This window comes from Janthinobacterium foliorum (genome assembly GCF_978021625.1).
Genome location: NZ_CDXDQE010000003.1, coordinates 228,964 through 284,956, shown reverse-complemented (window position 1 = coordinate 284,956; position 55,993 = coordinate 228,964). Strand labels below are relative to the sequence as shown.

Here is a 55,993-nt window from a genome sequence, read left to right as displayed (position 1 = left end):
CCACTTGAGCCGAACGCGGCACGCCGCAAACGGTCATTGATGCCCAGCCACTCGGGGCCGGTGGGTGGCGCTTCGACGAGGATCAATTCGGCGCCGACCTGGTCCATCGTGCGCAGCGAGGCGTACAGCGCGTGCGCGTAGCTTTCCGGGCTGGCGGCCAGGCGCACGCTGGCGCTGGCCGGCGGCATGTCCGAATAATGGATCAGGGCCACGCGGCGCCCGTCATTGAGCAACCGGTTGAGCGTTTCGCCCAGCGCGTCGCTGTGCTGCATCGCAACAGGCGTGTGTGGCGCGTAATGCGATTCCAGCGTGCCCGAGGCGCGTGGCGCGGCCGCATCGGCCATGGCCGGCGCGCGGCCAATCACGGCGGCAATCTGTTCACTGCTGATATGGCCGGGACGCAACAGCACGGGGCCATGCGTGGCCAGGCGCGACAGGTCGACGATGGTCGATTCGATGCCGACCGCGCTTTGGCCGCCATCGAGCACCGCGCCCAGCAAGCCGCTGTCCAGTTCCGCCGCGAATTCATCGCGCACGTGCTGCGCCGTGGTGGGGCTGACATTGCCGAATTTGTTGGCCGACGGCGCCGCCAGGCCGCCGTTGCCGCCCTTGAAGGTGCGTAGCAATGCGATAGCCACCGGATGCGACGGGCAGCGCAGGCCCACCGTGTCCTGGCCGCCGGACACGGCATCGGGAATGTGCGCGGCGCGCTTGACGATCAGGGTCAGCGGGCCGGGCCAGAAGGCGGCCACCAGCTGCCGCGCTTCCACGGGAAGTTCGTCGGACCAGTGCGCCAGGTCGGCGCCGGGCGCCACGTGCACGATCACGGGATGGTCGGATGGCCGTCCCTTGGCTTCATAGATGCGCGCCACGGCGGCCGGATTTTCCGCATCGGCGCCCAGGCCGTACACGGTTTCCGTCGGGAAAGCGACGAGGCCGCCCGCTTCCAGTACGGCGGCGGCCGCTTCCAGGTCGTGTGTCGGCACGCTCACGGCGCAATTCCCAGGATCAGGCAAGCGTCGTGCAGGCGCTGCTGCGCTTCCGGCAAGGTGGGCGCGACCAGGGTCAGATGGCCCATCTTGCGGCCACGGCGCGGGTCGTCCTTGCCGTACAGGTGCAGGCAGGCGCCCGGCAGCGCCAGGATACGCTCCCAGGCCGGTTCGCTGGCCACGTCGCTGCCGTCGGCAAACCAGGCGTCGCCCAGGATATTGAGCATGACGGCAGGCGAATGCTGGCGCACGTCGCCCAGCGGCAAGCGCGCCATGGCCCGCACCTGCTGCGCGAACTGGCTGGTGACGCAGGCATCCATCGTGTAGTGGCCGCTGTTGTGCGGACGCGGGGCCATTTCGTTGACCACCAGGCTGCCGTCTTCCAGCACGAAAAATTCGATGCACAGCACGCCGACATAGCCGAGCTCGGCAACCATGGCTTGCGCCGCGCGCTGCGCGCGGGCGGCGCTTTCCTCGGAGACATTCGGACCCGGCACGGTGGTCGTAAACAGGACGCCATCGCGGTGCACGTTTTCGGCGATCGGATACACGACCGAAGCGCCATCGGCGCCGCGCGCCGTCAGCACGGACACTTCATACGCCAGCGGCAGCATTTTTTCCAGCAGGCAGGTGACCTGCCCCATTTCCGCGAATGCGGCACGCACGTCGTCGCGCGTGCGCACGCGGAACTGGCCCTTGCCGTCATAGCCCATGCGCACGGTCTTCAGGATGCCGGGCAGCAAGTCGTCGCCGATGGCATCGATATCGTCCTGCGTGGCGATGACCATGTGCGGCGCCGGCAGCACGCCCGACTTGCCGGCACAGTCGACAAAGAAACGCTTTTCCGCGATGCGGTCTTGCGCCACCGACACGCCGTGCGCATTCGGCGCCACGAAGACGTGGCTGGCCAGGCGCGACAGGCTGCCGGCCGGCACGTTCTCGAATTCCGTGGTGACGGCCAGGCACTGCGCGGCCAGCGCGTCGAGGCCGGCCACGTCGTCATACGCGGCATTGATCAGGCGCTGCGCCACCTGCCCCGCAGGGCAGGTGGCGGCCGGTTCCAGAACAGGTTCAAGAACTGCAACCTGATAGCCCATGCTCTGGGCGGCCTGGGCAAACATGCGGCCCAGCTGGCCGCCGCCCATCACGCCCAGCCACGCCGGTGGATTAGCGGCGGGCAGCAATGGAGAAGTCAATTTACTATTCATTATTTTTTCAAGCACATTATTCAAGCGGCAAGACCATCGCCTTGGCGGCAGCCGTCTGCGTGACGCGGAACGCTTCGAGCTGTTCCGCCAGGGCATCGTCGTTGGCGGCCAGCATGGCCACCGCCGTCAGCGCCGCATTCGCCGCGCCCGCTTCACCGATGGCGAAGGTGGCTACCGGCACGCCCTTGGGCATTTGCAGGATCGACAGCATGGAGTCTTCGCCGCGCAGGTATTTCGATGGCACGGGCACGCCCAGCACGGGCACGATGGTCATCGCCGCCACCATGCCAGGCAGGTGGGCGGCGCCGCCGGCACCGGCGATGATGGCGCGCAAGCCGCGCGCGCGCGCGCTTTTCGCGTACGCATACATCTCGTCGGGCATGCGGTGCGCGGAAATGACTTGCGCCTCGAATGGCACGCCAAACTGTTTCAGGATGGCGACCGCATTCTGCATCACGTCCCAGTCCGAGGACGAGCCCATGATGACGCCAACCAATGGCTTGTTTTGCTCTGCCATCTTATGCCTTCAACTTCTCGCCCGTCAGGCGTTCGATGGCTTCAAAGTACTTGGCCTGAGTTTTGGCGATGACGTCGGCTGGCAGCGCAGGCGCTGGCGCGGTTTTGCCCCAGGTCAAGGTTTCCAGGTAGTCGCGCACGAATTGCTTGTCGAACGACGGTGGCGAGATGCCTGGCTGGTAGGAATCGGCAGGCCAGAAGCGCGACGAGTCGGCCGTCAGCACTTCATCCATCAGGTGCATGACGCCATTGTCGTCCAGGCCGAATTCGAACTTGGTGTCGGCGATGATGATGCCGCGCGTGGCGGCGTATTCGGCGGCCGTCTTGTACAGGGCGATGGCGACATCGCGCATCTTGGCGGCCAGGTCGGCACCGATGCGCTGTTCCATTTCCGCAAAGCTGATGTTTTCATCGTGTTCACCCAGCTCGGCCTTGGCTGCCGGCGTGAAGATCGGCTCCGGCAGTTTTTCCGCTTGCTGCAGGCCCGCTGGCAGTGCGATGCCGCAGATGCTGCCTGTTTCTTGATAATCTTTCCAGCCCGAACCGATGATGTAGCCGCGCACGACGGCCTCGACCATGATCGGCTTCAAGCGCTTGGCCACCACGGCACGGCCTTGCACTTGCTCCACTTCCTCAGGCGCCACCACCGACTCCGGCGCCACGCCCGTCAGGTGGTTCGGCACGATGTGGCCCAGTTTCTCGAACCAGAAATCGCTCATCTGGTTGAGGACCTTGCCCTTGCCGGGGATAGGCTCGTTCATGACGACATCGAAGGCCGACAGGCGGTCCGTGGTGACGATCAGGATCTTGTCGTCGCCAACGGCGTAATTGTCGCGGACCTTGCCGTGGCCCAGCAGTGGCAGGGAATGGATGGAAGTCTGATAGAGGCTGTTCATAGCGGGGGAATAGTTGGATGAAACGAAACCGGCAGGCAGGGGGCGCCCGCCGGTCGAGAAAATCGGGCACGACGATACGCGGTATGCGCATGCCTGCTGCCCGTTCCAGACAGAATTTTACTTCACAATTTGCGACAGCTCGCCGGCCTTGTAGCGCTCGGCCATTTTTTCCAGTGGCATGGCCTTGATTTTCGACGCCTGGCCTTCGCAGCCGAATGCCTGCATGCGGGCGCGCACGATCTGCTCGGCAGCGGTGCGCGCTGGCTTCAGGAAGTCGCGCGGATCGAATTTCGACGGGTTTTCAAACAGGTACTTGCGGATCGCGGCCGTCATCGCCAGGCGGATGTCCGTGTCGATATTGATCTTGCGCACGCCGTGACGGATGCCTTCCTGGATTTCCTCGACGGGCACGCCGTAGGTTTCCTTCATGTCGCCGCCGAATTCACGGATGATCGCCAGCAATTCCTGCGGCACGGACGACGAACCGTGCATCACCAGGTGGGTGTTCGGGATGCGCGCGTGGATTTCCTTGATGCGGTCGATGGCCAGGATGTCGCCCGTCGGCTTGCGCGTAAACTTGTAGGCGCCGTGCGAGGTGCCGATGGCGATCGCCAGGGCGTCGCACTGGGTGCGCTGCACGAAGTCGGCCGCTTGCGCCACGTCCGTCAGCAGTTGCTCGCGGGTCATGGTGCCGTCGGCGCCGTGGCCGTCTTCCTTGTCGCCCTTCATGGTTTCCAGCGAACCGAGCACGCCCAGTTCCGCTTCCACCGTCACGCCGATGGCGTGCGAGAATTTCACCACTTCGCGCGACACTTCGACGTTGTATTCGTAGGAAGCCACCGACTTGCCGTCCGCTTCCAGCGAACCGTCCATCATCACGGACGTGAAGCCCGAACGGATGGCGGCCATGCAGACGGCCGGCGACTGGCCGTGGTCCTGGTGCATGACGACGGGAATGTGCGGGTAGGCTTCGACGGCGGCGTCGATCAGGTGGCGCAGGAACGCTTCACCGGCGTACTTGCGCGCGCCAGCGGACGCCTGCATGATCACCGGCGAGTTCAAGGCGTCGGCGGCGGCCATGATGGCCTGCACTTGTTCCAGGTTGTTGACGTTGAAAGCAGGAATGCCATAACCGTTTTCGGCGGCGTGGTCCAGCAGTTGACGCATGGATACGAGAGACATGGTAATACTCCAGATAACAATAGAAACCGTTGCGGCGCTTCGCGGCTGGCGGATCACTGCCAGCCGCGCCGGCGCCTGAATTGTTTACTTCAAATCAGCACTGACTCGAGGTCGCCTACCTTCACGATCTTGAGGGCGTTCGTGCCGCCCACCTGGCCCATGGGCTCGCCCCAGGTGACGACGATCATGTCGCCCTTCCTGACGATACCCTGTTCCACCAATAAATCTTCCGCCTGTTTCAGCACCTGCGCGCTGGGGGCGTTCTGCATCAGATGATACGCCCGCACATTGCGGTACAGCGCCGCTTTGCGCAAGGTCGTCACGCTTGGCGTGAGCGCATAGATCGGCGTGTCGATGCTGTGGCGGCTCATCCACAATGCCGTGGAACCCGATTCCGTCAGCGCCACGATGGCTTTTACACGCAAATGGTGGGCGGTGAACAGCGCGCCGTAGGCGATCGACTGGTCGATGCGGGTGAACGTGACGTTGAGGAAGTCGGCGTCGAGCTTGTTGTATTCGGACTGCTCCGCCTCGACGCAGATGGCGGCCATCATTTCCACCGTCTCGATCGGGTACTTGCCCGAAGCCGTCTCGGCGGACGTCATCACGGCATCCGTGCCATCGAGCACGGCATTGGCCACGTCGGACACTTCCGCGCGCGTCGGCACGGCGTTGACGATCATCGATTCCATCATCTGCGTGGCCGTGATCGCCAGTTTATTGGACGCGCGCGCCATCTTGATCATGCGCTTTTGCAGGGCCGGCACGGCCGCGTTGCCCACTTCCACGGCCAGGTCGCCGCGCGCCACCATGATGCCGTCGGAGGCGTCGAGGATTTCCTGCAGCGCGGGAATGGCTTCCGCGCGTTCGATCTTGGCGATCATCATCGGCTTGTGGTGGTACGGTTCACCGGCGATATTGGCCAGCTGGCGCGCCATTTCCATGTCGGTCGCGCATTTCGGGAAGGAAATAGCCAGATAGTCGGCCTGGAAGCTCATGGCCGTCTTGATGTCTTCCATGTCCTTCGCCGTCAGCGCCGGCGCCGACAGGCCGCCGCCCTGACGGTTGATGCCCTTGTTGTTCGACAGCTCGCCGCCGATTTTCACGGTGGTGTGGATTTCGCTGCCGTGGATGCGCTCGACGATCAGGACGATGAGGCCATCGTTGAGCAGCAGCACGTCGTGCTTGTGCAGGTCGCGCGGCAGGGCCTTGTAGTCGAGGCCGACACGCTCCTGATTGCCCAGTTCGCCGTTTTCGCCCCACTTGGCATCGAGGATGAACTTGTCGCCCGCTTCGAGCTGGATGCGGGAATTTTCAAACTTGCCGACACGAATCTTCGGCCCCTGCATGTCGGCCATGATGGCCACTTCGCGGCCGCATTCGAGCGCGGCCAGGCGCACCAGCGCCGCGCGGTCGATATGGTCCTGCGCCTTGCCGTGGGAAAAATTCAAGCGCACCACGTCGACGCCCGCCCGTATCATCTTGACCAGGATATCGAGGTCTGTAGAGGCGGGGCCGATTGTTGCTACGATTTTTGTACCACGTGGCATAGGAGTCCTTGTGCGCAAGCGAAGGTGAGCAAGGCCGGTTGGCTGCAGCAGTGATGCGGCCGCCGGCAAGGTAAAAGCGCAGCGGTCAGGCTGCGCTTGGTATTGCACTACAGGCAGGCAGTATCAGCCGGCGCGCTGCATGAGTATTTCGACGGCGGGCAAAGTCTTGCCTTCCAAGAACTCCAGGAACGCGCCGCCGCCCGTCGAGATATAGCTGATTTTATCGGTAATGTCGTATTTTGCAATCGCCGCCAGGGTGTCGCCACCGCCGGCGATGGAAAACGCTGTCGATTCGGCAATCGCCAGGGCCAGGGTCTTGGTACCGTTGCCGAACTGGTCGAATTCGAATACGCCGACGGGGCCGTTCCAGACGATGGTGCCGGCCGCGGCGATTTGCTGCGCCAGCAGGGCCGCCGTTTTCGGGCCGATATCGAGGATCATGTCGTCGTCGGCCACATCGGCCACGTCCTTGACGGTGGCGGCGGCCGTTGGCGAAAATTCCTTGGCGCACACGACATCGACGGGAATCGGCACTTGCGCGCCGCGCTTGGCCATGATGTCGATGATGGCTTTCGCCTCATCGACGAGTTCCGCTTCCACCAGCGATTTGCCGACATTCAAGCCGACGGCCTTCATGAAGGTGTTGGCGATGCCGCCGCCGACGATCAGGTTATCGACCTTGTCGGACAGGGCTTTCAGGATGGTCAGCTTGCTCGACACTTTCGAACCGGCAACGATGGCCAGCAGCGGGCGGGCCGGGGCGTGCAGCGCCTTGCCCAGTGCGTCGAGCTCGGCAGCCAGCAGCGGACCGGCGCAGGCGACGGGCGCGAACTTGGCGATGCCGTGCGTGGACGCTTCGGCGCGGTGGGCCGTGCCAAACGCGTCGTTGACGTAGATATCACACAGCTTGGCCATTTTTTGCGCCAGCTCATCGCTGTTTTTCTTTTCGCCCTTGTTGACGCGCACGTTTTCCAGCAAGACCACTTGGCCGGCGGCCAAGGATTCCAGGCCCGCGCCATCCACCCAGTTTTGCTTCAGTGCAACCTCTTGTCCCAGCAGCTCGGACAGGCGGGCGGCCACGGGCGCCAGGCTGTCGGCCGGCTTGAACTCGCCTTCCGTCGGACGGCCCAAGTGCGACGTCACCATCACGGCGGCGCCAGCGTCGAGGGCCGCGCGGATGGCCGGCACCGAGGCGCGGATGCGCGTGTCTTCGGTAATCTTGCCACTGTCATCTTGCGGGACATTCAGGTCGGCGCGGATGAATACGCGCTTGCCTTGCAGTGCATTTTGGGCGATCAAATCTTGCAGACGGATGAAGTTGAGAACAGCTGACATGGCGATCCAGATGACGAGTGGAAGGAAGTGCGCTATTTTACCGCAATGACCAGACCAAATCGCCGATTTGTCCTGCTTTACTGAAAAACATGCAACAGTCGCAAGCCCGTGAAAACCAGCATGCCAAACACGATGGTTTGCAGCATATTGCGGCGAATCACGAAAAAGATCGTGGCAGCAACACCGGCCAAGAGTTTCAAATTAGATAATTCGAAGTGCACCTGCTGGCCTTCCATCAGCATGTCGGGCGCGATGATGGCGGCCAGCGCGCACGCGGGCGCATAGCGCAGCATCTCGCCCACCCGGCGCGGAATGGTGATGTGATGGCCGATCAGCCAGAAGGTGCTGCGCGTGGCGGCCGTGGCCACGGCCAGCACGGCAATGGCGATCCACACGTCAAGGCGGCCCCAGTCGATATGCTCAAACATGGCGTTTCATCCATTTTTCCGTCAATTCTTCCACGGCCATGGCGCTCACCATGCCGACCAGCACGGCCACCAGCAAGCCCAGCTTGTACGGCAAGCCATACGCCAGCACGGCCACCGTGCCCGCCACCAGTACCCCGCACAGGGCTGCCCGGCTGAGTATCAGCGGTATCGTCACGCATAAAATCGCCAGGGTGCCCGCGAAACCGAGGCCCCATTCGGCCGGCACCACGGCACCCAGTACGATGCCGATGAAAGAGCCGGCTTGCCAGGCCAGCCAGTTGGGGTAGATCAGGCCCTTGAGGAAGGGCAGCTTGGCCGGGTCCGGCGCCTCGTCCGTGTAGCGCTGCAGAAACAGGCCCACGGTGATATCGCCGGAAACATAGCCGAGCGCAAAGCGCTGGCGCCATGGCAGGTGGGCGAAATGGGGGGCCAGCAGCACGGAAAAGATGACAAAACGCAAATTGACGACGAGGGCCGTGGCGAAGATCACCCACACGGGCGCCTGCGCGGCCAGCAGGGGCAAGGCGGCCAGCTGGGCCGAACCGGCGAAGACCAGCAGGGTCATGGCTCCCGCCTGCGCCACCGTCAGGCCGCTCTTGACCATGGCCACGCCCACCACCATGCCCCAGGCGGCGATACCCAGCAGGCTGGGCGCACCCAGTTTCAGGCCGGCGCGCCAGGCGTCTTTCAGCACGCCGTCATCCCTGGCCGACACAACGGCGTTCACGCGGGACTCCGTCGGGCTGACTGTGGTAACTGCACAACAATGGTGCGCGGAGCAGGGCAACGCAACGGTGATACCGGCAAGGCAAATCCAGTCAGGGTGGCGCTGCAGCTGCCAGCTTATTGCAAAAAACCGCGCCGCAGCCGCAGATGATCAAGACGACATTTTAGCGACGATTTTTGCTGTCTGCCTGAATCCGTTAAAATCGTGTTTTTGGCAGCAGCCGACTTCCTTCCATACAGCCTCACGGAGCATGACAAGATGACAAAACCAACCCAGCCAGCGGTCGAACTCGACGGTAAAGACTTGCCAGCCCACTGCCCTAACCCGGCCATGCCGCTGTGGTCGTCGCATCCGCGCGTGTTCCTGGAATTTAACAAGGACGGCATCGCCAAGTGCCCGTATTGCGGCACGGCCTACACCCTGAAGGAAGGCGCCAGCGCCGGCCACCATTAAACTGCCCAGCGGCGCGCCACCAGCGCGCCGTTTTCATTTGCACCATATAGTTGTACCGATCAGCCCGGAGTCGTCATGAAACGTCTGAAGGAACTCAATGGCAGCGCCGCGGAAGTCGAAGCGGCGTTCTACGATGCGCTGCACCGCGCCGACCTCGAAGCGCTGATGGCACTGTGGGCCGACGACGAGGAAATCGTCTGCATCCACCCGGGCGGCGCGCGCCTGATCGGCCATGCCGCCATCCGCACCTCGTGGGAGACCATCCTGGCGGGCGGCGGCCTGCACATCGTGCCGGCGCAGCTGCATGAAACCCATAATCTGATGAGCTCGGTGCACACGGTCATCGAAGGCGTCACCAACGAAGATGGCGCGCCCGCGCACCTGCTGGCGACCAATGTGTATGTCAAGACGCCGCGCGGCTGGCGCATCGTGCTGCACCACGCATCCATCGCCCCGGGCGGCGCGCCGGCGGATCATCCGGGGACACAGATCCTGCACTGATGCCCTTGCCTCTTTTTGACAGCGCCCCCTATGCCGCCCCGCTCTGGCTGCCTGGCGGCCATGCGCAGACGATTTATCCGGCCATCTGCCTCGGCAAGCCGGCCGTGGCGTTTCGCCGCGAACGCTGGCAAGCGCCCGATGGCGACTTCGTCGACGTCGACCTGGTCGACGGCCAGCCGGGCCAGCCTTTCGTGGTGCTGTTCCACGGGCTGGAAGGCTCGTCGAACAGCCATTACGCGCGCGCCCTGATGGCCGCAGTGGCGGCGCGCGGCTGGTCTGGCGCCGTGCCGCACTTTCGCGGCTGCTCGGGCGAAGCCAACCTGGCGCCGCGCTTCTACCATTCGGGCGATGCGCAGGAAGTGGACTGGGTCTTGCGCGCCTTGCGCCCGCGCGCCACGGGCAAGTTTTACGCGGCCGGCGTCTCGCTGGGCGGCAACGCCCTGCTGTGCTGGCTGGGCCAGTCGCAGCACCAGGCCGAGTTCGTCGATGCGGCCGCGGCGGTGTCCGCGCCGCTGGACCTGGCGCAAGGGGGCAAGGCCCTGTCCACGGGCGCCAACCGGCTCTACACGCGCATGTTCCTGAACACGCTGAAACCGAAATGCCTGGCCAAGCTGGAGCAGTTTCCCGGCCTGTTCGCGCGCGACGCCATGCTGGCCGCGCGCGACCTGCACGCCTTCGATAATGTCGTGACGGCGCCGCTGCACGGCTACCGCGACGCCGACGATTACTGGCACCGCGCCAGCGCCAAGCACGTCCTGCATGACATTACCGTGCCGACCCTGGTGCTCAATGCGCAGAACGACCCGTTCCTGCCCGGACGCTTCCTGCCGGCCAGCGCCGCGCCGCACGTCACGCTCGAGTATCCGCGCCACGGCGGCCATGTCGGCTTTGCCGCTGGCAAATTGCCGGGGCGCCTGGACTGGCTGCCGCTGCGCCTGCTTTCCCACTTTGAAGACGGCAGCGCGGCGCCGTCTTCGCCGCAAAGCTGTCACGCTGCCGGCTTGCGCACTTCAACAGAAACGGCCTTACATGGATGATCTCGTCAAACAGGCCCTGGCCAAATGGCCGAACGTGCCCCACTGCTACGGCTGGCTGGGCCTCGATGCGCGCGGCCACTGGCGCATGCGCGACCAGCAGGCGCAGCAACAGCAGCTGCCGGGCGACAAGATCGCCCATGCGGCGCTGCTGGGCTTTATCAACCGCAATTATGCTCATGACGAGCGCGGCTGCTGGTTTTTCCAGAACGGCCCGCAGCGCGTGTATCTGAATCTGGAAGCGACGCCGTACATCGCCCGCAGCGACCCGCAGCATGGTTTTGTCCTGCAGACGGGGGCGCCGCTGGAACGGATCGGGCAAGCGTACTGGTGCGACAACGGCGCCCTGATCCTGCGCCACGGCGATATCGTGGCCCAGGTGGATGACCGCGACATGGCGCAGGTGCTGGCCGCGCTGCGCCTTGATGGCCAGCCGGCAAGCGACGACGCCCTGCTGGCCTGGCTGGAAGAGGGCCAGGGCACGCTGACCCTGCCGCATGCGGGCCAGGACATCGCCGTGCAGCCGCTGGCCTATGCCACGGTGGCGCAGACCTTCGGCTTCCAGCAGGCGCCAACAGCCCCGTAAACGCTAACTTTTCTGCTCTTTCAGCTGCTCGCGGCGCTTTTCCTGCAACTCGCGCTCGCGCGCATCGATCACGGCCTGGTCATAAAACGTGGCATCCGTCGATTTGCGGGCGATCGTCAGCTGGTCCAGCGCGGCCATGGTGGCGCCCTGCAGCACGTAGGATTCGGCCAGGGCCATGTGCTGCAAGGTCATCTTGCCCTGGTCCGCATAGGCTTTCGCCAGCAAGTCATACAGTTCCGGCTCTTCCTTGTAGAGCTGCACCTGGTCGCGCAAATACAGGGCGGCCTGCTCCAGCTTGCCTGCCGCCATCAGCGCTTCCGCATATTGGCGGGCAATGCCGCGCGACAGGGGAAACTGCTGGCGCGCCGCATCCGCCGCCGTCAAGGCTTGCTGTGCCACTTCCTTCTTTTGCGCCGGCATCAGCAGCACTTCCAGGGACATCGCCGTCAGCAGGGAATTCGGCCCCTGCGTGCCGCCCGAGGTAAACACGTTCGGCCCGGCCGGCTTGTACAGCGCGGCATTGGCCGCATCGAATTCTTTCTGCGCCTCCGCCGGCTTGCCCTGCTTGATGGCCACGAAGGCCAGGCCATAATGGGCGGCCGTCACCTGGAAGCGGCTTTGCTGTTCCAGCTGCGTCGTGAAGACGGCCTTGGCATTGAGCAAACCTTGCATGCTTTCATCCTGCAGCACGCGGGCGCGCGCCCGCGCCAGATGGAAGTTCAGGCTGTCCGGACGCTGCTTGTAGGGCTGCTCGCGGATGCGCGCCTGGATATCGGCGATGCGTTCCGTCGTCAGCGGATGGGTTTGCAAATAGGCGGGCATCAGGTCGCTGTACGAGCGGCTGGCCGCCTGCATGCGGCCAAAGAAGGCCACCATGCCGGTGGTGTCGAAACCGGCCTCCCCCATGATCTGGAAGCCGATGCGGTCCGCCTCGCGCTCGGCGTCGCGGCCGAAATTGAGCTGGCGCTGGATGGCCAGCCCCTGCCCGGCGGCAAACACGCCCATGGCCACGTCGCCGCCCGCGCGCGACGCCAGCGCGGCCAGCAGCATGGCGGCCAGCGGCATCAGGGCGTCCTGGCGCTGCTGCCCCAGCATGCGGGCGATATGGCGCTGCGCCACGTGGCCGATTTCGTGCGACAGCACGGACGCCAGTTCCGCCTCCGTCTGCGCCGCCAGCAACAGGGCCGAGTGCACGGCAATAAAGCCACCAGGCAAGGCGAACGCGTTCAATTGCGGATCGCGCACGGCAAAGAAGAAATAATCGTAATTCGTTTCACCGCGCACGCTGGGCCGCGCCGCCACGAGGGCGTTGCCAAAGGTATTCAGGTATTCCAGCAGCGGCGCGTCATCGAGGTAATCGCGGTCGCCGCGGATGCCGCGCATGATTTCCTCGCCGATCTTGCGCTCCATCGCGGGCGACAGGTCTTCGCGCGAGGTATCGCCCAGGTTCGGCAAGTTCGGCGCCGGCGGCACGGGCAGCTGCGTCCACGTGCTGGCCGGCTTGGCTGGCGCGCCGGCGGCGGGCGCCGAAGTATAGGTTTGTGCAAACGCAAGCGGCATGGCCAGCGACAAGGCGGCAAGCAGGGGGGCACGCCATGGCCGGCGCCTCAATGGCGAAGCCGCAGTGGCGTTTGGCAACAGGTTCTGGAGGGAAGTTTTTGCATTCACGGGTGCTATCATACCTTGTTAGCGGCGCCCTTTCTCACGCGACAGGCAGGCAATATGCTTGTGTCAAGCGTGGATAAGCCAGCGTGCCGCCCCCACGATTCCGACCTGATTTGACACCATGACAACTGCAGACCAACACGCCCCCGCCGGGGAATTGACCCATTTCGATGCCACGGGCCAAGCCCATATGGTCGACGTGGGCAACAAGGAAGATACGCGCCGCAGCGCCGTGGCCGCCGGCACCATCCGCATGCAGCCCGCCACCCTGGCCCTGATCATTTCCGGCAATGCAAAAAAAGGCGACGTGCTGGGCATCGCCCGCATCGCCGCCATCATGGGCGCCAAGCGCACCAGCGACCTGATCCCCCTGTGCCACCCGCTGGCACTCACGCGCGTCACCGTCGATTTTGAAGTGGATGCAGCGGCCAGCAGCGTGCACTGCCGCGCCCAGGTCGATACCACGGGCAAGACGGGCGTGGAAATGGAAGCGCTCACCTCCGTGCAGATCGGCTTGCTGACGATCTACGACATGTGCAAGGCCGTCGACCGGGGCATGGTCATGACGAATGTGCGCGTGCTGGAAAAGCATGGCGGCAAGTCCGGGGACTGGCACGCCGACATCTAATTAACCAGGCTGGCGCGCCAGCTGGCCCTGGGCGCGACGCAAGTCGCGCAGCAGCCAGGTACCGCATCCCAGGCACAGCGCGATGACGGCCACCGACAGGGGCAAGTGGAATTGCTCCAGCCCTGCCAGCGCGAAGCCCGCGTGGATCAAGCAGGTACCCACGCCCAGCGCGGCGCACACGCCCGCGTAAAACGGCGCCCGCTGGGTACCCAGCAGTACATGCCGGTAGCCCGCGAGCACCACGGCAATGGCCGCCAGGTTGAATACCAGGAAACCCTGGATGCCGCCCGGCACATGGAACATTTCCCACTCATGCCAGTAGGCAGCGTCGATTTGATGCACGATCAGGAACAACATGGTCCAGAAGTAGCTGCGCGTCATAACATTTACGTTCGTGAATATTGACGCAATTGTAAAGCGCGCAACGCCCGCCGGCACGCCGCACTGCATTTTTTACTGCCAATCGCCATTTTATTGATGTAAATGCTTTTTCATCAAGAATTCATGCATACTGCGATTCGACGACATTGAGATGAGCATCGCATGACAAGCAACAAATCCATCGCGGAAACCAAGCTCCAGGACTTCGAATTCGAAGCCATGAATCTGCAGGTGGGTGGGCGCATCCAGTTCATCACGCACCGCACCATCAAACCCGTCCAGCATTTCTCGACCGTGATCGGCTATGTGAAGGATGAGTATCTGATCGTCAAGATCCCCATGGAAAATGGCGCCGCCGTCATGCTCAACGAAGGCGACAAGCTGACCATCCGCGTGTTTTCCGGCGTCACCGTGTGCTCGTTTTCCTGCAGCGTGCTGCGCATCTTTGGCCGGCCCCTGCATTATGTCCACCTGAGCTTTCCCGATGCCATCCAGGGCACCAGCCTGCGCACGGCCATGCGCGTGAAAGTCGAGATTCCGGCACAGCTCAGCTACCGCGACGTGGCGGCCGTGCCCGTGTTCATCGTCAACCTCAGCGTATCCGGCGCGCTGATCGAATCACCCAGCATGCTGACGCCCGACGACGAGGGCGTGGCGCTCAGCTTTACCCTGCTGGTACAGCCGAACAAGCACCAGATGCGCGTCAATACGCGCGCGCGCATCCAGAACGTCAGCGTGGGCAAGCCGTCGAATGGCCATGCCGCGGAGGTGGCGGAAATCCACACCTATGGCGTGCAATTCATCGACCTGGAACCGACCCACTACACCTTGCTGCAAAACCTCACCTATGAAGCGCTGATCGCGGACCGGCAAAAAATCGTCTGAAGGACGGACCGGGCGCGCTCACAGGGTCGCGGCCGGCGCTGGCGGATTATTCCTGGTGATCGCTTCCTTCGCCGCCAGATTCGTCACGGTGGTGGTGTTGAACCAGGTCAGGCTGCTGCTGCCAGGCTTCATCGTCATGGTCACGCTTTGCCCGCCTATGCCCGTGCCCAGGTCGGCGGCGAGGGTCAAGACGATGTTGCCCTTGTCCACGTTGGCGCTGGCCACTTCGCGCGTGGCACTGAACACGGGAATGGCGCTGGGGGCGCTTTCCGTGGGCGTGCTGCAAGCGGCCGCCTCGCCGCCATTTTCCTGCACGCACAAAGCCACGGCCGTCTTCAGCGGCGCGGCAGCCGCCAGCACGTTGCTGACCTTGGCCCGCATCGTGTAGTCGCCGTACTGGGGAATGGCCACGGCCGCCAGGATGCCGGCGATGGCCACGACAATCATCAGTTCTATCAGGGTAAATCCACGTTGGCCGCGCATCGCATCCTCCCATGGTGGCGTTGATCACGCCATGCACGGTGCAAGCGCCGTGCCAGCATGGCTCACGGGCGACGATGCTCCAAGAGGCAAGAAAAGTGACGCGATTCGGTCGTCATGAGCAGGTTTTGTCGCTTCCCGGCGCCAGAGTGCGCATTTCCAGCGCGCATGAAAAAAGGAGCCGAAGCTCCTTTTTTGTACCGCAACAAGTCAGGCTGAAATTACAGCATGGCTTTCAGCAGACGCGCCATTTCCGACGGGTTTTTGGTCACGGTGATGCCGCAGGCTTCCATGATTTCCAGCTTGGCTTGTGCCGTATCGGCACCGCCCGAGATCAGCGCGCCGGCGTGGCCCATGCGCTTGCCTGGAGGAGCGGTGACGCCAGCGATGAAGCCAACGACCGGTTTTTTCATGTTGTCCTTGATCCAATAAGCCGCGTTGGCTTCGTCTGGACCACCGATTTCGCCGATCATGATGACCGCGTCGGTATCCGGATCGTCATTGAACATCTTCATGATGTCGATGTGCTTCAGACCGTTGATCGGGTCGCCGCCGATGCCGACTGCCGACGATTGGCCCAGGCCCAGTGCGGTCAGCTGACCTACTGCTTCATAGGTCAGGGTGCCCGAACGCGATACCACGCCGATGCGGCCCTTTTTATGGATGTGGCCTGGCATGATGCCGATCTTGATTTCGTCTGGCGTGATCAAGCCTGGGCAGTTAGGGCCCAGCAGCAAGGTTTTGCTGTTGGCTTTGGCCATGCGGTCTTTCAGGACCATCATGTCACGGACAGGAATGCCTTCGGTGATGCAAATGGCCAGATCCATTTCAGCTTCCACGGCTTCCCAGATCGCCGCTGCCGCGCCTGCTGGCGGGACGTAGATCACGGACACGTTGGCGCCGGTTTCTTTTTTCGCTTCGGTCACGTTAGCGAAAATTGGAATGCCTTCGAAATCTTCGCCGGCTTTCTTCGGGTTCACGCCTGCCACGAAGGCAGCTTTGCCGTTCGCGTAGTCGCGGCAACCGCGGGTGTGGAATTGGCCGGTCTTGCCGGTAATCCCTTGGGTGACAACTTTGGTATCTTTATTGATCAGAATGGACATGTTGATTCCTTAATTAAGCTTGACCGGCAGCAGCGGCAACGACGCTCTTGGCTGCATCTTCCATGGTGTCGGCTGCGATGATAGGCAGACCGGAATCGGCCAGCATCTTTTTGCCCAGGTCTTCGTTGGTGCCCTTCATGCGGACCACCAGCGGTACGTTCAGCGAGACGGCCTTGACCGCGGCGATGACGCCTTCGGCGATCACGTCGCAACGCATGATGCCGCCGAAAATGTTCACCAGGATGGCTTTCAGGCCTGGGTTTTTCAGCATGATCTTGAACGCTTCGGTTACTTTTTCTGCCGTGGCGCCGCCGCCGACGTCCAGGAAGTTGGCTGGCTCGCCGCCGAACAGCTTGATGGTGTCCATGGTAGCCATGGCCAGGCCGGCACCGTTCACCAGGCAGCCGATGTTGCCGTCGAGCGAGATGTAGGCCAGGTCGAATTTCGACGCTTCGATTTCAGCCGGATCTTCTTCGTCCAGGTCGCGCAGGGCGACGATTTCCGGGTGACGGAACAGGGCATTCGGGTCGAAGTTGAACTTGGCGTCCAGGGCGATGACCTTGCCGCTGCCCGTGACGATCAGCGGATTGATCTCGGCCAGCGAGCAGTCGGTTTCCCAGTACGCTTTGTACAGGCCTTGCAGGTTGACGCGGGCATCGGCGATGGAACCGGCAGGCACGCCGATCTTGGTCGCGATGTCGTCTGCCTGGGCATCGGTCAGGCCTACGCCCGGATCGATGGTCACGTGGTGGATCTTCTCAGGGTGGCTCTCGGCCACTTCTTCGATGTCCATGCCGCCTTCGGACGACGCCATCAGGACGATTTTCTGGGTAACGCGGTCGGTGACCAGCGAAACGTACAGTTCCTGCTTGATGTCGGCGCCTTCTTCCACCAGCAGGCGGTTGACTTTCTGGCCTTCGGCGCTGGTCTGGTGCGTGATCAGCTGCATGCCCATGATCTGGTCAGCGTATTCCTTGACCTGTTCAATCGATTTTGCCACTTTCACGCCGCCGCCCTTGCCGCGGCCACCTGCGTGGATCTGCGCCTTGACGACCCATACCGGACCGCCCAGGGTTTCCGCAGCCTTGACGGCTTCGTCGACGGACATGCACGGAATACCGCGTGGTACCGTCACTCCGTGCTGCCGGAGGATTTCTTTGGCTTGATACTCATGGATTTTCATGCTGGCTTCCCTTCTGATACTGATTTGTAAAAATACGGTTAGTGGTGCAAAAAAAACAGGAAAGCGCCGGGATCACGCTTTGGCTACCCAGCGCGGGTAATACTGTGCAACCGCCCCGCCATCGGTGCGCAGGGCATGACATTTGTCGAGTTGAAACGGCTTTTCATGCGGCAAATCAGCATTCTCACCGTCGCGGGTCGACCAGACATCGCCGGCAAATGCCTGAACCGTCGCAGTCGGCAAGACTTGCGCCAGTTCGGTCAAATGGGTACAGCCGGCGATTCCCGCCAGGCGCTGTTTCAAGTCGCGGCGGAAATTCTTCAATAAATTCAGACCGATCAGCGCCCTGTAAGCGGGGCCGATGGTATCGCAAAAACCGGGATAGGGCACGGAATCGGAGACAGCTTCGGCCTCGACGATAGTCAGTTCGTGATCGACGGTAATGCGTAAATGGAGGTCATGCAGAGGAGTGCCGGCGGGACGGGGGCCGGAGGCCAGCATCGCGTCGTAGCTTTTGAGGTCGGTAATGCGCGCGTCAATATCCCACAGGCCGTCGTCGCGCACATACGCTTGGACGTCAATAACGCGGGAGTGCCGGAGGGCGCGCCGGGATACGGGAGTTGACAGGGGCATAAGACCGATGCCGCTTGCGCGGCCAAAATTTAGTAAGCAGCCATGTGCATAAAGCACGCCGTTCGCAGCTTCTACGAACAGCAACCGCACCTGCGGCGCCGCAAAAACCCTAAAAGTGTAGCACACTGAGCGCCGGTTGCGCCGCAACATAATTTTTCATTGCTTGGATAAATGCATTTCAAAGCATAAAAAAACAGCATGGAAATTTCCGTTGTTATCACCAACGGTGATGATAGATATGGCCTGCCATCGCGGCGGCGCCCGTCAAATGACGGGGCATCTCCGGCGGACCGCTGCGCTGGCAGGTCTGGCCGCACGCAGCGCAACATTGCGCACGCCGCTTGACGCCCGGATGAGAAGGATTGGCGGGATTGCGAGGAATGCAAGACTCCGCGGCACGCTGCAATTATCTGCGAGATACCGCTGCGCCAGAATTTGTTGCAGAAGGTATACAGCCGGACAGCGGCAAGCGGCGGAGGAACGTCCATCCCCGCCGCGGCGGCCTTCAGGATGGTCAGCTGCCGGAGCAGGCACGACCACACCGGACAAAAGCATCATGCGCGGAAGAGTGGTGGCAAAAAAGCGCAACCGTACGGAAGATACGGGGCGCCGAGCTACGGGGGCGCCGAACGGGCAAGCATCGCAAGCCGCCTATCCACCCCGACGCGCGGCAGGCTTTAACCCGTGTACCCGTAGTACTTAATCGTCTTCCGGTTCCAGGCCCTTCAAGGCCACCTGTACGGCACGCTGGGAAAAACCGCGCTGCATGAGGAAGCGCATCTGCTTGCTGCGCTGCTCGGCATCCTGCGCCACTTGCCCGAACTTGCGGCGCCATACCTCACAGGCGCGGGCAATTTCGCCTTCGGCCAGGCCCGCCTTGAGTTCCTGCAGCGCTTCGCCGCCGATGCCATGGCTTTGCAATTCAGCCATGATGCGGCTGTTGCCGAAGCGCGCCGAGCGGCGGTGGATCAAGGACTCGGAAAAACGTTCCTGCGACAGCCAGTTGGCCTGCTCCAGGCTGTCGAGCAAGGCTTCCACGTCATCGCCTTCCTGGGCATGCCGCTGCAGCTTGCGCCGCAATTCCATGCGACTATGTTCGCGCATCGACAGGAAGCGCAGCGCCCTGCCCTTCAGGCTCAGTTGTACCGCTGCCATCATTCCACCCTATCATTCATCACATTCAAAAAATACTTAGCGCCAAAAGACAAATGCCGCCTGGCGCACTGGCGCGAGACGGCATTCATTGTAGATCTTTATGCGGCAAGCCACGGCACCAGCGGTCACGGTCCGCCGCAGGCAAGACCAGCCGCGACTGGCCATGCCAGCGCAGCCGACCGGTGCTTACTTCGGTGCTTACTTCGCCGTTGACGATGCTTACTTCGCTGTTTACTTTCCTACTCGGCCGCCTTGGCTTCCGCCGCCTTGGCTGCCTTGTCGGCGGCCTTGTCCGCTTTTTCCGGCTTTTCAGCGGCCAGTGGCGGCAGTTCGCGCACGCCCAGCGAAGCGCGGACCTTGTTTTCGATCTCGCGGGCCAAGGCTGGACGCTCTTGCAGGAAGGCGCGGGCGTTGTCCTTGCCCTGGCCGATGCGTTCGCCGTTGTAGCTATACCACGAACCGGATTTTTCCACGATCTTGGCATCCGAACCCAGGTCCAGGATTTCGCCTTCGCGCGAGGTGCCGGCGCCGTACAGGATGTCGAAGTGCGCTTCCTTGAACGGCGGCGCGATCTTGTTCTTGACGACCTTGACCTTGGTTTCGTTGCCGATCACTTCATCGCCCGATTTGATCGAGCCGGTGCGACGGATATCCAGGCGCACGGAAGCGTAGAATTTCAGCGCATTGCCGCCCGTGGTGGTTTCCGGGCTGCCGAACATCACGCCGATCTTCATGCGGATCTGGTTAATGAAGATGACCAGGGTATTCGTGCGGTTGATGGAACCGGTCAGCTTGCGCAGCGCTTGCGACATCAGACGCGCTTGCAGGCCTGGCAGGGAATCGCCCATGTCGCCTTCGATCTCGGCGCGTGGCGTCAGTGCGGCCACGGAGTCGATGACGACCAGGTCGACGCTGCCCGAACGCACGAGGGCGTCGCAGATCTCCAGCGCCTGCTCGCCCGTATCCGGTTGCGAGATCAGCAGTTCATGCAGGTTGACGCCCAGCTTTTGCGCGTAGCCGACGTCGAGCGCATGCTCGGCATCGATAAAGGCGCAAGTGCCGCCCAGTTTTTGCATTTCGGCGATGGTTTGCAGGGTCAGGGTGGTTTTACCCGATGATTCAGGACCGTAGATTTCCACCACGCGGCCGCGCGGCAAGCCGCCGACGCCCAGCGCGATATCCAGGCCGAGCGAACCGGTCGACACGACTTGCACTTCTTCGATCGGTGCGCTGGCATCCATGCGCATGACCGAACCTTTGCCAAACTGCTTCTCGATCTGCGCCAGTGCGGCGGCGAGCGCCTTGGCTTTTTCCGATGCGGGTACTACAGCTTTTTTATCGTCCATATGTTCTTTCAGCCGTTCTACAGTTGCGGATTCACCGGAATCCTGCAGCCTGCGATAGCGCCAGTGGGTTAAATTCTTTACACAGACAGTACTGTATAAAAAAACAGTGATCAATGCAAGCGGAACGTGGATTTGTTTTGAAACAGATCAATACAGCCCTTGTTTTTCACAAAAACTCGCCACCTTGCGGAAAATGAAACACAATATAGACTTCTGATGTCCCGATGTTGCAAGCATAGGAAGCCTCACCATGCGTATTTTACTTGCCGAAGATGACAGCGTCCTGGCCGATGGATTGACCCGTTCGCTGCGCCAGTCCGGCTATGCCATCGACTACGTCAAGAATGGCCAGGAAGCCGATACGGCCCTGTCCACCCAGGAATTCGACTTGCTGATCCTCGACCTGGGCTTGCCAAAAATGTCCGGCCTGGAAGTATTGCGCCGCCTGCGCGCCCGCGCCTCCCTGCTGCCCGTGCTGATCCTGACGGCCGCCGATTCCATCGAACAGCGCGTCAATGGACTCGACCTGGGCGCCGATGATTATATGGCCAAGCCGTTCGCCCTGTCGGAACTGGAGGCAAGAGTGCGCGCCCTGACGCGCCGCGGCGCGGGCGGCGGCGCCACCATCATCAAGCACGGTCCGCTCAGCTATGACCAGGTGGGCCGCAGCGCCTACATCAACGACCAGATGCTCGACCTGTCGGCGCGCGAGCTGGGTCTGCTGGAAATCCTGCTGGGCCGCACGGGCCGTCTCGTTTCGAAAGAGCAACTGGTCGATCACCTGTGCGAATGGGGCGAGGAAGTGTCCAACAACGCCATCGAAGTATATGTGCACCGCCTGCGCAAGAAGATCGAAGTGGGCGGCGTGCGCATCGCCACCGTGCGCGGCCTCGGTTACTGCCTGGAAAAATATTCGGAAGCGCGCCTGCACGCCGAAGCGGCCGACGCCACGGCTCCCGCCAGCAAGTGAAGGCACGCGAGGCGCCACCGGACGAGGCCGTCGACGACGACTGGTTCGAGCCGCCCACGACGGAACAGGACGACACCATCGAGCACTCGCTGTTTGGCGAAATCCTCGACTGGATGCTGGCGCCCCTGCTGCTGCTGTGGCCGATGAGCATCGCCATCACTTACCTGGTGGCCAAGAGCATCGCCAATCAACCCTTCGACCATGCGCTGGAAGACAGCGTCACCGTGCTGACGCAGCAAGTCAAGCAGGCCGATGGCGAGCTGCTGCACCGCGTGCCGGAAAAGAACAGCAGCAACAAGGGCCGCGACTTCCTGCGCGGCGACGATATCGATACGCTGTATTACCTGGTGGTGGGCGCGCGCGGCGAGTATCTCGACGGCGACCGCGACTTGCCGCCGCCGCAAGATCCCGACAAGTACCGCAGCGGCACGGTGCTGTTCCGCAACGACACCATCCACGGCACGCCCGTGCGCGTGGCGTTTACGTATCTCGACATGCCGGCCAGCACGGAAGAGGAACCGCGCCGCGCTCTGGTGCAGGTGGCGGAAACGCTGGAAAAGCGCGCGCAGCTGGCCAATGAAATCATCAAGGGCGTGATTCTGCCGCAGTTTATTATCCTGCCCGTGATCCTGGCCCTGGTCTGGTTCGCCCTGGCGCGCGGCCTGTCGCCGCTGGCGCAGCTGCAGGAACGCATCCGCGCGCGGCCGCCCGACGATTTGAGCCCCATCGAGTCGGGCCAGGTCCCCGAGGAAATCACGCCGCTGGTCGGTTCGCTCAACGAGATGCTGGCGCGGCTGTCGCTGTCGATCGACATGCAGAAGCGCTTCATCGCCGATGCGGCGCACCAGATGAAGACGCCGCTGGCCGGCATGCGCATGCAGTCGGAGCTGGCCTTGCGCCAGACCGACCACGACGAGATCCACCGTTCGCTGCTGCAGCTGGCGAAAAGTTCGGAAGCGGCCACGCGCCTGGTGAACCAGCTGCTGGCCCTGGCGCGCGCGGAAAACCAGCCGCAGGCAGGCACCGCCTTCGAACCCATCGAGCTGAGCGAGCTGGCGCGTGGCGTGGTGCAGGACTGGGTGCAAGCTTCGTTCGCCCAGCATATCGACCTGGGCTTCGAGCAGCCCGCGTATGCGCTCATGATTTCCGGCAATGCCATCATGCTGCGCGAACTGCTGAGCAACCTGATCGACAATGCCTTGCGCTACACGCCGGCGGGCGGCAGCGTCACCGTGCGCGTGCGCAGCACCTTGGAACTGGCCATCCTGGAAGTGGAAGACACGGGTCCCGGCATTCCGCAGACCGAGCGGGCGCACGTGTTCGAACGCTTTTACCGCATTCTTGGCAGCAATGCCGACGGCAGCGGCCTGGGCCTGGCCATCGTGCGTGAGATTGCCCAGCAGCACGGGGCCGAAGTCGACATTTTCAATAATCCGCGCGCCACTTCGCCCAGGCTGCCAGGCACCCTGCTGCGCCTGAGCATAGCCCTGCTGCTGCCGGACCCGCCCGAAGAGGATGACATCACGTATGGATAAGCCCAGCCCCGCACTGCAGCAGCGTCTCGATGCCCACTGGCACAAGACGCGGCGCCTGACGGCCATCCTGCTGGTGATCTGGCTGCTGACGGGTTTCCTGACCGTCTTTTTCGCCCGCGAGCTGCTGCACCTGAACCTGTTCGGCTGGCCGCTGCCCTTCTACATGGCGGCCCAGGGCGCCTCGCTGGTATACCTGGCCATCATCGCCTTCTACGCCTGGCGCATGCGCCGCCTCGACAATGCCTTCCATGCCGGGGAGGAAACATGAGCGGCCAGCGCACCTTCTTTGCCCGCCTGTGCCGCTACTATCTGCTGTTTTCCGCCGGTTTCGCCGCCTTCCTGCTGGCCCTGACGGTGCTGGAACAGGAAGGCATGCCGCGCGCGTGGATCGGCTACCTGTTCATGCTGGTCACCATCACCCTGTACGCCACCATCGGCGTCATCAGCCGCACCTCGAACGTCACCGAATACTATGTGGCGGGGCGCCGGGTGCCGGCCATGTTCAACGGCATGGCCACGGCGGCCGACTGGATCTCGGCCGCCAGCTTCATCAGCCTGGCGGGCGGCCTGTACCTGAACGGTTTCGATGGCCTGGCCTTCATCATGGGCTGGACGGGTGGCTACTGCCTGGTGGCATTATTGATCGCGCCCTACCTGCGCAAGTTCGGCCAGTACACGATTCCCGATTTCCTCGCCGCCCGCTACGGCAGCGGCCGCGACAGCCGTGGCGCCGCCGTGCGCGTGGTGGCCGTGGCCGCCACCATCATCGTCTCGTTTACCTATGTGGTGGCGCAGATCTATGCGGTCGGCCTGATCGCCTCGCGCTTCACGGGCGTGGACTTTTCTGTCGGCATCTTCCTGGGACTGGCCAGCATCCTCGTCTGCTCCTTTCTGGGCGGCATGCGCGCCATTACCTGGACGCAGGTGGCGCAATACATCATCATCCTCATCGCCTTCCTGATCCCCGCCATGTGGCTGTCCGTCAAGCATGCGGACAATCCCGTGCCGCAGATCGCCTACGGCAAGGTCTTGCCGCAGCTGAGCGCGCGCGAGCACGTGCTGGAAAACGATCCCAGGGAAAACGAGGTGCGCGCCATTTTCCGCCAGCGCGCGCAAGGCTACCAGGCGCGCCTCGATGGCTTGCCCGCATCATGGGAGCAGGGCCACCTGGCGGCCCAGCGCCAGCTCGACAATTTACGCCAGCGCAATGCATCGCTGTTTGACATCCGCAATGCGGAGCGGGCCCTGATCGCCTATCCGAAGAATCCGGACGAGGCGCGCGTGCTGTGGCAGGCGGCGCAGGCCAGCAACCAGAAGCGCGCCGAACCGATCACGCCCCATGCGCAGCCGTTTCCCGCCGCCGACCGCGAGCAGTCCGATATCAAGCGCAACAATTTCCTGGCCCTCGTGTTTTGCATGATGCTGGGCACGGCCGCGCTGCCGCATATCCTGATGCGCTCCTACACCACGCCGTCCGTGCACGACACGCGCGTGTCCGTGTTCTGGACCCTGTTCTTCATCCTCTTGATCTATCTGACGATTCCCGCGCTGGCCGTGCTGGTCAAGTACGATATCTATTCCGCGCTGGTGGGCACGCAATATGCCAACCTGCCCACCTGGGTCTCGTACTGGGCCAATGTGGACAAGCTCAGCCCGTTGATCAGCATCGTCGACGTGAACCGCGACGGCATCGTGCAGCTGGCGGAAATTGCCATCGATGCCGACGTGCTGGTACTGGCCACGCCCGAGATCGCCGGCTTGCCCTATGTCATTTCCGGCCTGGTGGCGGCGGGCGGACTGGCGGCCGCCCTGTCGACGGCGGACGGCTTGCTGCTGGCCATCTCGAATGCCCTGTCGCACGACATCTATTACAAGGTGGTCGATCCCACGGCCTCGACGCAAAAGCGCGTGACGATCTCGAAATTGCTGCTGCTGGCCGTGGCTTTCATCGCCGCCTATGCGGCCTCGCAAAAGCCGGCCGATATCCTGTCCCTGGTAGGCATCGCCTTTTCGCTGGCTGCCTCGACCCTGTTCCCGCCCCTGGTGCTGGGGGTGTTCTGGCAACGCACGAATCACCAAGGCGCGCTGGCCGGCATGTTCACGGGCTTTGGCGTGTGCCTGTATTACATGCTGCACACGAGCACCATGCTGGGCGGCAGCGCCGGCGGACAATGGTGGCATATCGCGCCCATTTCCGCCGGCATCTTCGGCGTGCCGGCCGGCCTGGCCGCCACCGTACTGGTCAGCTGGCTGACGCCGGCGCCAAAGCGGCGCAGCACGGGACTGGTCGAGCATATCCGGGCGCCGGAATAATGACAGGAAAATACCTGTTGGGACTCGCAAAACAACGCCGTAGATGTTAGCCTTGCGGAAACAGTATTCAAAAAGAATACTGTATCTTGCAACGTGAAGCGGAGTGTCCATGCGGTCCAGTATTGCCTGTCTTACCCTTGCCTTCCTGTTACCGGCCGCCGCCAGCACATCAGCCCATGCAGCCGCGCCCGTTCCGGCAGCGGCAGCGATTCCCGCCGCCGATTTCTTTGCCAATGCAGCGCTCAGCGGCGCCGTCCTGTCGCCGGACGGACGCCATGTCGCCGTGCTGGTCAGCGCCAAGCATGGACGGGTCCAGCTCTACACGGTCGATTTGCCGGGCATGCAAGTGAAGGCCCTGACTTCCTTCGAGGATGCCGATATCAGCAGCATCGCCTGGGTCAACGAACAACGCATCGTGTATAGCGTGATGGATCGCAATATCGCCCAGGGCGATATCCAGTATGGCCCCGGCCTGTATGCGATCAATATCGATGGCAGCGGCTATCGCCAGCTGGCCAGCAACACGTATTCGCGCACCTCGACGCGCGGCGCGCGCGATATGCTGGGCTGGAATACGCGACTGCTCAGCGCCAGCGGCGAGCACGGCACGGATGACGTGTATGTCACGCAAGCCCAGTTCAGCACCACCGGCATCGCCTCGCAGGCGCTGCTGCGTCTCAATACCGTGACGGGCATCAGCAAGGTGGCCGCCACGGTGGCCGATGCCCAGGGCTGGATGCTGGACCAGAAGGGCGAAGTGCGCATCGCCCTGACGATCAATGACAACAAGCGCACCCTGCTGTATCGCGAGCAGGCCGGCGCCCCCTGGCGCAAACTGCGCGAGAGCGACGTGTACCTGGCGGCACCGGGCGATTTTTCGCCGGCCTTCTTCGATGCCAAGGGTAACTTCTACGTGCACGCGAGCTACCAGGGCGCCGACGCCGTGTACCGCTATGACCTGGCCACCGGCACCATCTTGGGTGCGCCATTGGCGAACACGCCCGGCTACGATTTTTCCGGCATTCCCGTGCAGGGCGCCGACAAGTTGCTGGGCATGCGCTTTGAAACGGATGCGGCCGGCACAGTCTGGTTCGACAAGACGCTCGATGGCGTCCAGGCCAAGGTCGATGCCCTGCTGCCGGCCACCGTGAATATCGTCTCCGTGGCCAAGCGCTCGGAAACACCGTTCGTGCTGGTGACGGCAAGTTCGGACGTGCAGCCGGCAACCGTGCTCATTTTCAATACCGAAACAGGGCAGCTCATGCCCGTGGGCAGCAGCCATCCTGCCATCGACCCTTTGCAAATGTCGCGCAAGACCCTGGTGCGCTACCAGGCCCGCGACGGCCTCACGATTCCCGCCTACCTGACTTTGCCCAAAGGGCATGCCGGCAAGAATCTTCCCATGGTGGTCATGGTGCATGGCGGTCCCTGGGTGCGCGGCGGCCACTGGGACTGGAACCGCGAGACGCAGTTCCTGGCCTCGCGCGGCTATGCCGTGCTGGAACCGGACTACCGCGGCAGCACCGGCTATGGCGCGGCCCATTACAAGGCTGGCTGGAAGCAATGGGGCTTGAAGATGCAGGACGATATCGCCGATGGCGCCCGCTGGGCCATCGCCAAGGGCTATGCCGATCCGCAACGCATCTGTATCGCCGGCGCCAGCTATGGCGGCTACTCTACATTGATGGGCTTGCTCAACGATCCCGAGCTGTTCAAGTGCGGCATCAGCTGGGTCGGCGTGACCGATATCAACATGATGCGCGACGGGCACTGGAGCGGCGATTCCGACCTGGCCGACTCCTACAAGAAAAGCGGCATGAAGGACATGGTCGGCGATGCCGTGCTCGATGCCGCGCAACTGCAGGCGACGTCACCGTTGCAGCAGGCGGCCCGCATCAAGCAGCCGTTATTGCTCGGCTATGGCGGCGCCGACCGGCGCGTGCCTGCAAGCCAGGGCCGCCTGTTCTACCAGGCCGTCAGCAAGACCAATCCGCATGTGGAATGGGTGCTGTACAGCGAGGAAGGCCATGGCTGGGCACTGCAAAAAAACAATGTCGACTTCTGGACGCGCGCCGAGAAACTGCTGGCGCGCAGCATCGGCCCGGCGCCAGCGCCTGCCAGCGCCCCGTAAGGCCGCCGCCGGGCGCCGCAGACGCCAGCGCCCGGCAGGAAATCCCCCGATCCTCCCACTCTCTGATTGCCGAGCGCTTATGTATGTCCCCCCTATCCTGCGCGCTGCCCTGCTGCTTGCCTGCATCTGCGCGCGGCCTGCCTTGGCCCAGCCCTCCGCGCCGCCAGTGCTACGATGCCGTGCGCAAGAGCAATGCGCAGATGGAATGGGTGGCATACGCCGAGGAAGGACACGACTGGGTCCTGCCGCAAACCCATGTCGACTTCTGGCAGCAGAGCGAAAAATTCCTCGACAAATACATCGGAAAAAATAGCGCGGCGGCAAAAAAGGAGTAGGCTGGAGGACCGTTCCACTCACGAGGAAAACTCATGCCGTCTGGAAAAATTCTTGTCGCCCAAGGGGGCGGCCCCACCGCCGTCATCAACCAGTCGCTGGTGGGCGTGGTACTCGAATCGCGGCGCTTCCAGCATGTCACGCGCGTGTATGGCGCGCTGCACGGCGTGCGCGGCATCGTCAATGAAGAATTCGTCGACCTGACGCAGGAAACCAGCCATAACCTGGAACTGGTGGCCGCCACGCCCTCGTCGGCCCTCGGCTCCACGCGCGACAAGCCCGACATCGCCTACTGCCAGCAAATCTTCGAAGTGCTGCGCGCGCACGAGATCGAACACTTCTTTTACATCGGCGGCAACGACTCGTCCGACACGGTGCGCATCGTCAGCGAGGAGGCGCACAAGGCCGGCTATCCGCTGCGCTGCATCCACATCCCGAAAACCATCGACAACGACCTGGTCGGCAGCGACCACACGCCCGGCTTCCCCTCCGCCGCGCGCTTCGTCGCACAGGCGTTCGCCGGCGCCAACCTCGACAACGCAGCCTTGCCCGGCGTCTATGTGGGCGTGGTGATGGGCCGCCATGCGGGCTTTCTGACGGCCGCCTCGGCGCTGGGCAAGAAATTCCCCGACGATGGTCCGCACCTGATCTACCTGCCCGAGCGCGTTTTCGTGCTGGAGCAATTTCTCGCCGACGTCAGGGCCACGTATGCCCAGTACGGACGCTGCGTGATCGCCGTCTCGGAAGGCATCCACGATGCGTCGGGCGAACCGATCGCCAGCCTGCTGGCCAAACAGGTGGGCAATGAGGTGGAACGCGATGCGCACGGCAACGTGCAATTGTCCGGCACGGGCGCGCTGGCCGATTTGCTGTGCGACGAGATCAAGGACAAGCTGGGCATCAAGCGCGTGCGCGGCGATACCTTCGGCTATCTGCAGCGCTCCTTCATCGGCTGCGTTTCCGACGTCGACCAGCGCGAAGCGAGGGAAGTGGGCGAAAAGGCCGTGCAATTCGCCATGTGGGGCGACCGCGATGGTTCCGTGGCCATCAAGCGCACGGGCTTTTATTCCGTCGACTACGCTCTGCTGCCGCTGACCGACGTGGCGGGCAAGACGCGCACCATGGAAGACGAATTCATCAGCGCCAGCGGCACGGACGTGACGGATGCCTTCCGCCTGTACCTGCGCCCGCTGCTCGGTTCCGGCATGCCGGACGCCTTCCGCCTGCGCGCCGCCAAAGTGGCGAAAGTCTTGAAGCCTTAGTGGCTTTCCGCCAGCAATAGCGGCCGCAGTTTCACGGCCGCCTCCTTCAGCTGCGGCACATGCTGCAGCAGCTGCTCCACGGACTTGCGCGCCACGGGCGCGTGGCAGGCGACGGCCGCCACGATGCGCCCGTCGGCCGCGCAGATGGGCACGGCCACGGCCACCATGCCGTGCACGAATTCCTCGTCGTCGATGCCGATGCCCAGGCGGGCGATGCGCACGATCTCGCGCTCCAGCAGGGCGGGATCCGTGATGCTTTTCGGCGTGCGCGCTTCCAGGCTCAGCATGGCCAGCAGTTCGCGCCGCTCGAATAACGTCATGTGCGCCAGGAACAGTTTTCCGCTGGCCGTGCAATGCATGGGTGCGCGCGTGCCCAGCACCAGGTGCAATCGCAGCGGTTCCTGGGTTTCCACCCGGTCCACGTAGACGATCGCGTTGCCCTCGGGAATGGCCAGGTTGCACGTCTCGCCCGTGGCCGCCACCAGGCTGCCCAGGATGCTGCGGCTGACGCGGATCAGGGCATTGTTGCGCAGGGTCGCCAGCGCCAGGTTGGTGGCCGCGGCACCGGGCACGTAGCCGCGGCCCACGGGCGTGCGCAGCACATAGCCGTGCTGCTCCAGAGTATCGAGCAGGCGCATCATGCTGGCCTTGGGCACCTGCATGCGCGTGGCCAGCTGCGACAGGGTCAGCGGCTGGCTGGCGCTGGCCAGGTGCTCGATCAGGCGCAGCACGCGCAAGCCCCGTGCCTCGTCGCCATGGCTGGCCGCCGCGCTGGCGCCGGACTGGCCGCCCGTGTGAGTTCCCTCTTCGGCCCCGGCTGCCTGTTTTTGAAACGCATCATGCATGTTCTGTTTCACCTCTCGCGTATGCGGCTTTTTCCGCTTGTCCCGGCGCTGCACGTCTTTTATAAATGGAACAAGACGTTCCAAAAATAATCAATAAAGACCAGTGTATCGCAAAAAACGCCCGTCGAGGCGGCGGCGATACCGCAACGCAGGAGACAAGCATCATGTTGCAAACACACTACGATTACATCGTCGTCGGCGCCGGTTCGGCCGGCTGCGTGCTGGCCAACCGGCTGTCGCATGACAGCGCCAACCAGGTATTGCTGCTGGAAGCGGGCGGCAAGGACAACAATCCGTGGATCCACGTGCCGGTCGGCTATTTCAAGACCATGCACGACCCGAACCTGGACTGGTGCTACCGCACGGAAGCGGACGCCGGCATCGCCGGGCGCCAGCTGCAATGGCCGCGCGGCAAGGTGCTGGGCGGCTCCAGCTCGCTCAACGGCTTGCTGTATGTGCGGGGCCAGAAGGAAGACTACGACCGCTGGGCCGAGCTGGGCAACCCTGGCTGGAGCTATGCCGAGGTACTGCCCTATTTCAAGAAATCGGAAGACCAGGAACGGGGCGCCAGCGACTACCACGGCGTCGGCGGCCCCTTGAAAGTGTCGGACCTGCGCCTGCGCCGCCCCATCGCCGAACATTTCATCGCCGGCGCCACGGAAAGCGGCATCCCCTTCAATGCCGACTACAACGGCGCCACGCAGGAAGGCGTCGGCTACTTCCAGCAGACGGCCAGCAATGGCCTGCGCTGGAGCACGGCGAAAGCCTTCCTGCGGCCCGCCCGCAAGCGCGCCAACCTGCGCGTGGAAGTGCGGGCGCAAATCACCCGCGTGCTGTTCGAGGGCAAGCGCGCCGTCGGCATCGAGTTCCGCCAGGATGGCCAGCTGCGCCAGGCGCGCGCCAGCGGCGAAGTGATTTTATGCGCGGGCGCCATCGGTTCGCCGCAGATCCTGCAATGCTCGGGCGTGGGCCCGCGCGCCCTGCTGGACGAAGTGGGCGTGCCGCTGGTGCACGACCTGCCCGGCGTGGGTCAGAACCTGCAAGACCACCTGCAAATCCGCCTGGTCTTCAAGACGCGCTTGAAAACCCTGAACGATGAAGTCAACAGCCTGTGGGGCAAGCTGTGGGTGGGCATGCAATATGTGTTTTCCCGCTCGGGCCCCTTGACCCTGGCGGCCAGCCAGGTGACGGTGTTTACCAAGTCTTCGCCGGAAGTCACGCGGCCCGACATCCAGTTCCACATGCAGCCGCTGAGTGCCGACAAGCCGGGCGAAGGCGCGCATCCGTTTTCCGCCTTTACGTCGTCCGTTTGCCAGCTGCGCCCGCACAGCCGCGGCCATGTGTCGATCAAGTCCGCCGATCCCCTCGCCTATCCGGGCATCTACCCGAACTACCTGTCCGACCCGCGCGACCAGCAGACGGCGATCGCGGCCCTGCGCGTGGCGCGAAAAATCGCCGCCGCGCCATCGCTGGCGCCGCACATCATTGCCGAATTCGTGCCCGGCCCGCAATTCGAGACGGATGCGCAGCTGCTGGACGCGGCGCGGCGCTTCAGCCAGTCCATCTACCACCCCAGCGGCACCTGCAAGATGGGCCATGACGCGCTGGCCGTCGTCGACGCGCGCCTGCGCGTGCACGGCATGCAGAACCTGCGCGTGGTCGATGCCTCGATCATGCCGGAAATCGTCTCGGGCAATACCAACGCGCCCACCATCATGATCGCCGAAAAAGCCGCCGACATGATCCTGGCAGACGCCGTGCGCCTGCCCAGGGCCGCGTAGCCGGCGCCCGCGGCGATTTCCACTTCCCGTTCCACCCGACCAAGGAGGATGCCAGCGGCGGGCAGACCGGCCCGCCCCTGTTGTACCGGCCGCCGCGCCATCAGCGCGGCGGCCGCAACCCAACCATCTAAAAAAAATACATAATCGATATCGATTGGAGACTAGATATGGACAACAATCCCAACCATCCGAAAAAGGCCAAAGAGCTGCGGAAAGTCGTGATGGCCAGCGTGATCGGCGCCACCATCGAATGGTATGACTTCTTCTTGTACGGCGTCGTCGCCGGCATCGTGTTCAGCAAGCTGTATTTCCCGGGCGGCGATCCGCTCGTCTCGACCATGCTGGCCTACGGCACCTTCGCCGTGGGCTTCCTGTCGCGTCCCATCGGCGGCGTGATCTTCGGCCACTTCGGCGACAAGATCGGCCGCAAGAGCATGCTGGTCATGACGCTGATGATCATGGGCATCTCCACCTTCCTCATCGGCGTGCTGCCCACGTATGAGCACATCGGCTACTGGGCGCCCGGCCTGCTGCTGTTCCTGCGCGTGCTGCAGGGCATCGGCCTGGGCGGCGAATGGGGCGGCGCCGTGCTGATGGCGTACGAATACGCGCCGCCGAAGGACCGCGGCTTCTACGCCAGCCTGCCGCAGATCGGCCTGGCCATCGGCCTGTGCCTCGCTTCCGGCGTGGTGGCCATCCTCTCGTACAGCCTGAGCGATGCGCAATTCCTGTCGTGGGGCTGGCGCGTCGCCTTCATCCTGTCGGCCGCCCTCGTCTTCATCGGCATGTGGATACGCCTGAACGTGATGGAAACGCCGGAATTCCAGGCCGTCAAGGAAAAGAACGCGGAGACGCAGATCCCCTTCTTCGACCTGCTGAAACGCTATCCGGGCAATGTCTTGAAAGGCATGGGCGCGCGTTACATCGACGGCGTGTTCTTCAATATCTTCGGCGTGTTTTCCATCACCTACCTGACCAACACCATCAAGATCGACCGCACGGAAGCGCTGATGGGGGTGATGGCGTCCGCCGTCGTGATGTGCTTCTGCATCCCCTTCTTCGGCCGCCTGTCGGACCGCGTCGGCCGCACCAAGGTGTTTTTCTGGGGGTCGCTGATCACGGGCGTGTCGGCCATCCCCGCCTTCTGGATCATGCTCAACCACGCCGACAATCCGCTGCTGCTGTGGTGCTCCGTGATCATCCCCCTGGGCGTGCTGTATTCGGCCGTGTATGGCCCGGAAGCTGCCCTGTTCTGCGACCTGTTCGACGCCAAGGTGCGCTACACGGGCATCTCCTTCGTCTACCAGTTCTCCGGCATCTTCGCCAGCGGCCTGACGCCCATCATCGCCACCTACCTGCTGAAGACGGGCAACGGCGAGCCGTGGCACATCGTCGGCTACATCCTGTTCGCGTCCCTCGTCTCGGCCGTCAGCGTGGCCATGATCGGCAAGAACGGCGCGCAGCCGGAAGGCCATATGAAGCCGGCGCACGCAAGGTAAGCTGGCAACTGGCATAAAAAAAGCAGGCTCTCAAAGAGGCCTGCTTTTTTCTGACGAACGCCACGGCGCCTGACAAAGGCGCAGCGCGGCAGGTTTGGTCAGGTGCGATCAGATAACGATGGTCTGATGCTCGTCGCCCACGCGGGCGCGGATGGTGCCGATGCGCGAGACGGTTTCGCCGGCCGCTTGCAGCTGGGCGATGGCGGCGTCGGCGTTTTCCTGCGCGACGATGACGGTCATGCCGATGCCGCAGTTGAAGACGCGGTGCATCTCGGCGTCAGCCACGCCGCCGTGCTGCTGCAGCCACGTGAACAGCGGCGGCATGGTCCATGCCTTCGAGTCCAGCTCGGCCACCAGGCCAGGCTGCAGCACGCGCGGGATGTTTTCCACCAGGCCGCCACCGGTGATGTGCACCATGCCCTTGACTTCCATGGCATCCATCAGCGCCAGCAATGGCTTGACGTAGATGCGCGTCGGCTGCATCAGCACGTCGGCCAGCTTGCGGCCGTGGAAGTCGCCTTCCAGGTCCGGTTTCGCCACTTCGATGATCTTGCGCACCAGCGAATAGCCGTTCGAGTGCACGCCCGACGAGGCCAGGCCCAGCACCACGTCGCCCGGGGCGATCTTGGTGCCGTCGATGATTTTCGATTTTTCCACGGCGCCAACGGCAAAACCGGCCAGGTCGTATTCGCCGGCAGGGTACATGCTCGGCATTTCCGCCGTTTCGCCGCCGATCAGCGCGCAGCCGGCCTGTTCGCAACCCTGGGCGATGCCCTTGATGACGTCGGTGGCAATGGCCACATCCAGCTTGCCGCAAGCGAAGTAGTCGAGGAAGAACAGGGGTTCGGCGCCTTGCACCAGGATATCGTTGACGCTCATGGCGACCAGGTCGATGCCGACCGTGTCATGGCGGTTCAGTTCGAACGCCAGGCGCAATTTCGTGCCCACGCCGTCCGTGCCCGAGACCAGGACCGGTTCCTTGTATTTCTTGCTGATTTCAAACATGGCGCCAAAACCGCCCAGGCCGCCCATCACGCCTTCGCGCAGGGTGCGCTTGGCAAACGGCTTGATTGCTTCGACTAAAGCGTCGCCTGCGTCGATATCGACGCCAGCGTCACGGTAGGAAAGGGAAACATTAGAAGTCTGGTTCATGGTGTGGGGGCAGCGGAGGCGGTAAAATAGAAGGCGGATACCCGCCAGCACGCGCGCGCGTGGATGTTTTTGACACCCTGCGACAGGCGGCCAGCCGGTGAATTCGGTCGATCAAGTCGCTATTTTATCAAACTGCCCCCACAATTTCGTAATTAACTGCCTTTTTTTAACGCAACAGCCCAAACTCCATGCCATTTCCGATCACCGCCGAACAGAAGCAAACAGCATTTTGGATCGCGGTCTGGCTGGCATTTTTGCTCTTGCTCGTCAGCCTGGGGCCCATATTGACGCCCTTCCTGGCGGCGGCCATCCTCGCCTACGTGCTCAATCCCGGCGTGGACCGCTTGCAGCGTCTGCACTACGGGCGCTTTTACCTGCCCCGCCCGCTGGCCGTGCTGGTCGTGGTGGTGTTGTTTTTCCTCGCCATCACGGCGCTGGTGCTGATCGTCGTGCCCGTGCTGCAAAAGGAAATCCCCCTGCTGCAGGCGCAGATTCCCCAGTTTCTCAGCAAGGCCAACGAGTTCCTGGCGCCGAAACTGCGCGACCTGGGCATCCGCGTGCGCCTGGATGGCACGGGCATCAAGCGCATGCTGAGCCAGCAGATGGCCACCAGCGGCGATGAAATCTGGAGCACGGTGCTGGCCTCGGCGCGCATCGGCGGCACGGCCGTGCTGGGCTGGCTGGCCACCGTCGTGCTGATCCCCGTGGTGCTGTTTTATCTGTTGCTGGACTGGCATCCCATGCTGGCGCGCATCGCCGCTGCCGTGCCGCGCCGCTGGGTGGGCCGCACCGTGGGCATGGCGCAGGAAGTCGACACCCTGCTGGCGCAATACCTGCGCGGCCAGCTGCTGGTGATGCTGGTGCTGGCCACGTACTACTCGGCGGCGCTGGCCATCGCCGGCTTCGAGGTGGCATTGCCAGTGGGCATCATCACGGGCTTGCTGGTGTTCATTCCCTACCTGGGCTTCGGCCTGGGCCTGATGCTGGCGCTGATCGCCGCCCTGCTGCAGTTCGCCGACTGGAGCGGCGTGATCGCCGTCGCCGTCATCTACGGCTGCGGCCAGGTCATCGAGGGCTTTTTCCTCACGCCGCGCCTGGTGGGCGAGCGCATCGGCCTCAATCCCCTGGCCGTGATCTTTGCCTTATTGGCCTTCGGACAACTGTTCGGTTTCGTCGGCGTGTTGCTCGCCTTGCCCGCTTCTGCCGTGCTGATGGTCGCTTTTAAGCATCTAAGACGCCACTACCTGTCCAGCACCTTCTATAATGCATGACAAGGTGACTGACATAAGCGACTGCGCGTCGCACTTTGCGGCCGGCGATGCTCACCGTACTACAGTACGGTTGCGCTTCTCGGCCACAAATTGCTGCCGCTCGCTACGCTTCTGTCAGGCACCCGATATGATTACAATATGAAACTAACAACAGCGACGACGACGCATACGCAGTAATGAAAAACAGGACAAGGCGTACGCCATGAAACAACTGGTGCTCGATTTAGGCACAGACCAGGCGCACAGCCTCGATACCTTCGAGGTGGGACAGAATGCCGAAGTGGCGCAGCTGATGCGCCAGTTCGCCGCGCGCACGTCGCGCGAGCATTTTGCCTACCTGTGGGGCGAACTGGCCGCCGGCAAGAGCCATCTGCTCAAGGCCCTGGCCAGCACCGAGCGCGCGCGCTACATTTCGCCATTCTCGATCGAGTCCGAATTCGTGTATTCGCCCGACGTGGATCTGTACCTGCTCGACGATTGCGAAAAGCTGTCGCCGCTGGCGCAGATCGACGCCTTTGCCCTGTTCAATGAAATCCGCGCCAACCAGGCGTTCATGGTGTGCAGCGGCGCCGTGCCGCCGGCCGTGCTGCCCGTGCGCGAAGACTTGCGCACGCGCATGGGCTGGGGCCTGATTTACCAGATCCACGGCTTGACCGACGATGAAAAAATCGCCGCCCTGACCCAGGCGGCCAGCACCCGCGGCTTGACCTTGTCGCCGGGCGTGTTACCCTATCTGCTGTCCCATTTCCGGCGCGACATGCGTTCGCTGTCGACGATGCTGGACTCTCTTGACCTCTACTCCCTGGAAACCCAACGCCCGATCACCTTGCCTTTATTGCGCGAGTTGCTGCAGGCGGAAGCGAAAGAATGATGAATCTGGCCCTGTTTGACCTCGACCACACCCTGCTGCCCATCGACTCGGATCACGAGTGGGGCGAATTCCTGGTACGCATCGGTGCCGTGGACGCCGCCGAATTCACCCGCCGCAACAACGAATTTTTCGCGCAATACCAGGCCGGCACCCTCGACCCGGTGGAATACCTGGAATTTTCGCTGGGCACCCTGGCGCAATTCCCGCGCGAACGCCTCGAAGCGCTGCACCGCCAGTTCATGGCCGAAGTGGTCATGCCGGCGATCCGCCCCGAAGTCGTCGCCTTGCTGAAGCAGCACCAGGACGCAGGCGACCTGCTGGCCATCGTCACGGCGACCAACCATTTCATCACCAAACCCATCGCCGAAGCGCTGGGCGTCGAACACCTGCTGGCCGCCATGCCCGAGTACGACGACGCCGGCAATGTCACGGGCAAGCTGCTGGGCACGCCCACTCTGGGCGCGGGCAAGCTGACCCACACCCATGCCTGGCTGGAAAAGATGGGCAAGGAGCTGGGGCAGTTCGAGCGCAGCTATTTTTACAGCGATTCGCACAACGACATTCCCTTGCTGTCGGTCGTTACCCACCCTGTCGCGACCAATCCCAATGCCGCCTTGAGCGCACATGCATCCCTCCACGGCTGGCCATCACTCCACTTATTCAATGATTAAAAAATTCATCCGCAAGATCCTCGGCGTTAAAAAAGAGGCAGCGCGCGACACCACGGCCCCCGTCGTGCTCGGTCCCGCGCAACACGGAATCGACCCGAAGCTGGTGTCGTCGAATGCCATCCGCGTCACCAGCAGCCTGCAGGAAGCGGGCTTCGAGGCCTTTGTCGTCGGCGGCGCCGTGCGCGACCTGCTGCTGGGCGTCAAGCCGAAAGACTTCGACATCGCCACCAACGCCACGCCGGAACAGGTCAAGCGACTGTTCCGCCGCGCCTTCATCATCGGCAAGCGCTTCCAGATCGTGCACGTGATGTTCGGCCAGGACCTGCTGGAAGTGACCACCTTCCGCGGCGCCGGCGCCGATTCCGCGCCCAAGGATGAACATGGCCGCGTCCTGCGCGACAATACCTTCGGCTTGCAGCACGAGGACGCCCTGCGCCGCGACTTCACCATCAACGCCATGTACTACAACCCGGCCACGCAGGAAGTGCTGGACTACCATGGCGGCGTGGAAGACATCCGCGCCAAGACCCTGCGCATGATCGGCAAGCCGGAAGAGCGCTACCGCGAAGATCCCGTGCGCATGCTGCGCGTGGTGCGTTTTGCCGCCAAGCTGAAATTCACCATCGAGCCGGCCACCGCCGCGCCGATTCCCGTCATGGCGCCGCTGATCAACAACGTGCCCGCGCCGCGCGTGTTCGACGAAATGCTCAAGCTCCTGATGAGCGGCCACGCGCTGGCCTGCCTGCAGCAGCTGCGCAAGGAAGGCTTGCATCACGGCCTGCTGCCGCTGCTCGACGTGGTGCTGGAGCAGCCGCTGGGCGCGAAATTCGTCACCCTGGCGCTGGACGCCACGGACGCCCGCATCGCCGCCGGCAAGACCGTCTCGCCAGGCTTTTTGTTTGCCTCGCTGCTGTGGCACCAGGTGCTGGAAAAATGGACGGCCTACCGCGCCGCCGGCGAATCGACGATTCCCGCGCTGCACCTGGCGGCCGACGACGTGCTCGATTCGCAAACGGAAAAACTGGCCTTGCAGCGCAAGATCGGCTCCGACATGCGCGACATCTGGTCGATGCAGCCGCGCTTCGAGCGCCGCGTCGGCAAGGCCCCGTACAAATTGCTGGAGCACCTGCGCTTCCGCGCCGGCTACGACTTCCTGCTGCTGCGCTGCGCCTCGGGCGAGATCGACATGGAAATCGGCGAATGGTGGACCGCGTTCTATGAAGGCGACGAGGAAACGCGCGAAGCCCTGCTGGTCAGCGCGAATGCCGCCCCTGGCGCCGTCAAGAAGAAGCGCCCGCCGCGCCGCAGCACGCGCAGCAAATCGACGTCCGGCGGCGGCAGCACCACCGGCAGCACCAGCGGCGAATGATCGTGGCAATGCAGCCAGCAACGGAAGTTATCGCTTACATCGGTATCGGCGCGAACCTGGGCGACGCGCGCGCGAACGTGCAGGATGCCATCGCGCGCCTGGCGCGCCTGCCCGGCGCGTCCCTGGTGGACGCCTCGGCCAGCTACCGCACGGCGCCCATCGATGCGAGCGGCGACGACTACATCAACGCCGTGGCGCGCATCGCGACCACCCTGCCCGCCGAAGACCTGCTGCTGGCCCTGCACGCCATCGAGGCGGCGCACGGGCGCGAGCGGCCCTACCGCAACGCGCCGCGCACCCTGGACCTGGACTTGCTGCTGTACGGCGACGAGCAGATCGCCAGCGCCACCCTGACGGTGCCGCATCCGCGCATCACCGAGCGCGCCTTCGTGCTGGTGCCGCTGCTGGCCCTGGCGCCGGCCATCGCCGTGCCCGGACTGGGACCGGCGCAGGACTACCTTGCCGGCGTGGCCGGCCAGGCCATCAGCCAGCTCTGAACCGTTTCGCTTCCATCCTCTACAATGCCGCTCCTGCAGCACGCCGCATAAAGTACTACACTAGCGGCGTCGCAATCGCATCACCCCCTTTTACTCTAGAGAATACCTATGTCCGCTTATTTGCAAGGAACAGATCTGGCCGCCAAAGAGAAGGCCGCCGCACCGGTGCCGGCGCCATCCAAGCCTGTCGCCAACAAGGCCGTGACCATCCACACCCTGGCCACGCTGCGCGCCGCCGGTGAAAAGATCACCATGCTGACCTGCTATGACTCCAGCTTCGCGTCGCTGATGGACCGCTGCGGCGTGGAGATCCTGCTGATCGGCGATTCGCTCGGCATGGTCTGCAATGGCCACAACTCCACCCTGCCCGTCACCGTGGCCGAACTGGCTTACCACACGGCTTCCGTGGCGCGCGGCGCCAAGTCGGCCATGATCATGTCCGACCTGCCGTTCGGCGCGTACGGCACGCCTGAAACGGCGTACGCCAACGCCGTCATCCTGATGCAGGCGGGCGCGCACATGATCAAGATCGAAGGCGGCGCCTGGCTGGCCGACACCGTGAAGTTCCTCAGCGAACGCGGCATCCCCATCTGCGCCCACATCGGCCTGACGCCGCAATCCGTGCACCAGCTGGGCGGCTATAAAGTGCAGGGCAAGAGCACGGAAAGCGCCGCCGAACTGAAGAACGACGCGCTGGCGCTGCAAAACGCGGGCGCCGCCATCGTGCTGATGGAAGCCATGCCGTCGCAGCTGGGCAAGGAAGTGACCGACATGCTGACGATACCGACCATCGGCATCGGCGCCGGTCCCGACTGCTCGGGCCAGGTGCTCGTCATGCACGACATGCTGGGCGTTTTCCCAGGCCGCAAGGCGCGCTTCGTGCGCAACTTCATGGAAGGCGCCGCCAGCATCGACGACGCCGTCACCGGCTACGTGAAAGCCGTCAAGGATGGCAGCTTCCCGGCGCTGGAACACTGCTTCTGATGTAGTTTGTTCTAAGTCGGCTTACGCGCTGCGCGCCAAGCCGACCTACGAGACCATCAACGCCGTAGGTCGGGTAGGTCGGATTAGGCGGGGCCGCCGAGGCCGCAGGCCGTAATCCGACAACACCACAGGCACAAACCCCTACCCCACCTGTATCCACGTCGTCTTCAATTCCGTGTATTTATCCAGCGCGTGCAAGGACTTGTCGCGCCCGTTGCCTGACTGCTTGTAGCCGCCGAACGGCACGGTGATGTCGTCGCCGTCGTACTGGTTGACGTGCACGGTGCCGGCGCGCAGGGCGCGCGCCGTCTGGATCGCCTTGGTAATGTCCGACGTCCACACGGCCGCCTGCAAGCCGTACGGCGTGGCATTCGCCTGCTGCACCGCCTCGGCGATATCCGTAAAGCTCAGCACGGACAGGACGGGTCCGAAAATCTCTTCGCGCGCGATCGTCATGCCGGCGTCCACGCCGAAGATGGTGGGCTGCACATAGTAGCCGCCCGTATCCGCGCGCACGGCGTCGCCGCCGCCCAGCAGCTGCGCGCCTTCCTGCTTGCCGGAGGCGATATAGCCCATCACCGTGTTCATCTGCGTGGCATCGACGATGGCGCCCATGACGGTGGCCTCGTCGAGCGGGTCGCCGGGCTGGAAGCGGGGCAGCATGGCCAGCGCCTTGGCGATGAACGCATCCTTGATCGACTCTTCCACGAACAGGCGCGACGGCGCATTGCAGCTTTCGCCCTGGTTGAAGAAGATGGAACCGACGGCGGTGGCCACGGCCTTGTCCAGGTCCGGGCAATCGGCGCAGACGATGTTGGCGGACTTGCCGCCCAGCTCAGTCCAGGCCCGTTTCAGATTCGACTGCCCCGCCATCTGCACGATCAGTTTTCCCGTGCGCGTGGAACCGGTAAAACCGATGCAATCGACATCCATGTGCAGGGCCAGCGCGGCGCCCGCCTCATTGCCATAGCCGGGCAGCACGTTGAAGACGCCCGGTGGAATTCCTGCCTGCAGCGCGATATCGGCCAGGCGCAGGGCCGTCAACGGGGATTTTTCGGACGGTTTCAAAATCACGCTGTTGCCGGCGGCGAGGGCCGGCGCGATCTTCCACGCCGCCATGATCATCGGATAATTCCACGGCACGATGGCGGCGACGACGCCCACCGGTTCGCGCGTGATCAGGGCCAGGCTGTTGGCGGGCGTGGGGGCGATTTCATCGTAGACCTTGTCGATCGCCTCGCCATACCAGCGCAGGCAGTTGGCCGTGGCGCCTACGTCCACGCTCTGGCTGTATTTGATTGGTTTACCCATGTCCAGGGTTTCCAGCAGGGCCAGCTCGGGACCGTGCTGCTGCACCAGGTCGGCAAACTTGATCAATATCCGCTTGCGCTGCGCCGGCGACTTTCCTGCCCAGCGGCGGTCGTCGAAGGCGGCGCGGGCGGCCTGCACGGCCGCGTCCACGTCGGCGCCATCGCAGCGCGCCACCGGCCCCAGCGAACGCCCGTCGATGGGCGACAGCTTGTCGAAGGTCTGGCCGGATACGGCCCCTACCCGTGCGCCGTCGATGAAAGCGCGGCCATCGATCTTGAGCTCGGCGGCACGTGCATGCCAGCTGGTGTTTTCCGTCATCGTCGTCTCCTCAAAGGTGAAGACGCCAGCTTACTCCTGATCCGCCGCATACGCCGCAGACACCTGCCTGCGCCGTCTGCGGTCGGCGCGCGCCAGCATCACGGCATAGGCGATGACGGCGATGGTCACGGCGAGGATGGTCAGCGCCGCGATGGCATTGACGCGCGGATCGAGGCCCAGGCGCGCGCGCGAAAAGATCACCAGCGGCATGGTCGTCGAGCCGGGGCCGGACAGGAAGGCCGACAGCACCACGTCGTCGAGCGACAGGGTAAACGTCAGCAGCCAGGCCGATGCCAGCGCCTGCGTGATGTTCGGCAGGGTCACGAGGAAGAACACCTGGTGCGCGCGGCAGCCCAGGTCCATGGCCGCTTCCGCCAGGGACTTGCTCATTTCCTGCAGGCGCGACTGCACCACCACGGCCGCATACGCCATGCCCAAGAGGGTGTGGCCCAGCCAGATGGTCAGCACGCCCCGCTCGGGGAAACCGAAGACCTTTTGCATGGACACGAGCATCAGCAGCAGGGACAGGCCGATGATCACTTCCGGCATCACCAAGGGCGCGCTGACCATGGCGGAAAACACGGTGCGGCCGCGGAAGCGCTGGTAGCTGGTCAAGGCAAAGGCGGCAAACGTGCCGAGGATGACGGAAGACGTCGCCGACATGAAGGCGATCTTCAGCGACAGGCCAAAGCCGGATATGATTTCCGCATCGCTCATCAGCTCCCGGTACCAGCGCAGCGAAAAGCCGCTCCACACCATGTCCTGGCGCGAGCTGTTGAAGGAGAAGACGATCAGCACGATGATGGGCAGGTAGAGGAACAGGTAGCCCAGCGAGAGCCAGCCACGCCCGAACCAGCGCTGCAGGAAATTACGTCCGTTCATGCTTGCTTCTCCGTGCCCTGATCCGTCTTGTATTTGTTAAAAATGGCCATCGGCACGAGGATCAGCAGGATCACCAGCACCGTCACCGACGAGGCCATGGCCCAGTCGTTATTCGTGAAGTATTCATCCCACAGCACCCTGCCGATCATCAACGTTTCAGGGCCGCCCAGCAGCTCGGGAATCACGTATTCGCCCACGGACGGGATGAACACCAGCATGGCGCCGGCGATGATGCCCGACTTCGACAGGGGCACGGTGATGCGCCAGAACGCCTGCAATGGCGTGGCGCCCAGGTCGGCCGCCGCTTCCAGGTAACGCATGTCCATCTTGACCAGGTTGGCGTACAGGGGCAGGATCATGAAGGGCAGGTAGGCGTACACCATGCCGACGACCAGCGAGAACGAAGTGTTCATCATGTGCAGCGGTTCGCTGACGATGCCCAGCGCCAGCAGCAGGTCGTTGAGCAGGCCGTGGTTGGCCAGGATGCCCTTCCACGCATACACGCGCAGCAGGAAGGAAGTCCAGAACGGCAGCATCACCAGCATCATCAGCACCGGACGGATGGACGGCCTGGCGCGCGCCATGAAATAGGCGAACGGGTAGCCGATGCACAGGCAGATGGCCGTGGTGATCGCCGCGTATTTCAGGGAACTGAGATAGGTAAGCAGATACAGTTCATCGGCGGCGATGAACAGGTAGTTGGCGATTTTCACCTTCAGCACGACGATGCCGTCGACATACGACAGCAAGCCGCCGAACGGGCTGCCCGCCGTGTCCATGTCGGACAGGCTGATGCGCAGCACGATCAGGAAGGGGACTAAAAAAGCGGCCGTCAGGAACAGCGCCGGCACGGCGATAACGGCGTTGCGGCCGGTGAGCCAGCGCAGGGTGACAAGGCTGCGCAGCGATTGCAAAAGGGACGTCATGATGGCCTCAGCTGGTCAGCACGACGATGTCGGCGCCATCCCACCATACCCACACGCGCTGTTCGCGTTCGAGGCGCGCGGCGTCGTGGCGGGCCGCGTTGGTGCGCGAGACTTTCACCACCGTGCCGCTGTCGAGGCGCACGTGGTAGCTGGTTTCATTGCCAAAATACGCCATGGCGACGATCACGCCCTGGGCGCAGTTGTAGCCGTGTTCCGCCGGCGACGCCCGTTCTTCCAGGGCAGGCGGTTCGACCTGGATGCCGATTTTTTCAGGGCGCACGGCCACCGAGACATCCATGCCCAGGTTGCCCGTGATGCCATGCGAGACATAGTGCTCGCCGTCAGGGGTGGCGATCACCACGTGGTCGGGCTCATCCTGCGTAATGCGGCCATCGAACAGGTTGACGCTGCCGATGAAATCGGCGACGAAACGGCAGTTCGGCGTTTCATAGATTTCGCCTGGCGCGCCCACTTGCAAGATGCGTCCTTCGCTCATGACGGCGATGCGCGTGGCCATGCTCATGGCCTCGTCCTGGTCGTGCGTGACCATTACGCAGGTGACGCCCACCTGCTCGATGATGTTCACCAGTTCCATCTGCGTGCGCTCGCGCAGTTTTTTATCCAGCGCGCCCAGCGGCTCGTCGAGCAGCAGCAACTGCGGCCGCTTGGCCAGGCTGCGCGCCAGCGCCACGCGCTGCTGCTGTCCGCCCGAGAGCTGGTGCGGCTTGCGCTTCGCGTACTGGCCCAGCTGCACCAGCGCCAGCATCTGCTCGACCCGCGCCGCCACTTCCGCTTTCGGCAAGCCGTCGCGGCGCAGGCCGAAGGCGATGTTGTCCCACACGGACAGATGGGGGAACAGCGCGTACGACTGGAACATCATGTTGATGGGGCGCTGGTGCGGCGGCACGTCGACGATGCTGTTGCCCGCCAGGGCGATGCGGCCCGAGGTCGGCGTCTCGAAGCCGGCCAGCATGCGCAGCAGGGTCGACTTGCCGCAACCGGAACTGCCCAGCAGGGCGAAGATCTCGCCCTTGTTGATCGTCACGGAAATCGCATCGACGGCGCGCACGCCATCGAATTCCTTGACCAGCTGATCAATCAGCAGAAAAGGCGCTTGGGCGTCGCGGGCCGACGCGGCAGGTGTTGCTATCGTCATGTGTGGGTAGCTTCTGGGTAAGAGGGTGTCAAAATGAAAAACTGGCCGCTGTAGGAGCGGCCAAGATGGAAGTTTAGCGGAACTGCCGCCATTGCGGTCCAAAAAATGCGCAGATGGCGGCAAAATTGGGCAAAAACCGACACCAACCCAGGAGCAAACCACGGGGTCGTACCCTCAGGGCACGACCCCGGCCCTTGCATTTTGGTTCAACAAGATGATGCTACGAAAACCTACACCCAGCCCTTGGCCTGCACGTCCGCCAGGGTCTTGTCCAGGCACAGGCGTATCAAGCCCACCATCTCGTCGATCTGCGCGCGCGTCATCACCAGCGGCGGGGCGACGATCATGCGCTCGCCCACGGCGCGCATGATGACGCCATTGTCGAACATGTGGCCGCGGCAGATCATGCCCACGCCCTGGTCCTCGTCGAACAGCTCATTGTCATGCACGGTAGCGCCCTTCTTGCGCACCAGGTTCAGGCCCGCGACCAGGCCGCAGCTGTCCGCGTAGCCCACCAGCGGATGCTCGCCCAGGCTGGCGAAGCACTGTTTCAGGTAGGGCCCCGTATCGTCGGCCACCCTGGCCACCAATTGTTCTTCCTCGATGATGCGGATGTTTTCCAGCGCGGCCGCGCAGGCCACGGGGTGGCCGGAATAGGTAAAACCGTGCGTGAATTCGCCGCCCTGCTCGATCAGGACCTTGGCGACGCGGTCGCCCACCAGCACGCCGCCCAGCGGCACATAGCCGGACGTGACGCCCTTGGCAAACGTGATCAGGTCGGGCTTGATGCCGAACAGGTCGGAACCGAACCAGCGCCCCAGCCGCCCGAAACCGCAGATGACTTCATCGGCGATCAGGAGGATGCCGTACTTGTCGCAGATGCGTTGGATCTCGGGCCAGTAAGTGGCAGGCGGGATGATGACGCCGCCGGCGCCCTGCACCGGCTCGCCGATGAAGGCGGCCACCTTGTCGGCGCCGATCTCGAGGATTTTGTCTTCCAGCCAGCCGGCCGCCTTCAGGCCGAAGGCTTCCGGACTCAAGCCATGGCCCGACTCCAGGTAGTTGGGCTGGCCGATATGCGCGATGCCGGGGATCGGCAAGCCGCCCTGCGCGTGCATGCCATCCATGCCGCCCAGCGATGCTCCCGCCACCGTGCTGCCGTGATAGGCGTTGTGGCGGCTGATGATGGTGTGGCGCTCCTTGTGGCCGAGGATGTCCCAGTAGCGGCGCACCATGCGCACATTCGTGTCGTTGCCCTCGGAGCCGGAACTGGTGAAGAACACGTGCTGGAACTGCGGCGGAGAGAGTTGCGCCAGCTTGGCGGCCAGCTGCGCGGCCGGCACGTTCGTCGTGCCAAAGAAGCTGTTATAAAACGGCAGCGTCTCCATCTGCCGGTACACGGCTTGCGAAATCGACGTGCGGCCATAGCCCACGTTGACGCACCACAGTCCCGACATGCCGTCGACGATCTTCTTGCCCTGGCTATCCCACAGGTAGACGCCGTCGCCGCGCACCATCACGCGCGCGCCCTTGCTGGCCAGGTCCTGGAAATCGGTGAACGGATGCAGGTAGTGGGCCGAATCCATCTGCTGGATGGCGGCCGTGTCGTAGACCTGCGGCGCCGCGTTTTTCTGCGCCACGGAGGCGACCAGGGCGGCGCCCGGCGCCAGCGGATTGTTGGATGTATTCATTGGTATCCTTTCTTAAACGTGGAGCAGAAGATGTTCGCGCTCCCATGGGCTGATGACGGTCATGAATTCGCGGTGCTCCAGGTCCTTGATGGCCGCATACACGTCGATGAAGCGCTCGCCCAGCACCGTGCGCAGCTTGTCTTCCGCCCGCAGGGCTTGCAGCGCTTCGGGCAAGCCTTGCGGCAGCTCGAATTTCAGGTCGTAGGCGCTGCCCACCATCATCGGCGTCGCTTCCAGCTGTTCCGTCATGCCCAGGTAGCCGCAGGCCAGGGTGACGGCCAGGGCCAGGTAAGGATTCGCGTCGGCGCCGATGATGCGATTTTCCACGCGCCGGTCCTGCACGCCCGATTCCGGCACGCGGAAGCCCACCGTGCGGTTGTCCAGGCCCCACTGGATGTTGATGGGCGCGGCCGTGTGGCGCACGATGCGGCGGTAGGAATTCACATACGGCGCGACGATGGCCATGGCCGACGGCATGTAGCGCTGCAGCCCCGCGATGTAATGCTTGAAGATGGGCGCGGCCGAACCGTCCTCGTTGCTGAAGATGTTCAAACCCGTCTTCGCGTCGACGACGCTCTGGTGCACGTGCATGGCGGAACCCGGCTCGCCCGCCATGGGCTTGGCCATGAAGGTGGCGTACATATCGTGCTTCAGGGCCGCTTCGCGCAGGGTGCGCTTGAAGAAAAACACCTTGTCGGCCAGGCCCAGCGGGTCGCCGTGCAGGAAGTTGATTTCCATCTGTCCCGCGCCGATCTCGTGGATCAGGGTATCGACGTCCAGGTTCATCAGCTCGCAGTAATCGTAGATATCCTCGAACAGCGGGTCGAACTCGTTGACGGCGTCGATGCTGTACACCTGGCGGCTGGTTTCGGCCCGCCCGCTGCGGCCGATGGGCGGTTTCAGGGGCAGGTCAGGGTCCGTGTTCTTCGCTGTCAGGTAGAACTCCAGCTCGGGCGCCACGACGGGTTTCCAGCCCTTGTCCGCATACAGTTTCAGCACGCGCCGCAGCACGGATCTTGGAGCGAAATCGACCAGCATGCCATCGGCGAAATAGCAGTCGTGGATGACCTGCGCGGTGGGGTCCGTGGCCCACGGCACCATGGTGATGGTGGTGGGATCGGCCTTTAAAATCATGTCGCGGTCGGTGCTGGAAATGGCGCGGTCATAGCCGCCATCGTCGACCGGATAATTGCCCGTCACCGTCATGCCCAGCACCGCTTCCGGGATGCGCATGCCCCGCTCCTGGGTGAATTTCCCGCGCGGCAGGATCTTCCCCCGCGCCACGCCGGTCAGGTCGGGGACCAGGCATTCGATTTCCGTGACGCGCTTTTCATTGAGCCACAAATCCATGTCCGTATAGGTGAAATTTTCGCGTATTGCCATGTTTCCCTCTCGTTGGTCTTGCGCTTTTCCTGATCAAGCGCCGCATGCTGCCCCTGCGGCGCGCCTGTCATTCTTTCTTTCTGTGCTGCTGTTCCTGGTAATCGCGGCACGCCTGGCCGAAGGCGCCAAACAGCCGCATCGAGTGCGGATTGTCTTCCACCTGCCACTCCGGGTGCCATTGCACGGCCAGCGTAAAACCGGCGGCGCTGGCCACGCTATACGCTTCGACCAGGCCGTCGTCGGCCAGGGCTTCCACCAGCAAGCCGTCGGCCAGCCGCGCCACGCCTTGGCCATGCAGGGAATTGACCAGCATGTCAGTTTCGCCGCCCAGCAGGCGTGACAGCATCCCGTCCGGCATCAACTTGATGCGGTGCGCGGGCGCGTACTGGCGCGCCAAGGGATCGAGCACGTTTTCGCGGTGGTCCTGCATGCCCGGCACGGCGTGCACGGCCTGGTGCAGGCTGCCGCCCAGCGCCACGTTGACTTCCTGGAAGCCGCGGCAAATGGCCAGCAGGGGCAGCTGGCGCGCCAGCGCGGCACGGATCAGGGGCAAGGTGGTGGCATCGCGCGCGGGGTCTTGCGGCAGGTCGGGAAACAGGATGTCTTCGCCATACAGGCGCGCATCGACGTTCGAGGCGGAGCCGGTCAGCATGACGCCGTCGGCCACTTGCAGCGCCGCTTCCAGGTCCGCCTCCGCTCCCAAAGCGGGCAGCAGCAGCGGCAGGCAGCCGGCGCCGTGCAGCACGGCGTGCAGGTATTTGTCCTGCGCCATGTGCCAGGCATGGCTGCCAAGCTGGCGCTGGCAGGCGGGGACGAGAACGATGGGACGGCGCATAGAGTGCTACCTCGCTGGCGTGACGATCCAATGACAGCGCCATGACAGCGCTGCCGCTCGCTTCACTGTACAGCACAGCCGCAGGCAGCGGCCACACGGATGAGCGTGGCCAGCGGTGGCACACATCGCCTACACTACGGCTTTGCAATATTGCCTTTATTAAATCATCATATGCCCGTCCGGCGCCAAACACCAGCGCCGCAGGCAAAGTCCCCTTTTTCACATGCATCCACACCACTTCCCCACCACCCCGGCCCTGTTTTCTCCCACGCGGAGGCCAGCATGAAGCACATGCCATGGCGTGATTTCTTCGCCCTCGTCGTCAGCATCGGCGTGGTGGGCCTCGGCCTGGGCGCCACCATGCCGCTCACCGCGCTGACCTTGCACCAGCGCGGGGTGGGCACGGACATCATCGGCATGATCACGGCCGTCAGCGCCCTGGGCATCCTGGCCGCCTCGCCATTCGTCTCGGGCTGGGTGGGACGCTTCGGCGCGCGCGCCACCATGCTGGGCGCCGTCTGGGTGGCCGCGCTGGCGACGATCGCCATGCAGTGTACCGACCACCTGCTGGCATGGAGCGTGCTGCGCTTCCTGTTCGGCGGTGCCATGGGCGTGCTGTTTACCATCGGCGAGGCGTGGGTCAACCGCCTGGCGCCCGACAATTCACGGGGACGCGTGGTGGCCATGTACACCACCAGCTTTACGTTTTTCCAGCTGATCGGCCCCGCCCTCGTGGCGCTGTTCAACGACAAGATCAGCTGGAGCTTCGCCGCCTGCGGCCTGCTGTTTTTGCTGGCCGTGCCTGGCCTGATGCTGATCTCGAACAGCGGCCCGGAACGCGAGCCGGAAGAGCATGGCGTGAAATGGACCTTGATCCTGCCGCGCATGCCGATGATCGTGCTGGGCGCCGCCTTCTTCGCCCTGTTCGACACGCTGGCCTTGAGCCTGCTGCCCCTGTACGCGATGGAGCACGGCATCGGCACTGAACTGGCCCTGCTGTCGGCCACCGTGGTGCTGGTGGGCGACACGGGCCTGCAGTTCGCGCTGGGCTGGATGGCCGACCGCTTCGGCCGCGCCAGGGTGCATGCAGGCTGCGGCGTGGCCGTCTGCCTGCTGCTGCCGCTGCTGCCGTTCGCCGTCGGCACGCCCTGGCTGTGGTGGACCCTGCTGCTGTTGCTGGGCGCGGCAGCGGGCGGCATTTACATGCTGGCGCTGGTGGCCTGCGGCGAACGGTTTACGGGCCTGTCGCTGACCAGCGCCAGCGCCAGCGCCATCGTCAACGCCACCTGGGGCGTCACCAGCGGCGGCGGCCCCCTGCTGACGGGCGTGCTGATGCAATCCGTGGGCGTGAACGCCCTGCCGGCCGTGATGTGGGTGTGCGCCGCCATTTTCGTCGGCAGCGCCGTGTGGGAGCGCAAAAAGGGGATCGTGTAGCGCGCTACTTCCGGATTTTTTCCAGCCGCTGGCGCAGCTCCTCGGCCACCGGATAATCGGGATACGCCTGCCGGAACGCGGCCCACTCCTCCTGCGCCAGCGCGCCCTCGCCCGCTTTCAGCAGGGCGTCGATCTTCACCAGCCACACGGAAGCGTCCAGTTTTGCCGGCGGCGGCAGCGGCGCGGCGCGTGCGGCAACGGCAGCGGGCATGGCCAGTGCGCGCGGCACGGGCGCCTGGCGCTGCAGGCTAGATTCGGCCTGCATGGGCAGCTCCATCGCCGCGGCCGGCGCCGGCGGGGGCGGCGGTGCAGGAGGCGCAATCGGCACGCTCGCCGTCGGCAGGGGCTCTGGCCGCACGGCAGGCGCCGGCGCCGGCTCGGCCTGCTCCGGCGGCCTGGGGGCCATCTTTGCCAGCGCGCGCGGTGCCGGCAAGGGCGCTGGCGACACCGGGGCTTCGGCCGCAGGCGCCGCAGCCGGTGCGGCCGTTGATGTGGCCGTTGATGTGGCTGTTGATGTGGCTGTTGATGCGGCTGTTGATGCGACAACTGGTGCTGGCATCACGTGCTGCGTGGCCGGCTCTCCCACCACGGGAAATTGCGCCGGCTTCGAGCCAAACCACTCGACGCCGATCAGGTTTACCGTCAGCAGCACGGCGGCGGCCAGGCCCAGCGGGATACGCCAGCGCTGCAGGTAGTCGGGCGCCTTTTTCGCCGGCAGGGTGCGCAGCACGCCATCGGCGCTGTCGTTGGCCGCTGCCGGCTTGTGCAAGGCCTTTTCCGCATCGGCCAGGATGGCCGCATCGAGCGCGCTGGAAGGCGCCGGCTGCGGCAGGCTGGCCAGCAGCGCGTTCAATTCCTCGTCGTCCCGTCCGTCGTTATCTTGATTGTGCGTATTCATGCCTGTCCTCCCGCGCCATTGGCACTGTCCAGTCCCGCCCGCAGCTTCTGCATGGCGTAGCGCAGCCGGCTCTTGACGGTTTCCGCTTCCGCCCCCGTCACCACGGCGATATCCTGGATGCTCATGCCGCTGAACTGCTGCAGCACCAGCGCTTCCTTTTGCTCGGCCGGCAGCGCCGCGATCGCCGCATGCAGCAGCGCGTGCTGCCGTTTCTGCTCCAGCGACTGCAGCGGCGAGGCGCCGTCGTCCGCCAGCTCGCCCGTTTCCGCCTGTTCCTGCCCTTGCCGCTGGCGCAGCAGGTCGATCAGGCGGTTGCGCGCGATCTGGTACAGATAGGTGCGAAATGCCGATTGCGGCTGATAGCCCGTGCGCGCCGCGTGCAGGCTGGCCCACGCATCCTGCACGATCTCGTCCACCCACGCGCGGCGCGGCGCGCGCCAGGCCACGAAACGGTACAGGCCCTGGCTATGGCGCCGGTACAATTCGCGGAACGACGCCAGGTCGCCGGCGCCGTAGCGCAGCATCAGCTCTTCATCCGTCGCGGTGAGTAAAGTGTCGGGCATGCGAACCAGTGTAGCCGAACTACGCGGCAGCGCCAATTTCCGTGCTCCGTCAGCGTGCGGCAGGCGCATAGCTGATGCGGCGCACTTCGCGGACCTGGCCGTCCTGCAGCGCGCCTTCCACCAGTTCGTAGCCCAGCAGGGCGAAGATGCGCCCCTGCAGGAACAGCGGCCGCGCATTGCCGTACCAGTCCACGCAGGAGGCGCGGCAGCCGTCGTCCACTGGCTGACCGGCCCGCGCCGCCAGCGCGCCCAGTTCCCTCAATTGCAGGCCGCTGCTTTGCAGGTACAGCACGGAAGCGGATGAACGGTTCAAGCCTGGCCGCGCGTCCGCAGCGAGGATGGGCAGGCCGATCACGCCCTCGCCCGCCGTTTGCGGCTTGTAGAAAAAGCCGTGGCTGCGCGACTCGCCCTGCGCCGCATCGGCACGGATGTAGCGCGCGGCGATCGCCGCCTGGCGACCCAGGCGGATGCTGCTGAAGTGCAGATCCCTGCCCTGCGCGCCGATCACCACGGCGTCCTCGCCCAGCGCCTCGATGCGCTCCACGCCATGCGGCAGGGCCAAGGATTGCGCGCTGCCCCCATCGGCCCAGCGCACGGCATGCAAGGGCTGGCACGGCCAGGCCTGGTCGGCCTGGCGACGCCCGGCATTGCCCGGATTGCCGTACAACAGATATGGCCCCACGTAGCGGTTCTGCAGACCATAGCCGCCGCCACCGGGCAGCGCCTGGTAGCTGCCGGCCGGCGCGCTGTCGCGGCCATCGGAAAACGACGCCAGCGGCACGCGCAGCAGGGCCATGTCGCCGCGTCCGCGCGCGCCATCCCACATGGCGTCGCCCTGGCCTTCGGCGCGCAGCAGCACGTTCAGGTGGCCGTCAGCGCTTTCCAGGAACGAGAACTGGTCGACGGGGGCGCCGGCCACTTTCAGGGCGCTGGGCGCGCTGCCGTCGAGGGGGATGCGAAACAGGCCCGAATCGCTGCCGCGGCGCGTCGTCCACACGTACACGGATTCGCCCGAGACGTAGAACACGCGCCCCTGCGGCCCCATGACGGCGGTGGCTTCGCAGCGCATGTCGCGCTGCGCCAGGTCGCACACGGTGACCGTGTGCAGGGCCGGACGGGTACCTGGTTCCGGTTCCTCGTCGGTGCGGTAGATGCGCGTGGCCGGGGCGATGCGCTTGAAGTCCGATGGCACGGCGTCGGGACGCCAGCGGCGCAGCGCGGGAAAGCCGCCGAACGGGTCGCCACGGCGCAAGTCCAGCGACAAGGGCGAATAGAACACCAGCTTGCTGCCGACCAGGCGGCTGGCGTAATTGCGCGAGGAGTAATAATCATTCGAGCGCAGGTGATAGGTGGAGCGGTAGGCCAGCGTGCCGTCCCCGTGGATGTCGAACAGGCCGATTTCCGTGCCGCCGCGGCTGTAGCTGTAGCCGATCACCACCAGCGTGTCGCCGTCGATCAGCATCTCGTCATACCAGCTGCCGGACGGATCGCTGCCGGGGGCGAACGCGTCGAGCGACGACACGGGCTGCAGGGCATTGCCGCCCACCGCCACCGTAAACAGCTTGCCGCGCCGCAGCATCACCAGGTGCTTGCCATGCAGCTTGACGATGCCGCCTTCGTCCACGCCTGCCGTCTGCACATTGGTGACCGATTCGGCCGCCTCCGCCGATGCTGCCGGTGCCGCTTTTGCCGCCATGGGCGCGGCCGGCGGCGCCGGCGGTGGCGCCGCCATGTACTGCGCCGTGGCGCGCTGCAGTTTCTGCTGATTCAGCAGCAGCGCCGCCTGGCGCGCCCGCAGCTGCTGCAGGTAGGCGCTCAGGGCCTGCTCGCTGGCGAATGGCGCCAGGGTCGTGCGCGGCGCCGTGCCGGCGGCATGGCAGCCTGCCGACAGCAGCAGGGTCAGTATCACGGTGATCTTGATGGCGCTGGACATCGCTGCTTCTCCGGTTGGCTGGGGTGTCCGACATGAAACGCGGCAGCGGAAAAGAAGGGGTTAAAAGCGCGTGAAAATATTTTGGAAACTGCCGCCTTATTCAAAGCCGCGAATGCGGTCGCCGTTAAAATTCGGCAGGCGCCACTCGAAATGCAGGGCCAGGAAACGGAACAGGAAGCCGGCGCCGATCGACGCCAGCTGCGCCACCGAGCTGTCGACCTTGAAGTACAGCAGGCCGACATACAGGCTGCCCGTAAACAGGGCGACGGTGGCATACACTTCGCGCTGCAGCACCAGCGGAATCTGGTTGCACAGGATATCGCGCAGCAGGCCGCCAAAGACGCCCGTGATCATTCCCGCCAGCACGACGATGGCCGGGTGCATCTTGGCCGACATGGCGATGTCGCAGCCGATCACGCAGAACGCCACCAGGCCCAGACCGTCGACCAGCAGGAACACCGTGCGCAGGTGGTGCAGGTAGCGCGCCACCACGGCCGTGACGACGGCCGCGCCCACCGTGAACAGCAGGTATTCGGGATGCGCGATCCAGCCCAGCGGGTAGTGCCCCAGCAGCACGTCGCGGATGGTGCCGCCGCCGAGCGCCGTGACGGTGCCGATCATGCAGATGCCAAACAGGTCCATGCCGCGCCGCATGCCCATGATGGCGCCGGACATCGCTTCGGCGACGATCGCCACCAGGTAAATCGTATATAACAGCATGGTCTTACTCTTCCGAAAATGATTTGAGAATTTGTTCGCGTTCGCGCGCTTCGCTCAGCGCGCGCGCCTCGTGGCCCGTACTGCCGGTGCCGCGCTCCTCGCCGTTGGCCAGGCGCGTGTCGGCGTTAATGCCGCCAGGGCTGCCGCTGCCGCAGCTGACACTGCTGTGGATGAAGGCATGGCTGTCCTGCAGGCAGTCGCCGGCCAGGTATTCGGCATACACGTAGTCGCCGTCGAGCAGGGCCAGACCCTGCGGTTCGGCCAGCACCTGTTCGCGGCGGCCCTGCACGGCCACCTGCATGTAGTCGCGCCAGACGGGCAGCGCCAGGGTGCCCCCCGTGGCGTTGCCCAGGCTTTTCGGCTGGTCGTAGCCCAGCCACACGACGGAGACGAGGCCCGAGGAATAGCCGGCGAACCAGGCGTCATAGGCATTGTTCGAGGTGCCCGTCTTGCCGGCCGCGTCGCTCCGTCCCAGCGCCAGCGCGCCGCGCCCCGTGCCGCTCTTGACGACGTCGCGCAGCATGCTGTCCATGACGTAGGCATTGCGCGTGGAGATGACCTGGGTGCCCCCCTTGGCGCGTGGCGCCGCATCGCTGAACAGCACGGCGCCGCTGCGGCTGCGCACTTCCTTGATCAGCTTTGGCGGCATCTGCATGCCGCCGTTCGCAAACACGGCATACGATTGCGCCAGCTGCAGCGGCGTGACGGCGCCCGCACCCAGCGCCAGCGGCAAGGAGACGGGATTGCGCGCGCTCTCGAAGCCGAAGCGCGTCGCGTAGTGCTGCACGTAGCCGGGCCCCGCCGCCTGCATCAGGCTGACGGCCACCAGGTTTTTCGAGCGCACCAGGCCGCGCCGCACGCTGATGAAGCCTTCATAGTTATTGCCGTAATTGCGCGGACGCCACGGCTGCGCGCCCGTTTCCTGCGGCAGCAGCAAGCGCTGCGTGTCATCCACGGCCGTGCCAGGGAAGTAGCCCTTCTCCAGCGCCGCCGAATACACGAAGGGCTTGAAGCTGGATCCGGGCTGGCGGTAGGCTTGCGTGGCGTGGTTGTAGTGGTTGCGGTAGAAATCGAAGCCGCCCGCCATGGCGACGATTTCGCCGCTGTGCGCATCGACGGAAATGAGCGCGCCCTCCATCTCCGGCAGCTGGCTCACCAGCCAGCGGTTTTTCGCCGCGTCATGCACCACGCGGATCACGCTGCCTGCGACGATGGCGCGCTTGCCATCCCACTGCAGCTTGCCGCCCAGGCGCGCATCCGATGCCGTCAGCACGATCTCCTCGCCATTGCGCAGCTGCGCCGTGACCTGGCGCGCGCCGCCGTTCTCCACCTTGCGCACCAGGGCGGCGCGCAGTTCGCCGCTGTCCGGGTAGGCGGCCAGCTGGCGCGCCACGCTGTCCGCGGAGGCGGCCAGGCGCGCTTCCGGGCCGCGATAGCCGCGCCGCGCCTGCGCGTTCAGCAAGCCGTCGCGCAGCGACTTGTCGGCCGCGCGCTGCGGCGCCATGCGGATGGTGGTCGTCACGTCCAGGCCCATGCTGTAGGCCCCTTCCGGGTAGCTTTGCAGGATCAGCTGGCGCGCTTCTTCCACCGCATAC

The 55,993-nt window shown here is 64.1% G+C and carries 53 protein-coding genes (2 of these 53 running past the window's edge); 22 read left to right on the top strand and 31 right to left on the bottom strand.

The window, feature by feature from the left end; translation table 11 throughout:
- The 9 genes from ACZ92H_RS08760 to ACZ92H_RS08720 form a co-directional block, all read right to left on the bottom strand.
- Positions 1 to 992, bottom strand: the 5' portion of a protein-coding gene (locus ACZ92H_RS08760; RefSeq protein ID WP_131373447.1) for an L-threonylcarbamoyladenylate synthase. Its footprint begins 28 nt before the window's first position; the window shows 992 of its 1,020 coding nt (coding positions 1–992); its start codon is at positions 990 to 992; the stop codon falls past the left edge of the window.
- On the bottom strand, positions 989 to 2,197 hold the full coding sequence (locus ACZ92H_RS08755; protein ID WP_465049016.1) for a 5-(carboxyamino)imidazole ribonucleotide synthase: 1,209 nt from the start codon (positions 2,195 to 2,197) through the stop codon (positions 989 to 991). The genes ACZ92H_RS08760 and ACZ92H_RS08755 overlap by 4 nt, the downstream gene beginning before the upstream one ends.
- Before the next feature lie 16 nt (positions 2,198 to 2,213).
- Positions 2,214 to 2,714, bottom strand: a complete 501-nt coding sequence (gene purE / locus ACZ92H_RS08750) for a 5-(carboxyamino)imidazole ribonucleotide mutase (RefSeq protein ID WP_131373445.1) — start codon at positions 2,712 to 2,714, stop codon at positions 2,214 to 2,216.
- 1 nt (position 2,715) lies between these two features.
- Positions 2,716 to 3,609: a phosphoribosylaminoimidazolesuccinocarboxamide synthase gene (locus ACZ92H_RS08745; protein ID WP_131373444.1), complete on the bottom strand. Its 894-nt coding sequence runs from the start codon at positions 3,607 to 3,609 to the stop codon at positions 2,716 to 2,718.
- Between the two features lie 117 nt (positions 3,610 to 3,726).
- A complete protein-coding gene (gene fba, locus ACZ92H_RS08740; RefSeq protein ID WP_131373443.1) occupies positions 3,727 to 4,791 on the bottom strand; it encodes a class II fructose-bisphosphate aldolase in 1,065 nt (354 codons plus the stop codon).
- Positions 4,792 to 4,880: 89 nt separating this feature from the next.
- Positions 4,881 to 6,341, bottom strand: a complete 1,461-nt coding sequence (gene pyk / locus ACZ92H_RS08735) for a pyruvate kinase (RefSeq protein ID WP_131373442.1) — start codon at positions 6,339 to 6,341, stop codon at positions 4,881 to 4,883.
- 123 nt (positions 6,342 to 6,464) lie between these two features.
- The gene (locus tag ACZ92H_RS08730) at positions 6,465 to 7,676 is read right to left on the bottom strand and encodes a phosphoglycerate kinase (RefSeq protein WP_131373441.1); all 1,212 of its coding nucleotides are present in this window, start codon (positions 7,674 to 7,676) and stop codon (positions 6,465 to 6,467) included.
- A gap of 77 nt (positions 7,677 to 7,753) precedes the next feature.
- The gene (locus ACZ92H_RS08725) at positions 7,754 to 8,104 is read right to left on the bottom strand and encodes an AzlD domain-containing protein (protein ID WP_465049014.1); all 351 of its coding nucleotides are present in this window, start codon (positions 8,102 to 8,104) and stop codon (positions 7,754 to 7,756) included.
- Positions 8,097 to 8,831, bottom strand: coding sequence for an AzlC family ABC transporter permease (locus ACZ92H_RS08720; RefSeq protein ID WP_131373439.1), 735 nt, complete (start codon positions 8,829 to 8,831; stop codon positions 8,097 to 8,099). The genes ACZ92H_RS08725 and ACZ92H_RS08720 overlap by 8 nt, the downstream gene beginning before the upstream one ends.
- 258 nt (positions 8,832 to 9,089) lie before the next feature.
- On the opposite strand from ACZ92H_RS08720, the gene ACZ92H_RS08715 reads away from it, so the two are divergent.
- From ACZ92H_RS08715 to ACZ92H_RS08700, 4 genes are all read left to right on the top strand, one after another.
- Entirely contained in the window at positions 9,090 to 9,284 is a 195-nt protein-coding gene (locus ACZ92H_RS08715; RefSeq protein ID WP_092796745.1) for a zinc-finger domain-containing protein, read from the top strand.
- A gap of 75 nt (positions 9,285 to 9,359) precedes the next feature.
- Positions 9,360 to 9,785, top strand: a complete 426-nt coding sequence (locus ACZ92H_RS08710; RefSeq protein ID WP_131373438.1) for a YybH family protein — start codon at positions 9,360 to 9,362, stop codon at positions 9,783 to 9,785.
- Positions 9,785 to 10,822, top strand: coding sequence for a YheT family hydrolase (locus ACZ92H_RS08705; RefSeq protein WP_465049013.1), 1,038 nt, complete (start codon positions 9,785 to 9,787; stop codon positions 10,820 to 10,822). The genes ACZ92H_RS08710 and ACZ92H_RS08705 overlap by 1 nt, the downstream gene beginning before the upstream one ends.
- Positions 10,815 to 11,405, top strand: coding sequence for a DUF2946 family protein (locus ACZ92H_RS08700; protein WP_465049012.1), 591 nt, complete (start codon positions 10,815 to 10,817; stop codon positions 11,403 to 11,405). Before ACZ92H_RS08705 ends, ACZ92H_RS08700 begins: the two co-directional genes overlap by 8 nt.
- Before the next feature lie 3 nt (positions 11,406 to 11,408).
- On the opposite strand, the gene ACZ92H_RS08695 is transcribed toward ACZ92H_RS08700, so the two are convergent.
- Entirely contained in the window at positions 11,409 to 12,965 is a 1,557-nt protein-coding gene (locus tag ACZ92H_RS08695) for a M48 family metallopeptidase (RefSeq protein ID WP_465049239.1), read from the bottom strand.
- A 226-nt stretch (positions 12,966 to 13,191) separates the two neighbouring features.
- On the opposite strand from ACZ92H_RS08695, the gene moaC reads away from it, so the two are divergent.
- Positions 13,192 to 13,698, top strand: a complete 507-nt coding sequence (gene moaC, locus ACZ92H_RS08690; protein WP_465049011.1) for a cyclic pyranopterin monophosphate synthase MoaC — start codon at positions 13,192 to 13,194, stop codon at positions 13,696 to 13,698.
- On the opposite strand, the gene ACZ92H_RS08685 is transcribed toward moaC, so the two are convergent.
- Entirely contained in the window at positions 13,699 to 14,079 is a 381-nt protein-coding gene (locus tag ACZ92H_RS08685) for a DUF6713 family protein (RefSeq protein WP_465049010.1), read from the bottom strand. It abuts the gene before it with no gap.
- A gap of 162 nt (positions 14,080 to 14,241) precedes the next feature.
- On the opposite strand from ACZ92H_RS08685, the gene ACZ92H_RS08680 reads away from it, so the two are divergent.
- Positions 14,242 to 14,964, top strand: coding sequence for a flagellar brake protein (locus ACZ92H_RS08680; RefSeq protein ID WP_465049009.1), 723 nt, complete (start codon positions 14,242 to 14,244; stop codon positions 14,962 to 14,964).
- Positions 14,965 to 14,982: 18 nt separating this feature from the next.
- Here the strand turns inward: ACZ92H_RS08680 and ACZ92H_RS08675 are convergent, their stop codons facing one another.
- The 6 genes from ACZ92H_RS08675 to recA form a co-directional block, all read right to left on the bottom strand.
- The gene (locus ACZ92H_RS08675) at positions 14,983 to 15,447 is read right to left on the bottom strand and encodes a pilin (protein WP_131373433.1); all 465 of its coding nucleotides are present in this window, start codon (positions 15,445 to 15,447) and stop codon (positions 14,983 to 14,985) included.
- A gap of 218 nt (positions 15,448 to 15,665) precedes the next feature.
- Positions 15,666 to 16,547: a succinate--CoA ligase subunit alpha gene (sucD, locus tag ACZ92H_RS08670; protein ID WP_131373432.1), complete on the bottom strand. Its 882-nt coding sequence runs from the start codon at positions 16,545 to 16,547 to the stop codon at positions 15,666 to 15,668.
- A gap of 13 nt (positions 16,548 to 16,560) precedes the next feature.
- Entirely contained in the window at positions 16,561 to 17,730 is a 1,170-nt protein-coding gene (gene sucC, locus ACZ92H_RS08665) for an ADP-forming succinate--CoA ligase subunit beta (protein ID WP_092796762.1), read from the bottom strand.
- Positions 17,731 to 17,802: 72 nt separating this feature from the next.
- Positions 17,803 to 18,513 (bottom strand): DUF2889 domain-containing protein, encoded by a 711-nt coding sequence (locus ACZ92H_RS08660; RefSeq protein ID WP_465049008.1) that lies wholly within the window; start codon positions 18,511 to 18,513, stop codon positions 17,803 to 17,805.
- A 549-nt stretch (positions 18,514 to 19,062) separates the two neighbouring features.
- The gene (gene recX, locus ACZ92H_RS08655; RefSeq protein ID WP_465049238.1) at positions 19,063 to 19,518 is read right to left on the bottom strand and encodes a recombination regulator RecX; all 456 of its coding nucleotides are present in this window, start codon (positions 19,516 to 19,518) and stop codon (positions 19,063 to 19,065) included.
- Between the two features lie 239 nt (positions 19,519 to 19,757).
- A complete protein-coding gene (gene recA / locus ACZ92H_RS08650) occupies positions 19,758 to 20,864 on the bottom strand; it encodes a recombinase RecA (protein WP_071321836.1) in 1,107 nt (368 codons plus the stop codon).
- A gap of 250 nt (positions 20,865 to 21,114) precedes the next feature.
- Between recA and ACZ92H_RS08645 the strand changes: the two genes are divergently transcribed.
- From ACZ92H_RS08645 to ACZ92H_RS08615, 7 genes are all read left to right on the top strand, one after another.
- Positions 21,115 to 21,834, top strand: a complete 720-nt coding sequence (locus ACZ92H_RS08645; protein ID WP_092796764.1) for a response regulator — start codon at positions 21,115 to 21,117, stop codon at positions 21,832 to 21,834.
- Positions 21,831 to 23,369 carry a sensor histidine kinase gene (locus ACZ92H_RS08640; protein ID WP_465049007.1) on the top strand — a complete coding sequence of 513 codons (1,539 nt, stop codon included), beginning with the start codon at positions 21,831 to 21,833 and terminating at the stop codon, positions 23,367 to 23,369. Before ACZ92H_RS08645 ends, ACZ92H_RS08640 begins: the two co-directional genes overlap by 4 nt.
- Entirely contained in the window at positions 23,362 to 23,637 is a 276-nt protein-coding gene (locus ACZ92H_RS08635) for a DUF4212 domain-containing protein (RefSeq protein WP_131373431.1), read from the top strand. The genes ACZ92H_RS08640 and ACZ92H_RS08635 overlap by 8 nt, the downstream gene beginning before the upstream one ends.
- Positions 23,634 to 25,682: a sodium:solute symporter family protein gene (locus ACZ92H_RS08630; RefSeq protein ID WP_131373430.1), complete on the top strand. Its 2,049-nt coding sequence runs from the start codon at positions 23,634 to 23,636 to the stop codon at positions 25,680 to 25,682. Before ACZ92H_RS08635 ends, ACZ92H_RS08630 begins: the two co-directional genes overlap by 4 nt.
- Before the next feature lie 109 nt (positions 25,683 to 25,791).
- Positions 25,792 to 27,813, top strand: a complete 2,022-nt coding sequence (locus ACZ92H_RS08625; protein ID WP_465049006.1) for a S9 family peptidase — start codon at positions 25,792 to 25,794, stop codon at positions 27,811 to 27,813.
- A gap of 179 nt (positions 27,814 to 27,992) precedes the next feature.
- Complete coding sequence (locus tag ACZ92H_RS08620; protein WP_465049005.1) at positions 27,993 to 28,148, top strand: hypothetical protein; 156 nt, start codon at positions 27,993 to 27,995, stop codon at positions 28,146 to 28,148.
- A 33-nt stretch (positions 28,149 to 28,181) separates the two neighbouring features.
- Positions 28,182 to 29,408 carry a 6-phosphofructokinase gene (locus tag ACZ92H_RS08615; protein ID WP_131373426.1) on the top strand — a complete coding sequence of 409 codons (1,227 nt, stop codon included), beginning with the start codon at positions 28,182 to 28,184 and terminating at the stop codon, positions 29,406 to 29,408.
- Here the strand turns inward: ACZ92H_RS08615 and ACZ92H_RS08610 are convergent.
- A complete protein-coding gene (locus ACZ92H_RS08610) occupies positions 29,405 to 30,253 on the bottom strand; it encodes an IclR family transcriptional regulator (protein WP_465049004.1) in 849 nt (282 codons plus the stop codon). The two genes, ACZ92H_RS08615 and ACZ92H_RS08610, sit on opposite strands and share 4 nt — an antisense overlap.
- A 164-nt stretch (positions 30,254 to 30,417) precedes the next feature.
- Between ACZ92H_RS08610 and ACZ92H_RS08605 the strand changes: the two genes are divergently transcribed.
- Both ACZ92H_RS08605 and ACZ92H_RS08600 read left to right on the top strand, forming a co-directional pair.
- Positions 30,418 to 32,034 (top strand): GMC family oxidoreductase, encoded by a 1,617-nt coding sequence (locus ACZ92H_RS08605; protein ID WP_465049003.1) that lies wholly within the window; start codon positions 30,418 to 30,420, stop codon positions 32,032 to 32,034.
- A gap of 167 nt (positions 32,035 to 32,201) precedes the next feature.
- Complete coding sequence (locus ACZ92H_RS08600; protein ID WP_465049002.1) at positions 32,202 to 33,533, top strand: MFS transporter; 1,332 nt, start codon at positions 32,202 to 32,204, stop codon at positions 33,531 to 33,533.
- 108 nt (positions 33,534 to 33,641) lie between these two features.
- On the opposite strand, the gene purM is transcribed toward ACZ92H_RS08600, so the two are convergent.
- Positions 33,642 to 34,685 carry a phosphoribosylformylglycinamidine cyclo-ligase gene (purM, locus tag ACZ92H_RS08595; RefSeq protein ID WP_070220403.1) on the bottom strand — a complete coding sequence of 348 codons (1,044 nt, stop codon included), beginning with the start codon at positions 34,683 to 34,685 and terminating at the stop codon, positions 33,642 to 33,644.
- A gap of 188 nt (positions 34,686 to 34,873) precedes the next feature.
- Here purM and ACZ92H_RS08590 point away from each other — a divergent pair, with 188 nt between their 5' ends.
- The 6 genes from ACZ92H_RS08590 to panB all read left to right on the top strand — a co-directional run bounded on the left by ACZ92H_RS08590 (position 34,874) and on the right by panB (position 40,348).
- The gene (locus tag ACZ92H_RS08590) at positions 34,874 to 35,956 is read left to right on the top strand and encodes an AI-2E family transporter (RefSeq protein ID WP_131373422.1); all 1,083 of its coding nucleotides are present in this window, start codon (positions 34,874 to 34,876) and stop codon (positions 35,954 to 35,956) included.
- Positions 35,957 to 36,158: 202 nt separating this feature from the next.
- The gene (hda, locus tag ACZ92H_RS08585; RefSeq protein WP_131373421.1) at positions 36,159 to 36,827 is read left to right on the top strand and encodes a DnaA regulatory inactivator Hda; all 669 of its coding nucleotides are present in this window, start codon (positions 36,159 to 36,161) and stop codon (positions 36,825 to 36,827) included.
- Positions 36,827 to 37,498 (top strand): histidinol-phosphatase, encoded by a 672-nt coding sequence (locus tag ACZ92H_RS08580; RefSeq protein ID WP_131373704.1) that lies wholly within the window; start codon positions 36,827 to 36,829, stop codon positions 37,496 to 37,498. Before hda ends, ACZ92H_RS08580 begins: the two co-directional genes overlap by 1 nt.
- Positions 37,491 to 38,867 carry a polynucleotide adenylyltransferase PcnB gene (gene pcnB, locus ACZ92H_RS08575; protein ID WP_465049001.1) on the top strand — a complete coding sequence of 459 codons (1,377 nt, stop codon included), beginning with the start codon at positions 37,491 to 37,493 and terminating at the stop codon, positions 38,865 to 38,867. Before ACZ92H_RS08580 ends, pcnB begins: the two co-directional genes overlap by 8 nt.
- A gap of 8 nt (positions 38,868 to 38,875) precedes the next feature.
- Positions 38,876 to 39,364, top strand: coding sequence for a 2-amino-4-hydroxy-6-hydroxymethyldihydropteridine diphosphokinase (gene folK, locus ACZ92H_RS08570; RefSeq protein WP_465049000.1), 489 nt, complete (start codon positions 38,876 to 38,878; stop codon positions 39,362 to 39,364).
- 108 nt (positions 39,365 to 39,472) lie between these two features.
- A complete protein-coding gene (gene panB / locus ACZ92H_RS08565) occupies positions 39,473 to 40,348 on the top strand; it encodes a 3-methyl-2-oxobutanoate hydroxymethyltransferase (protein WP_465048999.1) in 876 nt (291 codons plus the stop codon).
- Between the two features lie 141 nt (positions 40,349 to 40,489).
- On the opposite strand, the gene ACZ92H_RS08560 is transcribed toward panB, so the two are convergent.
- The 7 genes from ACZ92H_RS08560 to ACZ92H_RS08530 form a co-directional block, all read right to left on the bottom strand.
- Positions 40,490 to 41,977 carry an aldehyde dehydrogenase gene (locus ACZ92H_RS08560; RefSeq protein ID WP_465048998.1) on the bottom strand — a complete coding sequence of 496 codons (1,488 nt, stop codon included), beginning with the start codon at positions 41,975 to 41,977 and terminating at the stop codon, positions 40,490 to 40,492.
- Positions 41,978 to 42,007: 30 nt separating this feature from the next.
- The gene (locus ACZ92H_RS08555) at positions 42,008 to 42,859 is read right to left on the bottom strand and encodes an ABC transporter permease (protein ID WP_465048997.1); all 852 of its coding nucleotides are present in this window, start codon (positions 42,857 to 42,859) and stop codon (positions 42,008 to 42,010) included.
- Positions 42,856 to 43,785: an ABC transporter permease subunit gene (locus ACZ92H_RS08550; protein WP_131373416.1), complete on the bottom strand. Its 930-nt coding sequence runs from the start codon at positions 43,783 to 43,785 to the stop codon at positions 42,856 to 42,858. The genes ACZ92H_RS08555 and ACZ92H_RS08550 overlap by 4 nt, the downstream gene beginning before the upstream one ends.
- Positions 43,786 to 43,792: 7 nt before the next feature.
- Entirely contained in the window at positions 43,793 to 44,941 is a 1,149-nt protein-coding gene (locus ACZ92H_RS08545; RefSeq protein WP_465048996.1) for an ABC transporter ATP-binding protein, read from the bottom strand.
- A gap of 230 nt (positions 44,942 to 45,171) precedes the next feature.
- Positions 45,172 to 46,632: an aspartate aminotransferase family protein gene (locus tag ACZ92H_RS08540; protein WP_131373414.1), complete on the bottom strand. Its 1,461-nt coding sequence runs from the start codon at positions 46,630 to 46,632 to the stop codon at positions 45,172 to 45,174.
- A 12-nt stretch (positions 46,633 to 46,644) separates the two neighbouring features.
- Positions 46,645 to 48,015, bottom strand: coding sequence for a glutamine synthetase family protein (locus ACZ92H_RS08535; RefSeq protein WP_131373413.1), 1,371 nt, complete (start codon positions 48,013 to 48,015; stop codon positions 46,645 to 46,647).
- A gap of 67 nt (positions 48,016 to 48,082) precedes the next feature.
- Complete coding sequence (locus ACZ92H_RS08530) at positions 48,083 to 48,850, bottom strand: gamma-glutamyl-gamma-aminobutyrate hydrolase family protein (protein WP_465048995.1); 768 nt, start codon at positions 48,848 to 48,850, stop codon at positions 48,083 to 48,085.
- A 282-nt stretch (positions 48,851 to 49,132) separates the two neighbouring features.
- Here ACZ92H_RS08530 and ACZ92H_RS08525 point away from each other — a divergent pair, with 282 nt between their 5' ends.
- Complete coding sequence (locus ACZ92H_RS08525) at positions 49,133 to 50,284, top strand: MFS transporter (protein ID WP_465048994.1); 1,152 nt, start codon at positions 49,133 to 49,135, stop codon at positions 50,282 to 50,284.
- A 4-nt stretch (positions 50,285 to 50,288) separates the two neighbouring features.
- On the opposite strand, the gene ACZ92H_RS08520 is transcribed toward ACZ92H_RS08525, so the two are convergent.
- The 5 genes from ACZ92H_RS08520 to ACZ92H_RS08500 form a co-directional block, all read right to left on the bottom strand.
- Positions 50,289 to 51,182, bottom strand: coding sequence for a hypothetical protein (locus ACZ92H_RS08520; RefSeq protein WP_465048993.1), 894 nt, complete (start codon positions 51,180 to 51,182; stop codon positions 50,289 to 50,291).
- Positions 51,179 to 51,745, bottom strand: a complete 567-nt coding sequence (locus ACZ92H_RS08515; RefSeq protein WP_465048992.1) for a sigma-70 family RNA polymerase sigma factor — start codon at positions 51,743 to 51,745, stop codon at positions 51,179 to 51,181. The genes ACZ92H_RS08520 and ACZ92H_RS08515 overlap by 4 nt, the downstream gene beginning before the upstream one ends.
- A gap of 49 nt (positions 51,746 to 51,794) precedes the next feature.
- Positions 51,795 to 53,678 carry a beta-propeller domain-containing protein gene (locus tag ACZ92H_RS08510; protein WP_465048991.1) on the bottom strand — a complete coding sequence of 628 codons (1,884 nt, stop codon included), beginning with the start codon at positions 53,676 to 53,678 and terminating at the stop codon, positions 51,795 to 51,797.
- 96 nt (positions 53,679 to 53,774) lie between these two features.
- The gene (locus ACZ92H_RS08505; protein ID WP_092796813.1) at positions 53,775 to 54,398 is read right to left on the bottom strand and encodes a trimeric intracellular cation channel family protein; all 624 of its coding nucleotides are present in this window, start codon (positions 54,396 to 54,398) and stop codon (positions 53,775 to 53,777) included.
- Between the two features lie 4 nt (positions 54,399 to 54,402).
- A protein-coding gene (locus ACZ92H_RS08500) for a penicillin-binding protein 1A (protein ID WP_465048990.1) crosses the window boundary here: on the bottom strand, positions 54,403 to 55,993 show its 3' portion. Its footprint extends 875 nt past the window's final position; only the last 1,591 of its 2,466 coding nucleotides appear in the window; its start codon lies off the right edge, out of view; its stop codon occupies positions 54,403 to 54,405.

What these genes read in the sequence shown, in the direction of transcription:
- ACZ92H_RS08745 (WP_131373444.1), bottom strand. Translation starts at nt 3,609, where the DNA reads ATGAACAGCCTCTATCAGACTTCCATCCATTCCCTGCCACTGCTGGGC.
- ACZ92H_RS08755 (WP_465049016.1), bottom strand. Translation starts at nt 2,197, where the DNA reads ATGAATAGTAAATTGACTTCTCCATTGCTGCCCGCCGCTAATCCACCG.
- ACZ92H_RS08555 (WP_465048997.1), bottom strand. Translation starts at nt 42,859, where the DNA reads ATGAACGGACGTAATTTCCTGCAGCGCTGGTTCGGGCGTGGCTGGCTC.
- ACZ92H_RS08535 (WP_131373413.1), bottom strand. Translation starts at nt 48,015, where the DNA reads ATGGCAATACGCGAAAATTTCACCTATACGGACATGGATTTGTGGCTC.
- purM (WP_070220403.1), bottom strand. Translation starts at nt 34,685, where the DNA reads ATGAACCAGACTTCTAATGTTTCCCTTTCCTACCGTGACGCTGGCGTC.
- folK (WP_465049000.1), top strand. Translation starts at nt 38,876, where the DNA reads ATGCAGCCAGCAACGGAAGTTATCGCTTACATCGGTATCGGCGCGAAC.
- ACZ92H_RS08645 (WP_092796764.1), top strand. Translation starts at nt 21,115, where the DNA reads ATGCGTATTTTACTTGCCGAAGATGACAGCGTCCTGGCCGATGGATTG.
- ACZ92H_RS08705 (WP_465049013.1), top strand. Translation starts at nt 9,785, where the DNA reads ATGCCCTTGCCTCTTTTTGACAGCGCCCCCTATGCCGCCCCGCTCTGG.
- ACZ92H_RS08710 (WP_131373438.1), top strand. Translation starts at nt 9,360, where the DNA reads ATGAAACGTCTGAAGGAACTCAATGGCAGCGCCGCGGAAGTCGAAGCG.
- ACZ92H_RS08660 (WP_465049008.1), bottom strand. Translation starts at nt 18,513, where the DNA reads ATGTTGCGGCGCAACCGGCGCTCAGTGTGCTACACTTTTAGGGTTTTT.
- ACZ92H_RS08545 (WP_465048996.1), bottom strand. Translation starts at nt 44,941, where the DNA reads ATGACGATAGCAACACCTGCCGCGTCGGCCCGCGACGCCCAAGCGCCT.
- pyk (WP_131373442.1), bottom strand. Translation starts at nt 6,341, where the DNA reads ATGCCACGTGGTACAAAAATCGTAGCAACAATCGGCCCCGCCTCTACA.
- ACZ92H_RS08510 (WP_465048991.1), bottom strand. Translation starts at nt 53,678, where the DNA reads ATGTCCAGCGCCATCAAGATCACCGTGATACTGACCCTGCTGCTGTCG.
- ACZ92H_RS08680 (WP_465049009.1), top strand. Translation starts at nt 14,242, where the DNA reads ATGACAAGCAACAAATCCATCGCGGAAACCAAGCTCCAGGACTTCGAA.
- ACZ92H_RS08540 (WP_131373414.1), bottom strand. Translation starts at nt 46,632, where the DNA reads ATGAATACATCCAACAATCCGCTGGCGCCGGGCGCCGCCCTGGTCGCC.
- ACZ92H_RS08630 (WP_131373430.1), top strand. Translation starts at nt 23,634, where the DNA reads ATGAGCGGCCAGCGCACCTTCTTTGCCCGCCTGTGCCGCTACTATCTG.
- ACZ92H_RS08515 (WP_465048992.1), bottom strand. Translation starts at nt 51,745, where the DNA reads ATGCCCGACACTTTACTCACCGCGACGGATGAAGAGCTGATGCTGCGC.
- ACZ92H_RS08605 (WP_465049003.1), top strand. Translation starts at nt 30,418, where the DNA reads ATGTTGCAAACACACTACGATTACATCGTCGTCGGCGCCGGTTCGGCC.
- hda (WP_131373421.1), top strand. Translation starts at nt 36,159, where the DNA reads ATGAAACAACTGGTGCTCGATTTAGGCACAGACCAGGCGCACAGCCTC.
- ACZ92H_RS08590 (WP_131373422.1), top strand. Translation starts at nt 34,874, where the DNA reads ATGCCATTTCCGATCACCGCCGAACAGAAGCAAACAGCATTTTGGATC.
- ACZ92H_RS08610 (WP_465049004.1), bottom strand. Translation starts at nt 30,253, where the DNA reads ATGCATGATGCGTTTCAAAAACAGGCAGCCGGGGCCGAAGAGGGAACT.
- ACZ92H_RS08550 (WP_131373416.1), bottom strand. Translation starts at nt 43,785, where the DNA reads ATGACGTCCCTTTTGCAATCGCTGCGCAGCCTTGTCACCCTGCGCTGG.
- sucD (WP_131373432.1), bottom strand. Translation starts at nt 16,547, where the DNA reads ATGTCCATTCTGATCAATAAAGATACCAAAGTTGTCACCCAAGGGATT.
- purE (WP_131373445.1), bottom strand. Translation starts at nt 2,714, where the DNA reads ATGGCAGAGCAAAACAAGCCATTGGTTGGCGTCATCATGGGCTCGTCC.
- ACZ92H_RS08695 (WP_465049239.1), bottom strand. Translation starts at nt 12,965, where the DNA reads ATGCCGCTTGCGTTTGCACAAACCTATACTTCGGCGCCCGCCGCCGGC.
- ACZ92H_RS08600 (WP_465049002.1), top strand. Translation starts at nt 32,202, where the DNA reads ATGGACAACAATCCCAACCATCCGAAAAAGGCCAAAGAGCTGCGGAAA.
- panB (WP_465048999.1), top strand. Translation starts at nt 39,473, where the DNA reads ATGTCCGCTTATTTGCAAGGAACAGATCTGGCCGCCAAAGAGAAGGCC.
- pcnB (WP_465049001.1), top strand. Translation starts at nt 37,491, where the DNA reads ATGATTAAAAAATTCATCCGCAAGATCCTCGGCGTTAAAAAAGAGGCA.
- ACZ92H_RS08615 (WP_131373426.1), top strand. Translation starts at nt 28,182, where the DNA reads ATGCCGTCTGGAAAAATTCTTGTCGCCCAAGGGGGCGGCCCCACCGCC.
- ACZ92H_RS08715 (WP_092796745.1), top strand. Translation starts at nt 9,090, where the DNA reads ATGACAAAACCAACCCAGCCAGCGGTCGAACTCGACGGTAAAGACTTG.
- ACZ92H_RS08520 (WP_465048993.1), bottom strand. Translation starts at nt 51,182, where the DNA reads ATGAATACGCACAATCAAGATAACGACGGACGGGACGACGAGGAATTG.
- fba (WP_131373443.1), bottom strand. Translation starts at nt 4,791, where the DNA reads ATGTCTCTCGTATCCATGCGTCAACTGCTGGACCACGCCGCCGAAAAC.
- ACZ92H_RS08580 (WP_131373704.1), top strand. Translation starts at nt 36,827, where the DNA reads ATGAATCTGGCCCTGTTTGACCTCGACCACACCCTGCTGCCCATCGAC.
- ACZ92H_RS08505 (WP_092796813.1), bottom strand. Translation starts at nt 54,398, where the DNA reads ATGCTGTTATATACGATTTACCTGGTGGCGATCGTCGCCGAAGCGATG.
- recA (WP_071321836.1), bottom strand. Translation starts at nt 20,864, where the DNA reads ATGGACGATAAAAAAGCTGTAGTACCCGCATCGGAAAAAGCCAAGGCG.
- ACZ92H_RS08675 (WP_131373433.1), bottom strand. Translation starts at nt 15,447, where the DNA reads ATGCGCGGCCAACGTGGATTTACCCTGATAGAACTGATGATTGTCGTG.
- ACZ92H_RS08560 (WP_465048998.1), bottom strand. Translation starts at nt 41,977, where the DNA reads ATGACGGAAAACACCAGCTGGCATGCACGTGCCGCCGAGCTCAAGATC.
- ACZ92H_RS08525 (WP_465048994.1), top strand. Translation starts at nt 49,133, where the DNA reads ATGAAGCACATGCCATGGCGTGATTTCTTCGCCCTCGTCGTCAGCATC.
- ACZ92H_RS08625 (WP_465049006.1), top strand. Translation starts at nt 25,792, where the DNA reads ATGCGGTCCAGTATTGCCTGTCTTACCCTTGCCTTCCTGTTACCGGCC.
- ACZ92H_RS08635 (WP_131373431.1), top strand. Translation starts at nt 23,362, where the DNA reads ATGGATAAGCCCAGCCCCGCACTGCAGCAGCGTCTCGATGCCCACTGG.
- ACZ92H_RS08700 (WP_465049012.1), top strand. Translation starts at nt 10,815, where the DNA reads ATGGATGATCTCGTCAAACAGGCCCTGGCCAAATGGCCGAACGTGCCC.
- ACZ92H_RS08685 (WP_465049010.1), bottom strand. Translation starts at nt 14,079, where the DNA reads ATGACGCGCAGCTACTTCTGGACCATGTTGTTCCTGATCGTGCATCAA.
- ACZ92H_RS08530 (WP_465048995.1), bottom strand. Translation starts at nt 48,850, where the DNA reads ATGCGCCGTCCCATCGTTCTCGTCCCCGCCTGCCAGCGCCAGCTTGGC.
- sucC (WP_092796762.1), bottom strand. Translation starts at nt 17,730, where the DNA reads ATGAAAATCCATGAGTATCAAGCCAAAGAAATCCTCCGGCAGCACGGA.
- moaC (WP_465049011.1), top strand. Translation starts at nt 13,192, where the DNA reads ATGACAACTGCAGACCAACACGCCCCCGCCGGGGAATTGACCCATTTC.
- ACZ92H_RS08725 (WP_465049014.1), bottom strand. Translation starts at nt 8,104, where the DNA reads ATGTTTGAGCATATCGACTGGGGCCGCCTTGACGTGTGGATCGCCATT.
- recX (WP_465049238.1), bottom strand. Translation starts at nt 19,518, where the DNA reads ATGGCAGCGGTACAACTGAGCCTGAAGGGCAGGGCGCTGCGCTTCCTG.
- ACZ92H_RS08730 (WP_131373441.1), bottom strand. Translation starts at nt 7,676, where the DNA reads ATGTCAGCTGTTCTCAACTTCATCCGTCTGCAAGATTTGATCGCCCAA.